Source organism: Pseudomonas sp. PS01301, assembly GCF_029960215.1.
GTDB lineage: Bacteria > Pseudomonadota > Gammaproteobacteria > Pseudomonadales > Pseudomonadaceae > Aquipseudomonas > Aquipseudomonas coleopterorum.
Window position 1 is genome coordinate 57,672 of record NZ_JASCPM010000012.1, and the last position, 57,671, is coordinate 115,342.

The 57,671-nt window shown below is 62.4% G+C and carries 54 protein-coding genes and 1 tRNA gene (2 of these 55 cut by a window edge); 36 read left to right on the forward strand and 19 right to left on the reverse strand.

The window, feature by feature from the left end; translation table 11 throughout:
• The 4 genes from QMX89_RS08680 to QMX89_RS08695 all read right to left on the reverse strand — a co-directional run.
• Positions 1-1,526, reverse strand: the 5' portion of a protein-coding gene (locus QMX89_RS08680; protein ID WP_122741418.1) for an alkaline phosphatase D family protein. The gene continues 28 nt to the left of window position 1, outside the view; the window shows 1,526 of its 1,554 coding nt (coding positions 1-1,526); it begins with the start codon at positions 1,524-1,526; its stop codon lies beyond the left edge, outside the window.
• Between the two features lie 58 nt (positions 1,527-1,584).
• On the reverse strand, positions 1,585-2,790 hold the full coding sequence (locus tag QMX89_RS08685; protein WP_282347829.1) for an MFS transporter: 1,206 nt from the start codon (positions 2,788-2,790) through the stop codon (positions 1,585-1,587).
• Between the two features lie 104 nt (positions 2,791-2,894).
• Positions 2,895-3,524 (reverse strand): LysE family translocator, encoded by a 630-nt coding sequence (locus tag QMX89_RS08690; RefSeq protein ID WP_282347830.1) that lies wholly within the window; start codon positions 3,522-3,524, stop codon positions 2,895-2,897.
• 297 nt (positions 3,525-3,821) lie between these two features.
• Positions 3,822-3,906: transfer RNA gene (locus QMX89_RS08695), tRNA-Leu, on the reverse strand.
• A gap of 109 nt (positions 3,907-4,015) precedes the next feature.
• Between QMX89_RS08695 and queA the strand changes: the two genes are divergently transcribed.
• From queA to QMX89_RS08725, 6 genes are all read left to right on the forward strand, one after another.
• Positions 4,016-5,080, forward strand: a complete 1,065-nt coding sequence (gene queA, locus QMX89_RS08700; RefSeq protein WP_282347831.1) for a tRNA preQ1(34) S-adenosylmethionine ribosyltransferase-isomerase QueA — start codon at positions 4,016-4,018, stop codon at positions 5,078-5,080.
• Positions 5,081-5,094: 14 nt separating this feature from the next.
• Positions 5,095-6,210, forward strand: a complete 1,116-nt coding sequence (gene tgt / locus QMX89_RS08705; RefSeq protein ID WP_282347859.1) for a tRNA guanosine(34) transglycosylase Tgt — start codon at positions 5,095-5,097, stop codon at positions 6,208-6,210.
• 52 nt (positions 6,211-6,262) lie between these two features.
• Entirely contained in the window at positions 6,263-6,598 is a 336-nt protein-coding gene (gene yajC / locus QMX89_RS08710; RefSeq protein ID WP_043186500.1) for a preprotein translocase subunit YajC, read from the forward strand.
• A gap of 62 nt (positions 6,599-6,660) precedes the next feature.
• Complete coding sequence (secD, locus tag QMX89_RS08715) at positions 6,661-8,529, forward strand: protein translocase subunit SecD (RefSeq protein WP_282347832.1); 1,869 nt, start codon at positions 6,661-6,663, stop codon at positions 8,527-8,529.
• A 9-nt stretch (positions 8,530-8,538) separates the two neighbouring features.
• Positions 8,539-9,450: a protein translocase subunit SecF gene (gene secF, locus QMX89_RS08720; RefSeq protein WP_043186504.1), complete on the forward strand. Its 912-nt coding sequence runs from the start codon at positions 8,539-8,541 to the stop codon at positions 9,448-9,450.
• A 120-nt stretch (positions 9,451-9,570) separates the two neighbouring features.
• Positions 9,571-10,119, forward strand: a complete 549-nt coding sequence (locus tag QMX89_RS08725; RefSeq protein WP_049861881.1) for a glycine zipper 2TM domain-containing protein — start codon at positions 9,571-9,573, stop codon at positions 10,117-10,119.
• On the opposite strand, the gene QMX89_RS08730 is transcribed toward QMX89_RS08725, so the two are convergent.
• Positions 10,104-11,063, reverse strand: a complete 960-nt coding sequence (locus QMX89_RS08730) for a LysR family transcriptional regulator (RefSeq protein WP_282347860.1) — start codon at positions 11,061-11,063, stop codon at positions 10,104-10,106. The two genes, QMX89_RS08725 and QMX89_RS08730, sit on opposite strands and share 16 nt — an antisense overlap.
• 498 nt (positions 11,064-11,561) lie before the next feature.
• On the opposite strand from QMX89_RS08730, the gene QMX89_RS08735 reads away from it, so the two are divergent.
• The 8 genes from QMX89_RS08735 to argE all read left to right on the forward strand — a co-directional run bounded on the left by QMX89_RS08735 (position 11,562) and on the right by argE (position 19,376).
• Positions 11,562-13,082: an amino acid ABC transporter permease/ATP-binding protein gene (locus tag QMX89_RS08735; protein ID WP_282347833.1), complete on the forward strand. Its 1,521-nt coding sequence runs from the start codon at positions 11,562-11,564 to the stop codon at positions 13,080-13,082.
• A gap of 29 nt (positions 13,083-13,111) precedes the next feature.
• Positions 13,112-13,984: a phytanoyl-CoA dioxygenase family protein gene (locus QMX89_RS08740; RefSeq protein ID WP_282347834.1), complete on the forward strand. Its 873-nt coding sequence runs from the start codon at positions 13,112-13,114 to the stop codon at positions 13,982-13,984.
• A 25-nt stretch (positions 13,985-14,009) separates the two neighbouring features.
• A complete protein-coding gene (locus QMX89_RS08745; RefSeq protein WP_282347835.1) occupies positions 14,010-14,843 on the forward strand; it encodes a transporter substrate-binding domain-containing protein in 834 nt (277 codons plus the stop codon).
• 71 nt (positions 14,844-14,914) lie between these two features.
• Entirely contained in the window at positions 14,915-15,646 is a 732-nt protein-coding gene (locus QMX89_RS08750; protein WP_282347836.1) for a class II aldolase and adducin N-terminal domain-containing protein, read from the forward strand.
• Positions 15,647-15,778: 132 nt separating this feature from the next.
• Entirely contained in the window at positions 15,779-17,074 is a 1,296-nt protein-coding gene (locus QMX89_RS08755) for an NAD(P)/FAD-dependent oxidoreductase (RefSeq protein WP_282347837.1), read from the forward strand.
• A 49-nt stretch (positions 17,075-17,123) separates the two neighbouring features.
• Positions 17,124-17,534, forward strand: coding sequence for a RidA family protein (locus QMX89_RS08760; RefSeq protein ID WP_049861888.1), 411 nt, complete (start codon positions 17,124-17,126; stop codon positions 17,532-17,534).
• 13 nt (positions 17,535-17,547) lie between these two features.
• Entirely contained in the window at positions 17,548-18,225 is a 678-nt protein-coding gene (locus tag QMX89_RS08765; RefSeq protein ID WP_282347838.1) for a DUF1028 domain-containing protein, read from the forward strand.
• On the forward strand, positions 18,222-19,376 hold the full coding sequence (gene argE / locus QMX89_RS08770; protein ID WP_282347839.1) for an acetylornithine deacetylase: 1,155 nt from the start codon (positions 18,222-18,224) through the stop codon (positions 19,374-19,376). Before QMX89_RS08765 ends, argE begins: the two co-directional genes overlap by 4 nt.
• A gap of 69 nt (positions 19,377-19,445) precedes the next feature.
• On the opposite strand, the gene suhB is transcribed toward argE, so the two are convergent.
• Positions 19,446-20,261, reverse strand: a complete 816-nt coding sequence (suhB, locus tag QMX89_RS08775) for an inositol-phosphate phosphatase (RefSeq protein WP_049861891.1) — start codon at positions 20,259-20,261, stop codon at positions 19,446-19,448.
• Positions 20,262-20,395: 134 nt separating this feature from the next.
• Here suhB and trmJ point away from each other — a divergent pair, with 134 nt between their 5' ends.
• The 21 genes from trmJ (at position 20,396) to QMX89_RS08880 (ending at position 39,430) form a co-directional block, all read left to right on the forward strand.
• Positions 20,396-21,148 carry a tRNA (cytosine(32)/uridine(32)-2'-O)-methyltransferase TrmJ gene (gene trmJ / locus QMX89_RS08780; protein ID WP_282347840.1) on the forward strand — a complete coding sequence of 251 codons (753 nt, stop codon included), beginning with the start codon at positions 20,396-20,398 and terminating at the stop codon, positions 21,146-21,148.
• A complete protein-coding gene (gene cysE, locus QMX89_RS08785; protein WP_282347841.1) occupies positions 21,149-21,928 on the forward strand; it encodes a serine O-acetyltransferase in 780 nt (259 codons plus the stop codon). It abuts the gene before it with no gap.
• A gap of 159 nt (positions 21,929-22,087) precedes the next feature.
• Positions 22,088-22,585 (forward strand): Fe-S cluster assembly transcriptional regulator IscR, encoded by a 498-nt coding sequence (gene iscR / locus QMX89_RS08790; RefSeq protein ID WP_056844988.1) that lies wholly within the window; start codon positions 22,088-22,090, stop codon positions 22,583-22,585.
• Between the two features lie 34 nt (positions 22,586-22,619).
• Positions 22,620-23,834, forward strand: a complete 1,215-nt coding sequence (locus tag QMX89_RS08795; protein WP_049861895.1) for an IscS subfamily cysteine desulfurase — start codon at positions 22,620-22,622, stop codon at positions 23,832-23,834.
• A 53-nt stretch (positions 23,835-23,887) separates the two neighbouring features.
• On the forward strand, positions 23,888-24,274 hold the full coding sequence (iscU, locus tag QMX89_RS08800) for a Fe-S cluster assembly scaffold IscU (protein WP_043186545.1): 387 nt from the start codon (positions 23,888-23,890) through the stop codon (positions 24,272-24,274).
• Between the two features lie 90 nt (positions 24,275-24,364).
• Positions 24,365-24,688, forward strand: coding sequence for an iron-sulfur cluster assembly protein IscA (gene iscA / locus QMX89_RS08805; RefSeq protein WP_049861896.1), 324 nt, complete (start codon positions 24,365-24,367; stop codon positions 24,686-24,688).
• A gap of 9 nt (positions 24,689-24,697) precedes the next feature.
• A complete protein-coding gene (gene hscB / locus QMX89_RS08810) occupies positions 24,698-25,219 on the forward strand; it encodes a co-chaperone HscB (protein WP_056844989.1) in 522 nt (173 codons plus the stop codon).
• A gap of 46 nt (positions 25,220-25,265) precedes the next feature.
• Entirely contained in the window at positions 25,266-27,128 is a 1,863-nt protein-coding gene (hscA, locus tag QMX89_RS08815) for a Fe-S protein assembly chaperone HscA (RefSeq protein WP_282347843.1), read from the forward strand.
• Between the two features lie 3 nt (positions 27,129-27,131).
• Positions 27,132-27,473, forward strand: a complete 342-nt coding sequence (fdx, locus tag QMX89_RS08820) for an ISC system 2Fe-2S type ferredoxin (protein ID WP_043186555.1) — start codon at positions 27,132-27,134, stop codon at positions 27,471-27,473.
• 13 nt (positions 27,474-27,486) lie between these two features.
• Positions 27,487-27,687: a Fe-S cluster assembly protein IscX gene (gene iscX / locus QMX89_RS08825; RefSeq protein WP_049861900.1), complete on the forward strand. Its 201-nt coding sequence runs from the start codon at positions 27,487-27,489 to the stop codon at positions 27,685-27,687.
• An 88-nt stretch (positions 27,688-27,775) separates the two neighbouring features.
• Entirely contained in the window at positions 27,776-28,201 is a 426-nt protein-coding gene (gene ndk, locus QMX89_RS08830; RefSeq protein WP_043186559.1) for a nucleoside-diphosphate kinase, read from the forward strand.
• 28 nt (positions 28,202-28,229) lie between these two features.
• Entirely contained in the window at positions 28,230-29,378 is a 1,149-nt protein-coding gene (rlmN, locus tag QMX89_RS08835) for a 23S rRNA (adenine(2503)-C(2))-methyltransferase RlmN (RefSeq protein ID WP_056844991.1), read from the forward strand.
• Positions 29,379-29,392: 14 nt separating this feature from the next.
• A complete protein-coding gene (pilW, locus tag QMX89_RS08840) occupies positions 29,393-30,148 on the forward strand; it encodes a type IV pilus biogenesis/stability protein PilW (protein WP_090356429.1) in 756 nt (251 codons plus the stop codon).
• Complete coding sequence (locus QMX89_RS08845; protein WP_282347844.1) at positions 30,145-31,143, forward strand: RodZ family helix-turn-helix domain-containing protein; 999 nt, start codon at positions 30,145-30,147, stop codon at positions 31,141-31,143. Before pilW ends, QMX89_RS08845 begins: the two co-directional genes overlap by 4 nt.
• 1 nt (position 31,144) lies before the next feature.
• Positions 31,145-32,254 (forward strand): flavodoxin-dependent (E)-4-hydroxy-3-methylbut-2-enyl-diphosphate synthase, encoded by a 1,110-nt coding sequence (ispG, locus tag QMX89_RS08850; protein WP_049861904.1) that lies wholly within the window; start codon positions 31,145-31,147, stop codon positions 32,252-32,254.
• Between the two features lie 22 nt (positions 32,255-32,276).
• Complete coding sequence (gene hisS / locus QMX89_RS08855) at positions 32,277-33,566, forward strand: histidine--tRNA ligase (RefSeq protein ID WP_282347845.1); 1,290 nt, start codon at positions 32,277-32,279, stop codon at positions 33,564-33,566.
• Between the two features lie 42 nt (positions 33,567-33,608).
• Positions 33,609-34,250: a tetratricopeptide repeat protein gene (locus QMX89_RS08860; RefSeq protein ID WP_049861906.1), complete on the forward strand. Its 642-nt coding sequence runs from the start codon at positions 33,609-33,611 to the stop codon at positions 34,248-34,250.
• The gene (gene bamB, locus QMX89_RS08865; RefSeq protein ID WP_049861907.1) at positions 34,243-35,397 is read left to right on the forward strand and encodes an outer membrane protein assembly factor BamB; all 1,155 of its coding nucleotides are present in this window, start codon (positions 34,243-34,245) and stop codon (positions 35,395-35,397) included. The genes QMX89_RS08860 and bamB overlap by 8 nt, the downstream gene beginning before the upstream one ends.
• 120 nt (positions 35,398-35,517) lie before the next feature.
• A complete protein-coding gene (gene der / locus QMX89_RS08870; RefSeq protein ID WP_282347846.1) occupies positions 35,518-36,981 on the forward strand; it encodes a ribosome biogenesis GTPase Der in 1,464 nt (487 codons plus the stop codon).
• Positions 36,982-37,484: 503 nt separating this feature from the next.
• The gene (locus QMX89_RS08875) at positions 37,485-38,633 is read left to right on the forward strand and encodes a pyridoxal phosphate-dependent aminotransferase (RefSeq protein ID WP_282347847.1); all 1,149 of its coding nucleotides are present in this window, start codon (positions 37,485-37,487) and stop codon (positions 38,631-38,633) included.
• On the forward strand, positions 38,621-39,430 hold the full coding sequence (locus QMX89_RS08880) for an amidohydrolase (RefSeq protein ID WP_049861910.1): 810 nt from the start codon (positions 38,621-38,623) through the stop codon (positions 39,428-39,430). The genes QMX89_RS08875 and QMX89_RS08880 overlap by 13 nt, the downstream gene beginning before the upstream one ends.
• A 117-nt stretch (positions 39,431-39,547) precedes the next feature.
• Here the strand turns inward: QMX89_RS08880 and leuA are convergent, their stop codons facing one another.
• The 13 genes from leuA to QMX89_RS08945 form a co-directional block, all read right to left on the reverse strand.
• Complete coding sequence (gene leuA / locus QMX89_RS08885) at positions 39,548-41,218, reverse strand: 2-isopropylmalate synthase (RefSeq protein WP_056844997.1); 1,671 nt, start codon at positions 41,216-41,218, stop codon at positions 39,548-39,550.
• A gap of 383 nt (positions 41,219-41,601) precedes the next feature.
• Positions 41,602-42,423 (reverse strand): M23 family metallopeptidase, encoded by an 822-nt coding sequence (locus QMX89_RS08890; protein ID WP_282347848.1) that lies wholly within the window; start codon positions 42,421-42,423, stop codon positions 41,602-41,604.
• A 3-nt stretch (positions 42,424-42,426) separates the two neighbouring features.
• On the reverse strand, positions 42,427-43,806 hold the full coding sequence (gene xseA / locus QMX89_RS08895; RefSeq protein WP_282347849.1) for an exodeoxyribonuclease VII large subunit: 1,380 nt from the start codon (positions 43,804-43,806) through the stop codon (positions 42,427-42,429).
• Between the two features lie 93 nt (positions 43,807-43,899).
• Positions 43,900-44,868 carry a peptide ABC transporter ATP-binding protein gene (locus tag QMX89_RS08900; protein WP_049861913.1) on the reverse strand — a complete coding sequence of 323 codons (969 nt, stop codon included), beginning with the start codon at positions 44,866-44,868 and terminating at the stop codon, positions 43,900-43,902.
• Positions 44,868-45,836 (reverse strand): oligopeptide/dipeptide ABC transporter ATP-binding protein, encoded by a 969-nt coding sequence (locus QMX89_RS08905; RefSeq protein WP_043186595.1) that lies wholly within the window; start codon positions 45,834-45,836, stop codon positions 44,868-44,870. The genes QMX89_RS08900 and QMX89_RS08905 overlap by 1 nt, the downstream gene beginning before the upstream one ends.
• A 10-nt stretch (positions 45,837-45,846) precedes the next feature.
• Entirely contained in the window at positions 45,847-46,758 is a 912-nt protein-coding gene (locus tag QMX89_RS08910) for an ABC transporter permease subunit (RefSeq protein WP_049861914.1), read from the reverse strand.
• 10 nt (positions 46,759-46,768) lie between these two features.
• On the reverse strand, positions 46,769-47,779 hold the full coding sequence (locus tag QMX89_RS08915) for an ABC transporter permease subunit (protein ID WP_049861915.1): 1,011 nt from the start codon (positions 47,777-47,779) through the stop codon (positions 46,769-46,771).
• A 76-nt stretch (positions 47,780-47,855) separates the two neighbouring features.
• The gene (locus QMX89_RS08920) at positions 47,856-49,451 is read right to left on the reverse strand and encodes an ABC transporter substrate-binding protein (RefSeq protein ID WP_282347850.1); all 1,596 of its coding nucleotides are present in this window, start codon (positions 49,449-49,451) and stop codon (positions 47,856-47,858) included.
• Positions 49,452-49,523: 72 nt separating this feature from the next.
• Positions 49,524-50,897, reverse strand: coding sequence for an OprD family porin (locus QMX89_RS08925; RefSeq protein WP_282347861.1), 1,374 nt, complete (start codon positions 50,895-50,897; stop codon positions 49,524-49,526).
• A 168-nt stretch (positions 50,898-51,065) separates the two neighbouring features.
• Complete coding sequence (locus tag QMX89_RS08930; RefSeq protein WP_282347851.1) at positions 51,066-52,664, reverse strand: ABC transporter substrate-binding protein; 1,599 nt, start codon at positions 52,662-52,664, stop codon at positions 51,066-51,068.
• Positions 52,665-52,876: 212 nt separating this feature from the next.
• Positions 52,877-54,478: an ABC transporter substrate-binding protein gene (locus tag QMX89_RS08935; protein WP_056845002.1), complete on the reverse strand. Its 1,602-nt coding sequence runs from the start codon at positions 54,476-54,478 to the stop codon at positions 52,877-52,879.
• A gap of 256 nt (positions 54,479-54,734) precedes the next feature.
• A complete protein-coding gene (locus tag QMX89_RS08940) occupies positions 54,735-56,336 on the reverse strand; it encodes an ABC transporter substrate-binding protein (RefSeq protein WP_282347852.1) in 1,602 nt (533 codons plus the stop codon).
• A gap of 102 nt (positions 56,337-56,438) precedes the next feature.
• On the reverse strand, positions 56,439-57,149 hold the full coding sequence (locus tag QMX89_RS08945; protein WP_049861920.1) for an SIMPL domain-containing protein: 711 nt from the start codon (positions 57,147-57,149) through the stop codon (positions 56,439-56,441).
• A 200-nt stretch (positions 57,150-57,349) separates the two neighbouring features.
• Between QMX89_RS08945 and QMX89_RS08950 the strand changes: the two genes are divergently transcribed.
• Positions 57,350-57,671: the beginning of an ATP-binding protein gene (locus QMX89_RS08950; protein WP_049861921.1), read on the forward strand. Its footprint extends 938 nt past the window's final position; 322 of the gene's 1,260 nt are visible here — the first part of the coding sequence; it begins with the start codon at positions 57,350-57,352; its stop codon lies beyond the right edge, outside the window.

The following is a 57,671-nucleotide window of genomic DNA, read 5'->3' on the forward strand; positions in this document are numbered from 1 at the left end:
ACCACCACGCCGTCCAGGTCGCGCAGTTGCACAGTCATTTCCCCGCTTAAGCCCTCGATCTGCACTTCGCCGAAAAACTGGAAGCCCGCGAACGGCGAAGTGTTCTGCGCAGGCGGCGCTTTCTGGAAAACCACTTGCGGACCGAACGTGGCATCGAGCGGGTTGGGCCCGAAGCTGCCGGCATTCAACGGTCCGGCGACGAACTCCCAGAAGGGCTCGAAGTCCTGAAACGCAGCGCGGTCGGGGTGGTAGTGGTGGGCTGCGCAGTAATGCACATCGGCCGTGAGCCAGACGGTGTTGGCGATTTTTTGCTGGCGCAGAAAACCCAGCAGCTCGGCGATTTCCAGCTCGCGACCCTTGGCAGCGCCGTCATCGCCGTTGGCGATCGCCTCCCAGCGGCCAACGCCTGGGCTGACTTCTCCATCTGGAACACCCAGGCCGATGGGCATGTCGGCGGCGATGACTTTCCACTGCGCCTGCGATCCCTTGAGCCCGGACTTGAGCCAGTCCAGTTGCGCCTGCCCGAGAAACGCCGTGCGGGCTTCGGGTGTGGGCGCCAGGTTGTCATCATTGCCGCTGCGGTAGCTGCGCATGTCCAACACGAAAATGTCCAGCATCGGCCCGTAGCTGAGCTTGCGGTAAATACGCCCGCCGTTGTCGGCCCGCTGCAGGCGCATGGGGGCGTATTCGAGCCATGCCTGGCGGGCGTTGCCCACCAGATGGCGAATGTCGCGGTTCTGGTAACGCTCGTCGAGCTGCTTGCTGGGCGACCAGTTGTTGGTCACCTCGTGGTCGTCCCATTGCCAGATCTGCGGCACCTCGGCGTTGAACCGGCGCACGTTTTCATCCATCAGGTTGTAGCGGTAGTTGCCGCGGTACTCATCCAGAGTCTCGGCCACCTTGCTCTTGGCTTCGGTGGTGATGTTGCGCCACACGCGGCCGTTTTCCGTGGTCACCGTGGCCGGCACCGGCCCGTCGGCGTAAATGGTGTCGCCGCTGTGGATGAAGAAATCCGGCAAGCGCAGGCGCATGGCTTCGTAGATACGCATGCCGCCAATATCCGGATTGATGCCAAAGCCCTGGCCCACGGTGTCGCCGCTCCACACGAAACGGATATCACGACGCTGCGAAGGCTCGCTGCGCAGATGACCGAACCACGGCTCGCTGCTGACGCCGGTCTGCGCGTCCTCGAACTGCACCCGATAGAAGATCGCCTGATCCACCGGCAAGCCATTGAGCTCGACCCGTGCGGTAAAGTCGGTGCCGGCGTCGGCCAATGGCGAGACCAGTCGGCGCGGATTAGTGAACATGCTGCGCGTATCCCACTCCACCACCATTCGCGCCGGGCGGTCGCACCGGCTCCAGACCATTGCCTTGTCGCCCAACAGGTCGCCCGACTGTACGCCGTCGGTGAGTTGTGGCCGGTCCTTGACCGAAGCGATCACCGCCGGCGCCAGCCCCGGCAGCAGAAAACCCGCACCCACGGCCTGGACGAGACGACGGCGCTTGAGGTCGAACATGCTCATGACATAGCCCTGTGAAAGAGAAAGGGCTATGTAAGCGTGGGGATGTGACAGGGGCGTGTCAGCCAGGAACGATCGTCTCGCTCGCCGAACTTGCCTGCAGCGTGCGCAAGCCTGTCAGCACGGCGGTGAGCATCAGCAAGCCGGCGCCGATGGCAACGCCGAATCCGGCACGGGTGCCGAAGTGGTCGATGACCAGGCCGGCAGTCGCGCCGCCCATTGCAATGCCGACACTGACGCCTGTACTCAACCAGGTCAGCCCTTCGGTGATCTTTCCGGGCGGCAGGATTTTCGTGCCGATGTTCATCACCACGATCAGCGTCGGCGCGAACGACATGCCGGTGATGAACAGCAAGCCGGTGAGCCAGTACACATTGGGCGCAAAGATCGGCAGCGTGGTCGCCACGGCGGTAAATACCGCGCCGATCAGCAATTGGGTTTCGAACGGTAGCCCACTTCTGACCGCTCCGAAGGTGATCCCGGCGACCATCGACCCAGCTGCGAAGCCTGCCAGGACAAAGCTGGCTGCGGCCGCCCAGCCGGCCTCCTTGGCAAAAGCGACCACCGCCACGTCGACCGACCCGCCGAGCACGCCCAGCGCCAGCATCGCCACGACGATGATCCGCAAGGCCGGAATGCGCAGGGGGGAGCTGGAGTGGCCTTTGACGGCCGGTATCGGCGGTGGCTCGGTTTCGTGCTGGCGGAGAAAGGCGACAACGCCGACGGCCAAAAGCACGGCGGCCACCAAAGGTCCGGCTTGAGGAAACAGGCCGCTACTCAATGCGATGGACAGCGGCGGGCCGACGATGAAGGTGAATTCCACCAGCACCGTATCCAGGGAATACGCGGCGTGCAGCTGCGGCTTTCCGCGAAACAGATAGGCCCAGCGCGCGCGGATCATCGCCCCGAAACTGGGAAGCACACCTGCCATGGCTGCCAGCACGAACAGCACCGGAAGCGGCGCATGCCAGTACACGGCACCGATCAAGGCCAGCAGCATGCCAATGCTGAACGCCGCGATCGGCGCCAGCACCTTGCGCTGGCCGCGCTGATCCACCAGCTTCGAGATCTTGGGCCCGAGTATGGCGCTAGTCAGGGTATAAGTGCCCGCTACCGCCCCTGCGACCCAGTAGCGGCCCGTTTCCTGTGCGAGCATGGCAATCAGACCCAGCCCGACCATGGCTTGCGGAAGCCTGGCCATCGAGCCGGCCACGATCAGCGCCACGACGCCTGGGGTTGCGAAGAATGTACGGTAGGCATTGCTCATGTGAAGGGCGGAACTCCGTGTTCGCGAGGGTGGATCAGGCAGGGGCTTTTATAGTGCCAGTAGGTTGAACCTGATACCTGTTTTGCTGAGAGGTTGAGGGAAGATCATAGGGGGCGCTCAAGAAATAACAGTCGTGCGGCCAGTGCCGTCATCATGCCCGCGAAGCCATAGCTGCCCCACCTTCTCAATGCCGGACCGCCATTCAACCGTTTGCGCAGCGTTGCGGCACAAAGGGCGAGCACGCAGTGAAAAACCAGGGCAATCAAGGCGAGCAGCATGCCCAGCAGCGAGAGCTGGACGACTACGCTTGCGTTGCCGACCGTGACGAATTGCGGCAGGAACACCATGAAGAACAGCAGGGCCTTGGGGTTCAACAAGCTATTGAGCGTGGCGCGAATGAATACCTTGCGGGTCGAGCCCAGCGGACGTGGGGCAGCGCTTTGAGCCGTTGGCGCCGTCAACGCTTGCCAAGCCATCCACAACAGATAGCACGCACCCGCCAACCGCAACAAGTCGAAAGCAGGAGCCCAACTCATGACGACAGCACCCATGCCTGCGCTGACCAGCAGCGTCATGATCAAATCCGCCAGCGAAATGCCCAGCGCAGCCGCCACCCCGGTTCGCCAGCCGTGGGCAAGGGCGTGGCTGGTGACGAACGCCATGTTCGGTCCGGGGACGATCAGCAGCAATGCCGCGGCAATGACGAACAGGTAGAGGTTGGCTGCATCCGGCATGACGACTGCTCCTTTGAGTTGACTCCAAGGGTAGGCGCATCAGGTGAGCGGCGGGAGGTACAGTTCAAGAGAAGGTGGGGGCAACAGTCGATTTTGCTGCAGAGGTCGCCAAGGCTGCGAACGACACGGTGCCTTTTGAGCCATGTATCGAATGCTTGGGTACCATTGGATAGGTGACGGTGAACGGATACGGCGTCGGCAGCGCTGGGTTGTTCATGGCCAGCGGCCGCTCCTGAGCAGGAAGGATGCCGAATCGCAGGCGAAAAAAAAGACCTTCGCGAAGGTCTTTTTCTGATTTGGTGCCCCGAGGGAGACTCGAACTCCCACTCCTTTCGAAAACGGATTTTGAATCCGCCGCGTCTACCAATTCCGCCATCAGGGCTTACAGGCGGCGAAGTATAGAGACGACTCGACCACTGGTCAATCAGCTTTCATGGTCAATTTTGAAGATTTTTGCTAGAATTTTCAGCCCTATACAGCCGAACCCTATCATGCGCGTCGCCGATTTCTCTTTCGAGCTTCCTGATTCCCTGATCGCTCGCCACCCGCTGGCCGAGCGCCATGGCAGCCGCCTGTTGGTCCTCGATGGGTCGTCCGGTGCGCTGGATCATCGTCAATTCACCGATCTGCCGGGCTTTCTGCGGCCGGGCGACCTGATGGTGTTCAACAACACCCGGGTGATTCCGGCGCGGGTGTTTGGCCAGAAGGCGTCGGGGGGCAAGCTGGAAATTCTGGTGGAGCGCGTGCTGGACAGCCATCGCGTGCTGGCCCATGTGCGTTCCAGCAAGTCGCCCAAGCCCGGCTCGATGATCCTAATCGACGGCGGCGGCGAGGCCGAGATGGTCGCGCGGCACGATGCGCTGTTCGAGTTGCGCTTCAGCGAAGAGGTGCTGCCGCTGCTCGACAAGGTTGGCCACATGCCGTTGCCGCCCTACATCGACCGGCCCGACGACACCGCCGACCGCGAGCGCTACCAGACCGTGTACGCCGAGAAGGCCGGTGCAGTGGCGGCGCCGACGGCGGGTCTGCACTTCGACAAGGCGCTGCTGGCGCAGATCGAAGCGATGGGCGTAGAAACTGCCTTCGTGACGTTGCATGTGGGCGCAGGTACCTTCCAGCCGGTGCGGGTCGAGAAGCTCGAAGATCACCACATGCATAAAGAGTGGCTGGAGGTCAGCCAGGACGTGGTCGATGCGGTGCAGGCGTGCAAGGCCCGCGGTGGCCGCGTGGTAGCGGTAGGTACCACCAGCGTGCGTTCGCTGGAAAGCGCCGCCCGCGATGGCGTATTGAAACCGTTCAGCGGCGACACCGACATCTTCATCTTTCCAGGGCGGCCGTTTCATGTGGTCGATGCCCTGGTGACCAACTTTCATTTGCCCGAGTCCACGCTGTTGATGCTGGTCTCGGCGTTCGCGGGTTATCCCGAAGCCATGGCGGCCTATGCGGCGGCGGTGGCCAACGAGTACCGCTTCTTCAGTTACGGTGATGCCATGTTCATCACCCGCAATCCGGCGCCTCGCGGTCCCAGCGAAGCCGCGCCAGGGGATCAAGCATGAGTCGCACCTGTCGTATGTCGTTCGAGTTGCTGGCCACCGATGGCAAGGCCCGTCGTGGTCGCCTGACCTTTCCCCGTGGCGTGGTCGAAACCCCTGCGTTCATGCCGGTGGGCACCTATGGCACGGTCAAGGGCATGTTGCCGCGCGACATCGAGGCGATCGGCGCACAGATGATCCTGGGCAACACCTTTCACCTGTGGCTGCGTCCGGGCACCGAGGTGATCAAGGCGCACGGCGACCTGCACGATTTCATGCAGTGGAAAGGGCCGATTCTGACCGACTCTGGTGGCTTCCAGGTATTCAGCCTCGGCGCCATGCGCAAGATCAAGGAGGAGGGCGTGTACTTCGCCTCCCCGGTGGACGGCTCCAAGGTCTTCATGGGTCCCGAGGAATCGATGCAGGTGCAGCGTGACCTGGGCTCGGACGTGGTGATGATCTTCGACGAATGCACGCCCTATCCCGCCGACGAACAGACCGCGCGCACGTCCATGGAGCTGTCGCTGCGCTGGGCGCAACGTTCCAAGGATGCCCACGCCGATAGCACAGCGGCGCTGTTCGGCATCGTTCAGGGCGGCATGCACGAGAACCTGCGCATGCGCTCGCTCGAAGGCCTGGACAAGATCGGCTTCGATGGCCTGGCCATCGGCGGCCTGTCGGTGGGCGAGCCCAAGCACGAAATGATCAAGGTGCTCGACTACCTGCCGGGCCTGATGCCTGCTGACAAACCTCGTTACCTTATGGGGGTAGGCAAACCTGAAGACTTGGTCGAGGGTGTGCGCCGCGGCGTCGACATGTTCGACTGCGTGATGCCGACGCGCAATGCGCGCAACGGGCATCTGTTCATCGATACCGGCGTGCTGAAGATCCGCAACGCGTTCCATCGCCACGATGATTCGCCGCTGGACCCTACCTGTGATTGCTACACCTGCCGCAACTTCTCGCGCGCTTATCTGCACCACCTGGACAAGTGCGGGGAAATGCTGGGTAGCATGTTGAATACCATCCACAATTTGCGTCATTACCAGCGGCTGATGGCTGGTTTGCGCGAGGCTATTCAACAGGGTACATTGGCCGCCTTTGTCGATGCCTTCTATGCCAAGCGCGGGCTGCCTGTGCCGCCCTTGGACTGACCGTTTTATAAAGACTTTCAAGTCAATAACTTCTAAGTAACTGGAGCGTTGAATGAGCTTTTTGATCCCCGCCGCTTTCGCGGACGCCGCTGCACCGGCTGCTGGCCCTGCCGGCACTGGCTTCGAGTGGATTTTCCTGGTCGGTTTCCTGGTCATCTTCTACATGATGATCTGGCGCCCGCAGGCCAAGCGTGCCAAGGAACAGAAAAACCTGCTGGGCAACCTGCAGAAAGGTGACGAAGTCGTTACCAACGGCGGCATTGCCGGCAAGATCAACAAGGTCACCGACGACTTCGTGGTCATCGAAGTGTCCGACACCGTCGAGCTGAAAATCCAGAAGGGCGCCATCGCCGCGACCCTGCCCAAAGGCACGCTCAAAGCGATCTAAGCTGCAGACTTTTACCCATGTCGGGGCGCGCAAGGCGCCCCGCGTCTTGAACGGGCGGCGTGATGCTGAACAAATACCCTCTGTGGAAATATGTACTGATCCTGGCGGTGCTGGCGATCGGTTTTATCTATTCCGCACCTAATCTCTATCCTGATGACGCGGCCATCCAGGTCAGCGGCGCGAGCACTGCGCTGCAGGTCAATCAGGCCGATCTGGATCGCGTCGGCACGGCGCTCAACGCCGCCGGCATCCAGGTCAAATCCGCAAGCCTGGCCGAAAACGGCAAGGGCGGTCTGCTGCGCCTGACCAAGGGCGAAGACCAGCTGCCGGCCAAGGATGTCGTGCGCAAGGCGCTGGGCGACGACTACGTGGTGGCCCTGAACCTGGCCCCGACCACGCCGCCGTGGTTGCGCAGCCTGGGTGCCAGCCCGATGAAGCTGGGCCTCGACCTGTCCGGTGGTGTGCACTTCCTGCTCGAAGTGGACATGGACAAGGCGCTCGACGCCCGCATGAAAGTCTACGAGGGCGAAGTCAAGACGCTGCTGCGCAAGGAACGTGTGCGCTATCGCAGCCTGCCGCAGCAGGATGGTGCCATCCAGCTGGGCTTCAACGATACCGCGACCCGTGACCAGGCCCAGGCCCTGATCCGCAAGAATTTCACCGATTTCGACCTGACCGCCAGCGAGCGCAACGAGTTGTCGGTGCTGCGCCTGTCCATGACTCAGGCCAAGGTTGCGGAAATTCGCGAATACTCGATCAAGCAGAACCTGACCACGGTGCGTAACCGGGTCAACGAACTGGGTGTGGCCGAGCCGCTGGTACAGCGTCAGGGTGCCAACCGCATCGTGGTCGAGCTGCCGGGCGTGCAGGACACCGCCGAAGCCAAGCGTATCCTGGGCAAGACCGCCAACCTGGAATTCCGCCTCGGCGCAGGCCCGGACGATTCCAAGGCCACCACCGAGACCTTCGAATTCCGCGAGGGCAACCGTGCCCCGGCGGCGGTCGAGCGTGGCCTGATCATCACCGGTGACCAGGTCACCGACGCCCAGGCCAGCTTCGACGAACATGGCCAGCCACAGGTAAACATCAAGCTCGATGGCCACGGCGGCGACCTGATGAGCCGCGCCACGCGCAGCAACGTCGGCCGCAGCATGGCGGTGATCTTCATCGAACAGCGCCCGACCACCCGCTACGTCAAGCAGACGGTCAATGGCGTGGAGAAGGACGTCGCGGTACAGACCTTCACCGAAGAGAAGAAGATCATCAGCCTGGCGACCATCCAGTCGCCGCTGGGCAGCCAGTTCCGCATCACCGGCCTCAACGGCCAGGGTGAATCCTCCGAGCTGGCCCTGCTGCTGCGCGCCGGTGGTCTGGCCGCACCGATGTACTTCGCCGAAGAACGTACCATCGGTCCGAGTCTGGGTGCCGACAACATCACCAAGGGTATCGATGCGTCGCTGTGGGGCATGCTGTTCGTCTCGCTGTTCATCATCGCCATCTACCGCTTCTTCGGTGTGATCGCCACCGTGGCACTGGCCTTGAACATGGTCATGCTGCTGGCGCTGATGTCGTTGCTGGGCGCGACCCTGACGTTGCCGGGTATCGCCGGTATCGTATTGACGATGGGTATGGCGGTGGACGCCAACGTGCTGATCTTCTCGCGCATACGTGAAGAGATCGCCAATGGCATGAGCATCCAGCGCGCCATTCACGAAGGTTTCGACCGCGCCTACACCGCGATCATCGACGCCAACCTGACGACGCTGCTGGTCGGCGGGATTCTCTTCGCCATGGGCACCGGCCCGGTGAAGGGCTTCGCCGTTACCATGTCCCTCGGGATCTTTACCTCGATGTTCACGGCCATCATGGTGACCCGCGCTATGGTCAACCTGATCTACGGCGGTCGGGACTTCAAGAAGTTGTGGATTTAAGGGGCTGCCATGTTACGTACCATCAACTTCATGGGCGTGCGCAATATTGCGTTCGCCATCACCGTGCTCCTTACCGTGCTGGCGCTGTTCAGCATGTTCCACAAGGGCATGAACTACGGGCTGGACTTCACCGGCGGTACGCTCATCGAGCTGACCTACGAGAAGCCAGCCGACCTGGGCCTGGTCCGTGACGAGCTGGTGAAAGCCGGCTATCACGACGCCGTGGTGCAGAACTTCGGTGCGACCACCGACCTGCTGGTGCGCATGCCGGGTGAAGACCCGCAATTGGGCAACCAGGTTGCAGCGGCGCTGCAGACGGTCGGTGGCGACAACCCGGCCACGGTCAAGCGCGTCGAGTTCGTCGGCCCGCAGGTGGGCGAAGAACTGCGCGACCAGGGCGGCCTCGGCATGCTGCTGGCGCTTGGCGGCGTACTCGTCTACCTGGCGTTCCGCTTCCAGTGGAAATTCGCGGTCGGCGCCATCCTGTCGCTGATTCACGACGTGATCGTCACCGTGGGCCTGTTGTCGTTCTTCCAGATCACTTTCGACCTGACGGTGCTGGCGGCGGTACTGGCCATCATCGGCTACTCGCTCAACGACACCATCGTGGTATTCGACCGGGTTCGCGAGAACTTCCGGGTGATGCGCAAGGCGTCCCTGATCGAGAACATCAACGTTTCCACGACCCAGACGCTGCTGCGTACCGTGGCGACCTCGGTGTCGACCTTGCTGGCCATCGCCGCCCTGATGTTCTTCGGTGGCGACAACCTCTGGGGCTTCTCGCTGGCACTGTTCATCGGCGTCATGGCCGGTACCTACTCGTCGATCTACATCGCCAACGTGGTACTGATCTGGCTGAACCTGAGCAGCGAGGATCTGATTCCTCCCGTGGCCAAGGACCAGGTCGACGACCGTCCATAAGACGTTCCACGTCAACTGCGGCAAGGCCTGAAAGGCGCGAGTATTGAACTCGCGCCTTTTTTCATGCTCCAAGGCTGGGAAACGTGGCCTGGCGCCATGACCGTAGTCAGGAGGTTCAAAGTGAATAAGTCGTTGCTGATTGGTGCAGTGCTGGGTGCTGTCGGTGTTACCGCCGGAGGCGCCGTTGCAACCTACAGCCTCGTGAACAAAGGCCCCGAGTACGCCGACGTATTGGCCGCAGAGCCGATCAAACAGCAGATCAAGACGCCGCGCGAAGTGTGCAAGGACGTCACCGTGACTCGGCAGAAGCCGGTGCAGGATCAGCATCAGATCGTGGGCAGTGTATTGGGCGCAGTGGCGGGCGGCTTGCTCGGCAATCAGGTGGGTGGTGGCAACGGCAAGAAGATCGCCACCGTGGCCGGTGCAGTCGGCGGTGGCTACGCCGGCAACAAGGTCCAGGAGGGCATGCAGGGTCGTGACACCTACACCACGACTCAGACCCGCTGCAACACCGTCAACGACATCAGCGACAAGGTCGTGGGCTACAACGTGAAGTACCAGCTCGACGGCAAGGTCGGCCAAGTGCGCATGGACCGCGACCCCGGCTCGCAGATCCCGGTGAACAAGCAGGGTCAATTGATCCTTGGTGAGAATCAGGCCGGGCAATAAGCTCCAGGTTCCTTCTCGCTCACACGCGCCGCCGGTCCCGGCGGCGTCAGCTCCACACTCCGGCAATACTCCATGAACAGCCGAGTCGCTCGACTCGGCTGGTTGTTGCGCAGGTGCGCCATCACCAGCGTTGAGGCCGGCATGTCGTCTTCGATCTCCAGATGCGCCAGCAGCTTGCCGTCATAGGTCATATGGCTGCACGGCCGCGTGACCAACACCGAAAATCCCAATCCTTGCCCTACCATGCAGCGCACCATCTCGATGGAGGGCGAGCTGTAGGCGACGACCGGGGCATAGCCCTTCTCGGTGAAGATATCCATGAAGTAACTGCGGCTGGGAACGGCATCGAGCAGGATCATCGGCTCCTCGCTCAGGGCCTGCAAAGTGACCGAGGTTCTTCGCGCCAGAGGGTGATCGAGCGGCAGCAGGGCATAGGGCTTGTGGGGCGCGTTGAGGGCCTGTTTGTGGATGGTGTTGCCTAGTTCCAGGTCGTAGAGAAAGGCCAGGTCGAAACGACCACGGTGCAGGCCGTGCATCAGTTCATGCTGTTCGCCGTCATAGAGTTGAATGGCAACTTCCGGATACAGGCTTTTGAATCCGGCCACCAACTTGGGCATGTACAACGGCGCGGCCGATTCGAAACAGCCAATGGCAATGGTGCCCGAAACATTGCCATTCTCGGCGCGCGAATCCTGTTCCAATTCCTGGGACAGCCTTAATAACTCCTTGGCTTTTTCATAGATCCTGCCGCCTCCGGCCGTGAGTGAAACACCCTGGGCATGATGGCGGACGAACAAGGGTTGATTGAAGGCTTCTTCGAGATTCTTGATCGCGACGGAGATGGACGGCTGGGATATATGCAACTGCCTGGAGGCTTCGGCAATGCTGTCCTGTTCGACGGCCGCCACGAAGTATTTGAGTTGCCGAAGGGTGAAGTGCATCAAGTTCAGCTCCTCGGCAGCGCCGTGCAGCCCTGCGCCGCCTGAATAGGTTTTACCTATGCCTGCGAAGACCATGCCACTGCCTGGACTACCCTGAACTACCAGGACTTTCGGAACCCTGATCACACTTAACGCCCAGCAATAGCGGCGCTCTGCAAACGAGCTTCTGAAGTGCGGCATTCCGGCACACCCAATGAATCAAGGCGCAAAACCCATTTCGCACCAAAAAGTCTCGTCTGCCATAAGACCGGAAACAGGCTGCGCTAAAACCGTGCAGTTGTTCTTGAGCTTTGCATCTAACCAAGTAGACACAGGGAGTGCGAAGTTCGCCTCAGGAACTTCTGCTTAGGTTTTTCCTATGCAAGGGGCCCGAATTTACTAATTTCGGCGGAACCTGGCATCAATCATGATGGGTTCAAGACGGGCAGAACGGGCAACGTTCGAAGTTCATAGTCGACAGGAAGTCACCCATCACCCTTGACCTTGCCAAGCGAGCCGACGATGACGTTTGATTGGAAATACATGTTTGGTCTGCTCGGCGATACCGAGTTCTGGATGGCGGCCTGGACCGTGATTCAACTCAGTGTATTGACCTGGGTCGTCAGTATTGTGCTGGGCTTCGTACTGGCGCTGGCAAAGCAATCTTCTCGTCCATTGCTCAACTTGCCGGCGCGCGGTTACATCTGGCTGTTTCGCAGTCTGCCGCTGCTGGTCCTGCTGATATTCGTCTACAACCTGCCACAGGCGATGCCGTCTACGTCGGCTCTGCTGGCCAATCCGTTCTGGGCCGGACTGATCGCGCTGGTGTTGAGTGAAACCGCCTACGTTGCGGAGATCCATCGTGGCGGGCTGCTGTCCATCGCCAAGGGGCAAAGCGAGGCTGCGCGGGCATTGGGTCTGCGTTTTGCCGGCACCCAGTGGCGGATCGTCATCCCCCAGGCCTTGCGGGTGGCCCTGCCGTCGCTCACCAACGAATTCATATCCATCGTCAAGCTCAGCTCGCTGGTGTCGGTGATCTCGCTGACCGAGATCCTCATGGTGGGTCAGCGCCTGTATTCGCAGAACTTTCTGGTCATGGAAACCATGGCAGGGGTGGCGTTCTTCTACGTGCTGATCGTGACCGTGTTCGATTTCCTGCTCAAACGCCTGGAGCGTTATCTGGACGTGACCCAGACCAAGGCCGCGCGTCAGCCGGATGCCGAAGTGCTGCGCCTGGCCACCGAGCACCGGGCCGCGGTGACGCGACCCGATAGCGCCGCGACCGGTCCTGCCTTGCAGGCGACCAAGCTGCACAAGGCCTATAACGACGTCGAAGTGCTGGGCGCGGTAAGCCTGCAGATCGAGCCGGGTGAAGTGGTGTCGGTGATCGGTCCTTCGGGTTCGGGCAAGACCACACTGATTCGTTTGCTCAATGGCCTGGAGCAGATCGACAACGGCGACATCAAGATCAACGGCAAGCCTTTCATTCATCTGAACCGGCAGGGTGCGCAACCGCCGCGTTATGTGGAGCACGCCGAGCACCGCATGAACATCGGCATGGTGTTCCAGAGCTTCAATCTGTTCCCGCACATGACCGTGCTGAACAACCTGCTGATGGCGCCGCGTTATCACCGTCTGGCGCCCCTGGCCGAACTCAAGCAGCAGGCCTACGCCTTGCTGCACAAGGTCGGCATGCTCGACCACGCGTGGAAATACCCGCATCAGTTGTCCGGTGGCCAGCAGCAGCGCGTGGCGATCGCCCGGGCATTGATGATGCGCCCGCAGATCATGCTGTTCGACGAGCCCACCTCGGCGCTCGATCCGGAGAAGGTCAACGAGGTGCTGCAGGTCATCGAGGCCCTGGCCAGCGAGGGCATCACCATGGTCATCGTGACCCACGAAATGAATTTTGCCTTCAAGGTTTCCGATCGCATCGTCTTCATGGAGAAGGGGCGAGTGGTCTGCGACGACAGCCCGCAGGCGCTGCGTGGCGGTCACAACCCGCGAGTGGAAGCGTTCCTGAAAGATGTCTCGTTGGCCTGAAGCCAACCCTACCGGTGCGAGGAGAGAACATGATCGAGCAATGGCAGATAGACCAGTTTCACCAGGATGGCTTTCTGGTGGTCGAAGACGTGCTGGCGGCGCCTGAAGTGGCGGCGCTGCAGCATGACTTCGATCAATGGGTGCAGGACAGCCGCAGCCAGGCTCAGGCCTGGGGTGAAACCCTGGATGGTCGCGCACGTTTCGATGTGGAAAGCGATCACCGTGCCGACCATCCCTCCCTGCGCCGGGTAGCGTCGCCCACCGAGATCTCGCCGGCGTATCGCCAGACGGCGTTCGAATCGCGCATGGCCGAAATCGCCGGCCAGTTGATCGGCGGGAGCGGCACCCGTTTCCATCACAGCAAGATCAACTCCAAGCTGCCGCACACCGCGACCCAGGTGAAATGGCATCAGGATTTCCTCTTCACTCCGCACAGCAACGACGACCTGGTAACGGCGCTGTTGATGGTCAGCGAAGTGACTGCGCAGAACGGTCCGCTCAAGGTGATACCCGGTAGCCACAAAGGCCCGCTGTGGTCGCACTGGCACGACGAGCGTTTCACCGGCGCGGTGGCCGATGCCGTGGTCGATGAACACTGCCAGGCGCCGGTGGCCTGCTTCGGTCCACCCGGCTCGGTGTGCTTCATGCACACCCGCCTGCTGCATGCTTCGAGCCCCAACCACACCGAAGATCCGCGGACGCTGTTCATCAGCGTGTACGCCGCCGAGGACGCTCTGCCACTGGCCGACAACCCGCTGCCCAGTGCGCACGCCGGACGCTTGGTGGCCGGGTGCGAGAGCGGCTTGATCCGCAGCACCGAGAACCATGTGCGTCTGCCCCAGAAACCCAAGGGTGCATCGTTTTTCGTCCAGCAGGCCGGTACCGACCTGGCAACAGCCTGAATCCATTGACTGCGAGGAATACCCCATGAAGTTGCCAAGCCTGAAAGCCCGCCCCGTCGCCATGGCCGTGTTCGGCGCCATCCTGGCTGCCAGTTCGTTGAGCGCTTCGGCGTTCCAGCAGCCCGGCAAGATCGTCGCCGGGTCCGACATGACGTTTTTCCCCTACGAGTACATGGAGAAGAACAAGCCTGCCGGCTTCGATATCGAGTTCCTCGACGGTCTCGCCAAGGTCATGGGCATGACTGCGGAAAACATCGACACCCGCTTTCCCAACCTGATCAGCGGGCTTCAGGCCGGACGGTTCGATATCACCAACTCGTCGATGTACATCACCGCCGACCGCATGAAGGTGATCGACATGGTCCCCTACTTGAAAAGCGGTGAGTCGATCCTCGCGCTCAAGGGCAGCGCTTATCAGCCCAAGACGCCGGAAGAGTTCTGCGGGCACAAGATCGGCTCCATGGGCGCCACCTCCTGGTTGCAGCAGTTGCAGAAGCTGTCCGCTGAGTACTGCGTGAAGAACGGTCTGCAGCCGATCGCCATCAGTGAGTACGGCACCGACCCGCAAACCACCCAGGCCATGCTCGCCCACGCGGTGGAAGCGCAGATCACCGACGCGGCGGTCGCTCGCGGGGTGGTCGACAAGCTGGGCGATCGCGTGGTGATTTCCTCGCAGACCCTGATCTACCCGGTGCTCAACGGCTTCGGTGTGAAGAAGGGCAACGACGAGGTCCGCAACGCGCTGATCCAGGGCCTGGAGAAGTACAGCAAGACCCCCGAATACGCGGCGCTGCTGGACAAGTACAAGTTCCAGGCACCGACCGCCGATGACATCGCCGCCTTGATGCCCAAGCCCTGATATCGCGCCTCGACATCAGCCGACAGTACCCGTCGATCCTGGCGGGTACGTTTCCATGGAGTGCCCAGAGCATGGCCCTGAGTTTCGAAGAACAGACGCGCATCGACCTGGCCGCAACGTTCCGCATCATCGCCCAACTGGGCATGCACGAGGCGGTCGCCAACCATTTCAGCGCTGCCATCAGCGCCGACGGCAAACAGTTCCTGCTCAACCCCAAGTGGGTGCATTTCTCGCGGCTGCGGGCCAGTGATCTGTTGCTGCTCGATGCCGACGACACCGACGCCGCGCACCGCCCGGACGTGGACGCCACGGCATGGTCGATCCACGGCCAGGTTCACCAACGCCTGCCCGATGCCCGTGTGGTGCTGCACCTGCACCCGGTCTACACCACGGCCGTAGCTTGCCTTGCGCAACCCAGGATTCTGCCGGTCGACCAGAACACGGCGCGTTATTTCAACCGCATCGCGGTGGACGAACTCTACGGCGGCATGGCCGATACCAGCGCCGAGGGCGCTCGCCTGGCCAACCTGCTGCAGGACAAGCGCCGGCTGCTGATGGGCAACCACGGCGTCATCGTCACCGCCGCCACGGTGGGCGAAGCCTTCGACGACATCTGGACCCTGGAGCGGGCCTGCCAGATTCTGGTGACGGCCTGGTCGACCGGCCAGCCGCTCAAGCTGCTCGCCGATGACGTGGCGGAAAAGACCGCATGGGACTGGGAGAAGATCACCGATTTTTCCCAGCGCCATTTCGAAGAAATGAAGCACCTGATGATCCAGGCGGACCCTTCGCTGGTGGACTGAGCGCAAACGAGCGCCCGAATGATTGAAGCTTTGCACACAGCCTCGCGGGTGCCGCAGGACGCCGTGCGCCCGGCTTTCGAATTTTCATGAAGACAGCGACTGGCCACCGACGGCCTGTCGAAGGATGCCAAGATGAACCAACAGATCACCGAAATAGACACCCTGGTCGTAGGCGCCGGCCAGGCCGGCGTGGCCATGAGCGAGCACCTGAGCCGTCTGGGTATCCCTCACCTGGTGCTGGAGCGGCATCGCATCGCCGAAGCCTGGCGCTCGGGCCGCTGGGACTCGCTGGTGGCCAACGGTCCGGCCTGGCACGATCGGTTCCCGGGTCTGGAATTCGACATGGACCCCGATGGTTTTGCCGGCAAGGAGCAGGTGGCCGACTATTTCGAGGCCTATGCCCGCAAGTTCGACGCGCCGATCAAGACCGGGGTCGAGGTCAAGCGGGTCACGCGCAATGTAGGCCGCGCTGGCTTCACCGTGGAAACCAGCGACGGCACCTATTGCGTCAACCATCTGGTATCGGCCACCGGGCCGTTTCAGAAGCCGGTGATCCCGGCCATCGCGCCCACGGATTCGACCCTCCACCAGATTCACTCGGCGCACTATTTCAATCCTGAACAATTGCCCGCAGGCGCGGTGCTGGTGGTCGGTGCCGGTTCCTCCGGGGTGCAGATCGCCGAGGAGCTGCTGTGTGCCGGGCGTAAGGTCTACCTCTCGGTGGGTCCCCACGATCGGCCGCCGCGCGCCTACCGTGGGCGCGACTTCTGCTGGTGGCTGGGCGTGCTCGGGCTGTGGGACAGTGAAACGGTGCAGGCGGGTCGGGAGCACGTCACCATCGCCGTCAGCGGTGCCCGCGGCGGGCACACCGTGGACTTTCGGCGACTGGCTCAGGCGGGCATGGTGCTGGTGGGTCTGACCGAGCGCTTTGCCGACGGCAAGGTCAGCTTCGCCCAGGATCTGAACGACAATCTGGACCGAGGCGACGAGAACTACCTGGCGCTGCTCGATGCCGCCGACGCCTACGCAGAGCGCAACGGCCTGGACCTGCCCCTGGAGCCGACTGCCCGCGAGCGCGTGGCCGACGCGGCGTGCATCGCCGAGCCGTTGCAGGCGCTGGACCTGACCGAGGCGGGGGTGTCCACGATCATCTGGGCCACCGGCTATTCGCAGGACTACAGCTGGTTGCAGGTCGACGCCTTCCACGCTAACGGCAAGCCACGTCATCAGCGCGGCGTGAGCAGCGAGCAGGGCGTCTATTTCGTCGGTCTGCCTTGGCTGTCGCGGCGCGGGTCGGCCTTTATCTGGGGCGTCTGGCATGACGCCAAGCATGTCGCCGATCAGATCGCCACGCAGCGCAAGTACCGCGCCTATGACGAGTCCCGGACCGCTGCCCGGACACCCGCGCCGTTGCGCGTCAACGCTTGATCATCACTGTGTCGCGTCACTACGACGCGCACGCCAAGGAGCTTCGTTCATGGTCACCCATACACGCATCCGCATGTTCAACACCAAGGACACCTACCCCAATCAGAGCCTGGACAATGATTTGTGCCAGGCGGTGCGCGCCGGCAATACCGTGTACGTGCGCGGTCAGGTGGGCACCGATTTCGACGGCAACCTGGTCGGCCTGGGCGACCCTGCGGCGCAGGCCGAGCAGGCCATGAAAAACGTCAAGCAGTTGCTGGAGGAGGCGGGCAGTGACTTGTCGCACATCGTCAAGACCACCACCTACATCATCGATCCGCGTTATCGCGAGCCGGTCTATCACGTGGTTGGCCGCTGGCTCAAAGGTGTCTTTCCGATCTCCACGGGCCTGGTGGTCTCGGCCCTGGGCCAGCCGCAGTGGCTGATGGAAATCGACGTGATCGCCGTCATTCCGGACTGAGGAGTTCTCTGCCATGACCTTTTCCATCGCAGCGCGCTGCGCCGAAACCGGCCAGTTGGGCATCGCCATCAGTTCGTCGAGCATCGCCGTGGGTGCTCGCTGCCCGTGGCTTGTGGCCGGTGTGGGCGCGGTGTCGTCGCAGAACATCACGCTGCCAGCCCTCGGCCCGCAGACACTGGCGCAACTGGAACAACAGGTGTCGCCTGACCAGGCGTTGCAACAGGTGCTGGACCGCGACGGCTTCGGTGCGTATCGCCAGATCATCGCCATCGATGCGCAAGGCCGCAGCGCCCACGCCAGTGGCAGCCAGACCCTGGGCATTCATCACGCGCGCAGCGGTGAGCAGTGTGTCGCCGCCGGCAACATGCTGGCCACAACCGCCGTGGTCGACGCCGTGGTCGAGGCGTTCGAAAACGCCTCCGGGCATCTTGCCGAGCGTCTGCTGCACGCCATGCTCGCCGGCTTGGCCGCGGGCGGCGAAGCCGGGCCGGTGCACTCGGCGGCGCTGAAGGTCGTGGGCGAGCTACCGTGGCCCATTGTCGATCTGCGCGTTGACTGGGCCGAGCATGACCCCTTGGGCGAGTTGCAGGGATTGTGGCAGGCCTATCGACCGCAGATGCAAGACTACATCGACCGTGCCCTGAATCCGGCGGTAGCACCGGGCTATGGCGTGCCCGGAGACGAGCGATGAGCGCCAGCCGTGAGCTACTGGCGCACTTGGTGGCCTTCGACACCACCAGCCGCGAATCCAACCTTGCCCTGATCGAATTCGTTCGCGACTACCTGGCCGAGCACGGCGTGAGCAGCGAACTGATCTACAACGAGGACGGCAGCAAGGCCAATCTGTTCGCCAGCATCGGCCCGGCCGATGTGCCGGGTATCGTCCTGTCGGGTCATACCGACGTGGTGCCGGTGGACGGCCAGGCCTGGACGTATCCTGCGTTCCAGTTGAGCGAAGCGGACGGCAAGCTGTACGGCCGCGGCACGGCAGACATGAAAGGCTACATCGCCTGCGTACTGGCACAGGTGCCCGCGCTGGTGCAGGCGCCCCTGCGTCGACCGGTGCACATCGCCTTGTCCTACGATGAGGAGGTCGGTTGCCTGGGCGTGCGCTCGCTGCTCGAGGCCCTGCGGGGCAAGCCGGTGCAGCCGATGTTGTGCGTGATCGGCGAGCCGACCGAGCTGGCGCCGGTGCTCGGCCACAAGGGCAAGCTGGCGATGCGTTGCGAGGTGCAGGGCCTGGCCTGCCATTCGGCCCATGCGCCGAGCGGGGTCAATGCCATCGAATACGCCGCGCGGCTGATTGCCGAGCTGGGTCGGCTGGGCGACGCGCTGCAGGCACCCGCTGCCCGCAACGAGCGCTTCGATCCGCCGTTTTCCACGGTGCAGGTGGGTGTAATCGGTGGCGGTACCGCGCTCAACATCGTTCCGCAGCATTGCCGTTTCGATTTCGAGGTGCGCTCGCTGCCTGCCGAGGATCCGCGACAGTTGACCGAAGCCCTGCAACGCTACGCCGAGCACACGCTGCTGCCGGCCATGCAGGCGATCAGTGGTCAGAGTGCAATTCGGTTCAGCGAGCTGTCCAGCTACCCGGGCCTGGACGTCAGCCATGCCAGCGAGGCGGCCCGCTTGATCGCGCGGTTCAGCGGTTCGCAGGCGTTTTCCACGGTGGCCTTCGGTACCGAAGGCGGGCTGTTCGATCAGGCAGGCATCGCCACCGTGGTGTGCGGGCCCGGGAGCATGGCGCAGGGGCACAAGCCCGATGAGTTCGTCAGCGTTGCGCAGCTGGCCGGATGCGACGAGATGCTGGGACGAATACTGGCTTTCGCCTGCGAGGGTTGACTGGGCGGGGGCCGAATTGCGCCCATGAAAAAAGCACCCCGTGGGGTGCTTTTCTTGTCGTGCCAGGTCTCAGCGCTTGAGCGAGGCCGGCAGGTGCGGCTGGATGGCAGTCAGGACTGCCTTGAAGCACTTGGTGTTACCGGCAACGATGTGGCCGTTTTCCAGGAAGTTGTGACCTCCGGTGAAATCGCTCACCAGACCGCCCGCTTCCTGAATCAGCAGGACGCCTGCGGCCATGTCCCATTCCGACAGGCCCGACTCCCAGAACGCATCGAAGCGGCCAGCGGCAACGTAGGCCAGATCCAGGCTGGCGGCGCCGGCGCGGCGAATGCCGGCGGTCTGGCCGACCAGGCTGCGGAACATGCCCAGGTAGTTGTCCAGGTTGTCCATCTGGTTGTCGCGGAACGGGAAGCCGGTGCCCAGCAGGGCGCCGTCCAGGCTGGTGCGACCGCTGACGCGCAGGCGGCGGCCATTGAGCTGGGCGCCACGGCCACGGCTGGCGGTAAATTCTTCCTGGCGGACAGGATCGAGCACGACGGCGTGTTCCAGGCGACCACGGTACTTGCAAGCGATGCTGACGGCGAAGTGCGGTACGCCGCGCAGGAAGTTGGTGGTGCCGTCCAGTGGGTCGATGATCCAGAGGTAGTCTTCGCCTTCACCGCTGCCGGCATGGAAACCGGTCTCTTCGCCACGGATGCCGTGGGTCGGGTAGGCCTTGCGCAGGGCGTCGATGATTTTCTGTTCGGCAGCGCGATCGACTTCGGACACGTAGTCCTTGGCATCTTTCTCGTCGACCTTGATGGTATCCAGGCGCTCGATGGAGCGGAAGATCAATTCACTGGCGCTGCGGGCGGCGCGCAGCGCGATATTCAGCATGGGCTGCATGGACGTTTCACCTAAGGTCGTTAAAGAAAGCCGCGCATTCTAGCAGAAAAGTCGTGGACAAGAAGAGGGACATAGCCTTAGTTATAGGCCTTCTGTAATATTTGCCGCCCTTTCCCCGACACAGAGCCCTAGCCGTGCTGGATAACATCCGAGTCGTCCTCGTCAATACCAGCCATCCCGGCAACATCGGTGGCGCGGCGCGCGCCATGAAAAACATGGGGTTGTCACGGCTGGTCCTGGTTGAGCCCCGCGAGTTCCCGTCGCCCGAAGCCGACGCCCGCGCATCGGGCGCCAGCGACGTGCTGGAAAACGCCCAGGTGGTCGCCACCCTGGAAGAGGCGTTGGTGGGCTGCACCGTGGTGCTGGGCACCAGCGCCCGCGACCGCAGCCTGCCGTGGCCGCTGGTGGATCCCCGCGAGTGTGGCGAGAAGGTCATCGAGGAGGCCGGGCAGGGCAAGGAGATCGCGCTGGTGTTCGGTCGCGAGCACGCCGGCTTGACCAACGATGAGCTGCAGCGCTGTCATTTCCATGTGCACATCCCGTCCAATCCGGATTTCAGTTCGTTGAACCTGGCGGCGGCGGTGCAGGTGCTCGGGTATGAAGTGCGCATGGCCTGGCTGGCGGGCAAGCGTCCGGCACCGGCACTGGACAAGACCGAGGAGCTGGCCACCAGCGACGAAATGGAGCGCTTCTATGGCCATCTGCAGGACACCCTGGTCGACATCGCCTTTCTCGACCCGGAAAAGCCACGGCACCTGATGGCTCGCCTGCGCCGCCTGTTCGGGCGCAGCGCCGTGAACAAGTCGGAAATGAGTATTTTGCGCGGCATTCTCACCGAGACCCAAAAGGTCGCTCGGGGCGAGCCGCATAAGCGCAAGGATCAATAAATGTTCGAACGTCTGCGGGAAGATATCCAGAGTGTTTTTCATCGCGATCCGGCCGCGCGCAATGCGTTTGAGGTGTTGACCTGCTACCCGGGCATGCACGCCATCTGGCTGCATCGGGCCGCCCATGCCTTGTGGAAGCGCGACCTGAAGTGGCTGGCGCGGGTGGTGTCCAACTTCGGTCGCTGGATGACGGGCATCGAGATCCATCCCGGTGCGACGGTGGGGCGGCGCTTCTTCATCGACCACGGCATGGGCATCGTGATCGGCGAGACGGCCGAGATCGGTGACGACGTGACGATCTATCAGGGTGTGACCTTGGGCGGCACCAGCTGGAACAAGGGCAAGCGCCATCCGACCCTGGCCGATGGCGTGGTGGTGGGGGCGGGGGCCAAGGTGCTCGGGCCGTTCACGGTGGGTGCCGGGGCCAAGGTCGGCTCCAATGCGGTGGTGACCAAGGAAGTGCCGCCCGGCGCGACCGTGGTCGGGATACCCGGCAAGATCATCGTCAAAAGCGATGACGAGCTGGACGCGCGGCGCAAGGCCATGGCCGAGAAGATCGGTTTCGATGCCTATGGCGTCGGCGGCGAGGACATGCCGGACCCGGTAGCGCGGGCCATCGGCCAGCTGCTCGATCATCTGCATGCGGTGGACGGGCGTCTGGAAGGCATGTGTGGCGCGCTGAACCGCCTGGGCAGCGACTACTGCGCCAAGGACCTGCCGCCCTTGCGCGACGAAGACTTCGAATGCGTGCAAGGCGCGGAGCGCAAGGCGCAGTCCTGATCCGCGCCGTCACACAGGCCCCAATCGGCATCATTAGTCTGCTACCATTGCGCCGCCGTTTTTGCACCCAAGTCCTAGTAATTCAGTAGGACTTATAGTTGACAAATTTACTCGGAAATAGGATGATCGAACCTATTCCGAGAACCCGTGGTACTAGCCATGCGACTGACAACGAAAGGCCGATACGCCGTCACTGCCATGCTCGACCTGGCATTGCACGCGCAGCGTGGCCCGGTCTCATTGGCCGACATCTCCGAGCGTCAGGGCATATCCCTGTCCTACCTGGAGCAACTGTTCGCCAAGCTGCGCCGGGGCAACCTGGTGTCCAGCGTGCGTGGTCCCGGCGGTGGTTATCAGCTGTCCCGCGAAATGGAAGGCATCCAGGTTGCACAGGTCATCGACGCGGTCAACGAATCGGTCGATGCCACCAAGTGCCAGGGCCTGGGTGATTGCCACGCCGGTGACACCTGCCTGACCCACCACCTGTGGTGTGACCTCAGCCAGCAGATTCACGAATTTTTGAGCGGTATCAGTCTGTCCGACCTTGTCACTCGCCGTGAGGTGCAAGAAGTCGCTCAGCGCCAGGATCTGCGTCGTTGCAACAGCAACGGCCGCATGCAGCGCCTGGACAAGATCGAAACGTCTGCCGTCGAATGAGAAAGCCAGGTTAGCCGCCTGATAGGAGATACCAATGAAGTTGCCGATTTACCTCGATTACTCCGCGACCACGCCAGTGGATCCTCGCGTTGCACAGAAGATGATCGAATGCCTGCAGATGGACGGGAACTTCGGTAACCCGGCTTCCCGTTCGCACGTGTTCGGCTGGAAAGCTGAAGAAGCCGTCGAGAACGCCCGTCGCCAAGTGGCTGATCTGGTCGGTGCCGACCCGCGCGAGATCGTCTGGACCAGCGGTGCCACCGAGTCCGACAACCTCGCGATCAAAGGTGTGGCGCACTTCTACCAGACCAAGGGAAAGCACATCATCACCACCAAGATCGAGCACAAGGCGGTCCTGGATACCACCCGCCAGCTCGAGCGTGAAGGTTTCGACGTCACCTATCTGGAGCCCGGCACCGATGGTCTGGTCACTCCGGCCATGATCGAGGCGGCCATGCGTGACGACACCATCCTGGTCTCGGTCATCCATGTGAACAACGAAATCGGCGTGATCAACGACATCGCTGCCATCGGCGAGCTGACTCGTTCGCGCGGCGTGCTGTTCCACGTCGATGCCGCCCAGTCCACCGGCAAGGTCGAGATCGACCTGTCGGCACTGAAGGTCGACCTGATGTCGTTCTCGGCGCACAAGACCTACGGTCCCAAGGGTATCGGCGCGCTGTACGTCAGCCGCAAGCCGCGTGTTCGCCTCGAAGCGGCCATGCACGGCGGTGGTCACGAGCGCGGCATGCGTTCGGGCACCCTGGCCACGCATCAGATCGTCGGCATGGGCGAAGCCTTCCGCATCGCCAAGGAAACCATGGCCAGCGAAAACCTGCGCATCAAGGCGCTGAGCGATCGCTTCTACCAGCAGGTCGAGAACCTCGAAGAGCTGTACGTCAACGGCAGCCTGACGGCCCGTGTGCCGCACAACCTGAACCTGTCCTTCAACTATGTCGAAGGCGAGTCGCTGATCATGGCCCTCAAGGACCTGGCAGTGTCTTCCGGTTCGGCGTGCACCTCGGCCTCGCTCGAGCCCTCGTATGTACTGCGCGCCCTGGGCCGCAACGACGAGTTGGCCCACAGCTCCATCCGTTTCACCTTCGGTCGCTTCACCACCGAAGAAGAAGTCGATTACGCCGCGCAGAAAGTCTGCGAGGCCGTCACCAAGCTGCGCGCTCTGTCGCCGCTGTGGGACATGTACAAAGACGGTGTCGATATCTCGAAGATCGAGTGGGCGGCGCACTAAGTAGCTGCCGACAAGAGCGGCTTACCTGATGAGTTTCAGTAAGGATCAATACCATGGCTTACAGTGAAAAGGTCATCGACCACTACGAAAACCCACGTAACGTGGGCAAGATGGACGCCGAAGATGCCGACGTCGGCACCGGCATGGTCGGCGCTCCGGCGTGCGGCGATGTGATGCGTCTGCAGATCCGTGTCAACGAGCAGGGCATCATCGAAGATGCCAAGTTCAAGACCTACGGCTGCGGTTCCGCCATCGCTTCCAGCTCCCTCGCCACCGAGTGGATGAAGGGCAAGACCCTGGACGAAGCCGAAACCATCAAGAATACCCAGCTGGCCGAAGAACTGGCGTTGCCGCCGGTGAAGATTCACTGCTCGGTGCTCGCCGAGGACGCCATCAAGGCGGCTGTGCGCGACTACAAGCAGAAGAAAGGTCTGCTCTGAGTCAGAGCGAAGCTGGACACAGTCGAAGGTTCGATACAGCGCGGTGCGGGTGACCGTTCGCGCGAAACCGTTTGCAGGTAAGGAGTCACGATGGCTATCAGCATGACAGAAGCCGCCGCCAACCATGTTCGTCGTTCCCTCCAAGGGCGTGGCAAGGGTGACGGCATTCGCTTGGGCGTACGCACCACCGGTTGCTCGGGCTTGGCCTACGTGCTGGAGTTCGTCGATGAAGCCGGTAGCGAAGACAAGGTCTTCGAGAACCATGGCGTCAAGGTGATCATCGATCCCAAGAGCCTGGTCTACCTGGACGGCACCGAACTCGATTTCGTCAAGGAAGGGTTGAACGAAGGCTTCAAGTTCAACAACCCCAACGTGCGCGGCGAATGTGGCTGCGGCGAAAGCTTCAATATCTGAGGCACATCCGTGGGTACTCCTTGTCATTTCGCCCTGTTCGACCTCAAGCCCGGCTTTCGCCTGGACCTCGATCAACTGGCCACGCGCTATCGCGAGTTGGCCCGTGAGGTCCATCCCGATCGCTTTGCCGATGCCTCCGAGCGTGAGCAGCGTCAGGCCCTCGAAAAGTCTGCGGGCCTGAACGACGCCTACCAGACCTTGAAGGCGGCGCCCAAGCGTGCGCGCTATTTGCTGTCCATCAGTGGCCAGGAAGTACCGCAGGAAGTCACGGTCCACGATCCGGACTTTCTTCTGCAGCAGATGCAGTGGCGAGAAGAGCTCGAAGACCTGCAGGACAGCGCCGACCTGGCGGGCGTGGCAACGTTCAAGCGCCGGGTCAAGACCGCGCAGGCTGAACTCGAAGACAGCTTCGCTGCCTGTTGGGATGACGCTGCGCAACGCGAACAGGCCGAACGCCTGATGCGGCGCATGCAGTTCCTCGACAAGCTTTCCTATGAAGTGCGCCAGCTCGAAGAGCGCCTCGACGATTAACCCAGTGTCGCTACGGCCGCACGCCTGAATTCCTGACCTGATAAGCATGGCCCTACTGCAGATCGCCGAACCTGGCCAGAGTCCTCAACCACACCAGCGTCGTCTGGCCGTGGGGATCGACCTGGGCACTACCAATTCGCTGGTCGCTGCGCTGCGCAGCGGTCTCTCCGAACCCCTGGCGGACGCAGACGGGCAGGTCATCCTGCCGTCCGCCGTGCGCTATCATGCCGACCGCATCGAAGTGGGAGCGGCTGCCAAGGCCGCCGCTGCCAGCGATCCGCTCAACACCGTGCTCTCGGTCAAGCGTCTGATGGGCCGCGGCCTGACCGACGTCAAGCAACTGGGCGAGCAATTGCCCTACCGCTTCGTCGGTGGCGAGTCGCACATGCCGTTCATCGAAACTGCGCAAGGCCCGAAGAGTCCGGTGGAAGTGTCCGCCGACATCCTCAAGGCCTTGCGTCAGCGTGCCGAAGACACCCTGGGTGGCGAGCTGGTGGGGGCGGTGATCACCGTGCCTGCCTATTTCGACGATGCCCAGCGCCAGGCCACCAAGGACGCTGCGCGTCTGGCCGGTCTGAACGTCTTGCGCCTGCTCAACGAGCCCACCGCCGCGGCCGTGGCCTATGGCCTGGATCAACACGCCGAAGGGCTGGTGGCGATCTACGACCTGGGCGGCGGGACGTTCGACATTTCCATCCTGCGCCTCACCGGCGGTGTGTTCGAAGTGCTGGCCACCGGCGGCGACAGCGCGCTGGGCGGCGACGATTTCGACCATGCCATCGCCGGCTGGATCGTCGAGCAGGCCGGTGTATCCGCCAACCTCGATCCTGGTGCGCAACGCCAATTGCTCCAAGCGGCCTGCGCTGCCAAGGAAGCGTTGAGCCAGGCGCACAGCACCACCATCACCTACGGCAGTTGGACTGCGGAACTCACCCGTGATGCTTTCCAGGCCCTGATCGAACCCATGGTCGCGCGCAGCCTCAAGGCGTGCCGACGCGCCGTGCGTGACGCGAACATCGAGATCGACGAGATTCTCGCCGTGGTCATGGTCGGCGGTTCCACCCGCGTTCCGCGTGTGCGTGAAGCGGTGGGCGAGCTGTTCGGGCGCCAGCCCCTGACCGACATCGACCCGGATCAGGTCGTGGCTATCGGTGCCGCCATCCAGGCCGATACGCTGGCCGGCAACAAGCGTGACGGCGGCGAACTGCTACTGCTCGACGTCATTCCCTTGTCCCTGGGTCTGGAAACCATGGGCGGGCTGATGGAGAAGGTGATTCCGCGCAACACCACCATTCCCGTCGCCCGTGCCCAGGATTTCACCACTTATAAAGACGGCCAGTCGGCGCTGCTGGTGCATGTGCTGCAGGGTGAGCGCGAGCTGATCAGCGACTGCCGGTCCCTGGCCCGTTTCGAACTGCGCGGCATTCCTGCCATGGTGGCTGGTGCGGCGAAGATTCGCGTCACCTTCCAGGTCGACGCCGATGGACTGCTTAGTGTGTCCGCCCGCGAGCTGGGTTCGGGCGTCGAGGCGAGCATTCAGGTCAAGCCGTCCTACGGTCTGACCGACGGCGAGATCGCCCGGATGCTCACCGATTCCTTCCAGTACGCCGGTGACGACAAGGTCGCTCGCCAGTTGCGTGAACACCAGGTCGACGGTGAGCGTCTGATCGAGGCCGTACAGGCCGCGCTGGACGCCGACGGCGAGCGTCTGCTCGACGACGAGGAGCGCATGGTGATCGGCCTGCAGATGGACGAGTTGCGCGCGCTGGTCAAAGGCAGTGACGGTCCGGCCATCGAACAGCAGACCAAGCTGCTGTCGCAGGTGACCGATGCGTTCGCCGCGCGTCGCATGAACAATGCCGTGAAAGACGCCCTGTCAGGGCGCAACCTGAATGAAATTGAGGAATAACTGATGCCGAAGGTGACATTTCTGCCCCACGCCGAGCATTGCCCGGACGGTATGGTGGTCGAGGCTGAAACCGGCAGGTCGCTGCTCGACGTCGCCCACGATCATCACATCGAGATCGAGAGTGCCTGCGGCGGCGTCTGCGCCTGCACCACCTGCCACTGCGTGATCCGCGCCGGTTTCAACACGCTGGAAGAAGCCGACGAGCTGGAAGAAGACTTCCTCGACCGCGCCTGGGGGCTGGAGCCGACTTCGCGTCTGAGCTGCCAGGCCAAGGTCGGCACCGAGGACATCACCGTCGAGATTCCCAAGTACTCGCTCAATCACGCCGCCGAAGCGCCGCACTGACCGAGGGATTGTCATGAGCTATGGTTGGAATGATGTACAGCGGATCGCCGAGGAGCTGGAAGAGCAGCACCCGGATCTGGACCCGTATTCGATCGGCTTCACCCGCCTGCAGCAAATGATCAAGGCGCTTCCGGATTTCGACGACACCTCCGGTCGCGTCGGCGAGAAGGTGCTCGAAGCGGTGCAGACCCTCTGGGCCGCCGAAAAAGACTGATCGATTTGCAGGTTAGGCAATACCCCGGAACCCGCGTATAATTCGCGGGTTTAATTTTTCGCTTCAATCACCGTTTCTGGAGTTTCACATGGCTGTTCAACGTACTTTCTCCATCATCAAGCCCGACGCTGTCGCCAAGAACGTCATCGGCGAGATCACCACTCGTTTCGAAAAAGCCGGTCTGCGCGTCGTTGCCTCGAAACTCAAGCAACTGTCCAAGGCCGAGGCCGAAGGCTTCTACGCCGAGCACAGCGCTCGTGGCTTCTTCGGTGAACTGGTTGCCTTCATGACTTCCGGCCCGGTTGTCGTTCAGGTTCTGGAAGGCGAGAACGCCATCGCCCTGAACCGCGAGCTGATGGGTGCCACCAACCCTAAAGAAGCCGCTGCCGGTACCATCCGCGCCGACTTCGCCGAGTCGATCGACGCCAACGCCGTTCACGGTTCGGACTCCGAAGCCGCTGCTGCTCGCGAAATCGCATACTTCTTCGCTACTACCGAAGTAACCACTCGCTAAGCTACGGCTCACGAGTGAAGGTGAATCCATGACTGATATGACTGGCAAGACGAACCTGTTGGGGCTGACTCAACCGGAAATGGAACAGTTCTTCGACTCGATCGGGGAGAAGCGCTTTCGTGCCGGTCAGGTCATGAAGTGGATTCACCATTTTGGCGTGGACGATTTCGATGCCATGACCAACGTCGGCAAGGCCCTGCGCGAAAAGCTCAAGGCCTGTGCCGAGATCCGCGGCCCCGAAGTGGTCAGCGAGGACATCTCCACCGACGGCACCCGCAAATGGGTGGTGCGCGTGGCGTCCGGCAGCTGCGTCGAGACCGTCTACATCCCCCAGGGCAAGCGCGGTACCTTGTGTGTTTCGTCCCAGGCGGGCTGTGCCCTGGATTGCAGTTTCTGCTCCACCGGCAAACAAGGCTTCAACAGCAACCTCACCGCCGCCGAAGTCATCGGCCAGGTGTGGATTGCCAACAAATCCTTCGGCAGCGTCCCGGCGACCGTCGACCGTGCCATCACCAACGTGGTGATGATGGGCATGGGCGAGCCGCTGCTGAACTTCGACAACGTCATCTCGGCCATGCGCCTGATGATGGATGACCTGGGCTATGGCATCTCCAAACGCCGGGTCACCCTGTCGACCTCGGGTGTCGTGCCGATGATCGACGTGCTCGCCGATCACATCGACGTGTCCCTGGCCCTGTCGCTGCATGCGCCCAACGACGCACTGCGCAACCAGCTGGTACCGATCAACAAGAAGTACCCGCTCAAGATGCTGCTCGAGTCGTGCCAGCGCTACATGTCGCAACTGGGCGAAAAGCGTGTGCTGACCATCGAGTACACCCTGCTCAAGGACGTCAACGATCAGCTCGACCATGCCATCGAAATGGTCGAACTGCTCAAGAACGTGCCGTGCAAGATCAACCTGATTCCGTTCAACCCGTTCCCTCATTCCGGCTACGAGCGGCCGAGCAACAACGCCATCCGCCGTTTCCAGGATCACCTGCACCAGGCCGGCTTCAACGTGACCGTGCGCACCACCCGTGGCGAGGACATCGACGCCGCCTGTGGTCAGTTGGTGGGGCAGGTCATGGACCGCACGCGTCGCAGTGAACGCTACATCGCCGTACGCCAATTAGGCGCTGAGGCCGATATGCCGCAAACTGCCGCGAATCGGAACTGAACGAGAGGAACTCCATGACCCTGCGCGCCGCGCTGCTGATCGTCTTCGCCTTGCTGACCGGTTGCGTCACCACGGGCAAGGTCAATCCGATGGACACCAGCAAGGGTCGGGACGAGGCGCGTCAGGCCTACGTGCAGCTGGGTCTGGGGTACCTGCAGGAAGGCAGTACCGAGCGGGCCAAGATTCCCTTGAAGAAGGCCCTGGAGCTCAACGGTTCCGACGCCGACGCCAATGCGGCACTGGCCCTGGTGTTCCAGGCGGAAATGGAACCCGAGCTTGCCGAACAGCACTTTCGCAAGGCTTTGAACGCACGCAGCGATGCCCGTATCCTGAACAACTACGGCAGCTTCCTGTATGAACAGAAACGCTACAAGGAAGCCTACGAACTGTTCGAGAAGGCCGCCGCCGACACGCTCTATCCAGAGCGCTCGCGGGTCTTCGAAAACCTTGGCATGACAGCGGCGGCCCTGGGCCAGCGCGAGGTGGCACGGCAGAACCTGGAGAAAGCGCTGCGGCTCAACCGCCAGCAGCCGCGGGCGCTGCTGGAAATGGCTGAAATGTCGTACCAGGACATGCAGTATGTGCCGGCCAAGGAGTATTTCGACCGGTTCACCCAGTTGAGCGAGCAAACCGCGCGCAGCCTGCTGCTCGGCACGCGTCTGGCGAAAGTCTACGAAGACAAGAACAAGGCCGCCAGTTATGGCCTGCAACTCAAACGGCTTTATCCCGGTACGCCGGAATATCAGCAATACCTGTCGGAGCAAAGATGAAAGCGGCGCATCCCGAAGTAGCAGCAGGCTCTCGTGTAAACCCCGGCGATACCTTGCGTCAGGCCCGTGAAGGCAAAGCGTGGTCGTTGCCCGAGGTGGCCGCGCGGCTGAACCTCACCCCGGCCTCCTTGGCCAACCTGGAAGCGGGCGCGTTCGACAAGCTGCCCGGCCACACTTTTTCCCGTGGCTACATCCGTGCCTATGCCAAATTGCTCGGCCTGGATCAGGCCGTGCTGGTGCAGGCGTTCGATCAGTACACCGGCACCAACGCGCAGGGCAGCAACGTGCATGGCCTGGGCCGCATCGAAGAACCTTCGCGCCTGGCCCACAACCTGCTGCGCATCGTCAGCCTGATGCTGGTGCTGGCCCTGGTGGGTGGCGGCTTCCTCTGGTGGCAGGACAAGACCACTGCCCGTGGCACCGATCCGACCAACGTTGCGCTGGAGCACGTCGAAGTCGAAAGCGCCGACGGCACGACCCAGATTCATCCACTGGACGAGCCTGAAGACCAGGCCGTGGTAGCTGCTCGCGAAGGCGAACCCACCGCGTTGAGCCTGGGGCAGGGCCAAACCCCGGTTGACCCGGCCACTACCGGCACACCGGCGACCACGACTACCCAGCCATCTGCGACCGTTGCGCAGACCCCTGCAACCGTTGCCACGCCTGTTCCCGCACCTGTACCTAATGCAGCGACAACACCTGCCGCGCCGGCCCCTGTCGCAACGCCTGCGCCAGTCGAGGCGCCCGTGGCCGGGCATGGCCAGGTCGGCATGAATTTCGTCGCCGACTGCTGGACCCAGGTCACCGATGCCACCGGCAAGGTGCTGTACAGCGGTCTCAAGCGCAGTGGCGAAAATCTTCAGGTCAGCGGCAAGCCGCCGCTTTCCATACGCCTGGGCGTGGCCAATGCCGCCCAGGTGACTTACAACGGTCAAGCGGTGGATGTCGCACCCTTTACCAAGGGCAATACTGCTCGCATGAAGCTGGGGCAATAACATGCACGGTGAATCTCCGATCAAGCGCCGCGAATCGCGCAAAATATGGGTCGGCTCGGTACCGGTGGGGGGCGATGCGCCCATCGCCGTGCAGAGCATGACCAACACCGACACCAATGATGTCGATGCCACCGTCGGGCAGATCCAGCGCCTGGTCGATGCCGGCGCCGACATCGTGCGCGTGTCCGTGCCCGACATGGATGCCGCCGAGGCCTTCGGGCGCATCAAGCAGCGCGTCAGCGTGCCGCTGGTGGCCGACATCCACTTCGACTACAAGATCGCCCTGCGGGTGGCCGAGCTGGGTGTGGACTGCCTGCGCATCAACCCCGGCAACATCGGTCGTGAAGACCGCGTGCGCGCCGTGGTCGATGCCGCGCGCGATCGTGGCATCCCGATCCGTATCGGCGTCAACGCAGGCTCACTGGAAAAGGACCTGCAGAAGAAGTACGGCGAACCGACCCCGGAAGCGCTGGTCGAGTCGGCGCTGCGTCATGTCGAGCATCTGGTGCGCCTGGATTTCCACGACTTCAAGGTCAGCGTGAAAGCGTCCGACGTGTTCATGGCCGTCGACGCCTATCGCTTGCTGGCCAAGCAGATCGTCCAGCCATTGCACCTGGGGATCACCGAAGCCGGAGGCCTGCGTTCGGGTACGGTCAAGTCGGCGGTCGGCCTGGGCATGTTGCTGGCCGACGGCATCGGCGACACCATCCGCATCTCGCTGGCGGCCGATCCGGTGGAAGAGGTCAAGGTCGGCTACGACATTCTCAAGTCGTTGCGCCTGCGTTCGCGCGGCATCAACTTCATCGCCTGCCCCAGCTGCTCGCGGCAGAACTTCGACGTGGTCAAGACCATGAACGAACTCGAAGGCCGTCTCGAAGACCTGCTGGTGCCGCTGGACGTCGCGGTCATCGGTTGCGTGGTCAACGGTCCGGGCGAAGCCAAGGAAGCCCATGTCGGCCTCACCGGCGGCACGCCGAACCTGATCTACATCGACGGCAAGCCGTCGCAGAAACTGACCAACGACAACCTGGTGGATGAGCTCGAGAAGCTGATCCGGCAGAAGGCAGCGGAAAAGGTCGAAGCCGATGCGGCGTTGATCGTCCGCGGCTAACAGGGATTTCTAAGGATATTTTGTGAGCAAGACTCTGCAAGCCATTCGTGGCATGAATGACATCCTGCCGGAGCAGACGCCGCTGTGGCGTTACTTCGAAGGCACCGTGGCCGGTTTGCTGGACGGTTACGGCTACCGCCAGATCCGCATGCCCATCGTCGAGTTCACCGACCTGTTCAAGCGCTCCATCGGCGAAGTCACCGATATCGTCGAAAAGGAGATGTACACCTTCGAGGATCGCAACGGTGATTCCCTCACGCTGCGCCCCGAAGGCACGGCAGCCTGTGTCCGCGCGGTGCTCGAACATGGCCTGAGCGGTGGTGGCCAGGTGCAGAAGCTCTGGTACATGGGCCCGATGTTTCGCCATGAACGGCCGCAGAAGGGGCGCTATCGCCAGTTCCACCAGATCGGCCTGGAAGTGTTCAACCTCGACGGTCCGGACATCGACGCCGAGCTGATCGTGCTGACCTGGCGCCTGTGGAAACTGCTGGGCATTCGCGACGCGGTCACCCTGGAACTCAACAGCCTGGGCACCAGCGAAGCCCGCGGTCGCTACCGCGAGGCGTTGGTGGAATTTCTCACCGCGCACCTGGACCAGATCGACGAAGACAGCCAGCGCCGCCTGAAGACCAACCCGTTGCGCGTGCTCGATACCAAGCACCCGGAAACCCAGGCGGTATTGGTCAACGTGCCGAAGCTTGCCGATTATCTCGACGAAGAGTCGCGCGTGCATTTCGAGGGCTTGAAGGCGCGTCTGGATGCCGCTGGCATTCCCTACGTGATCAATCCCAAGCTGGTGCGGGGCCTGGACTACTACAGCAAGACCGTTTTCGAGTGGGTCACCGACAAGCTGGGCGCTCAGGGCACCGTCTGTGCCGGCGGCCGCTATGACGGCCTGGTCGAGCAGATGGGTGGCAAACCGACGCCGGGCGTGGGTTTTGCCATGGGCATCGAACGTCTGATCCTGTTGCTCGAAACCCTGGAACAGGTGCCCGAATCCATTGCCCGGCAGGTCGACGTCTACCTCTGCGCTTTCGGCGAACAGGCCGAGTTGGCAGGTCTGACCCTCGCCGAGCGGCTGCGCGACCAGGTGCCAGGCCTGCGCCTGATGGTCAACGCCGGTGCCGGCAGTTTCAAGAGCCAGTTCAAGAAGGCCGACAAGAGCGGTGCCTTGTACGCCTTGATCCTGGGGGACGACGAACTGGCCCAACAAGTGGTAGGTTTCAAACCCCTGCGCGGCCAGGGCGAACAACAGAACATTGCCTGGTCGGCGTTGGCCGACCATCTGGCGACCTGCGTTGTGCAGGGCTGAATCAAGCAAGCATCAAGCATTTGCGCGAATAGGAGCATTGGGGTGTCGAGTACCGAAGACGAACAAATGGGCGAACTCAAGGACTGGTGGCAGCGTAACGGCAAGCCCCTGGTGACCGGTGGCCTGCTGGCCCTGGTGGTCGTGTTCGGCTGGCAAGCCTGGACCCGCTATCAGAGCAACCAGTCACAGAGCGCTTCCAACCTGTACCAGCAGTTGCTGGAAGCCAGCCTGACCCCGACCGGCAAGCCCGATACCGCCCAGGTGGCAGACCTGGCCGGCAAGCTCAAGAACGAGTTCGGCGGCACTGCCTATGCGCAGTACGCCAGCCTGTTTCTGGCCAAGGCCGCCGTCGATGCCGGCAAGCTCGATGATGCCGCCGCCGAACTCAAGACGGTGGTCGACAAGCCGGTCGACACTACCCTGGGCGAAGTGGCGCGTCAGCGCCTGGCGCAGGTCCTGGCCGCGCAGAACAAGGCCGAAGACGCCTTGAAGCTGCTCGACGGCGATGCCGACAAGGCGTTCCTGGCAGCCCGCGAAGAACTCAAGGGTGACCTGCTGGTGCAACTGGGCCGCAGCGACGACGCCTATGCCGCCTATCAAAAAGCCAAGGCTGCGCTGTCCGATGAAGCGGCAGTGGGTGGCCTTCAAATCAAGCTCGACGACCTGGCCAAAGGGGATGCGTGACGTGATCCGTTGGAAACATGCAGCATTGCTGGCCCTGGCCTTGATGGCCGTGGGTTGCAGCAGCAACAGCAAGAAGGAACTGCCCCCGGCCGAACTCACCGACTTCAAGGAAGAAGTGTCCTTGCAGAAGGTCTGGAGCCGTGGTATCGGCGACGGCCAGGGCAAGACCTACAACATGCTCGTGCCAGCGATCGAGAACGATCGCATCTACGCCGCCGATGTGACGGGCGAGGTAGTCGCGATGAACCGCATGACGGGCGACGTCCTGTGGAAGAAAGACCTGGACCAGCCGGTTTCCGGTGCCGTGGGCGTAAGCTACGGCCTGGTGACCCTGGGCACCTTGCGCGGCGACGTGATCGCACTCGACGCCGACACGGGTGAGCAACGCTGGAAAAAACGCGTGAACAGCGAAGTGCTCGCGCCACCGGCCAACAACGGCAACGTCGTGGTGGTGCAGACCCAGGACGATCGCCTGATCGGACTGGATGCCAGCACCGGTGATCAGCGCTGGATCTACGACAGCACTCCAGCGGTGTTGACCCTGCGCGGTACGGGCGCACCCCTGGTGACCAATCAGCTGGCGATCGCCGGACTGTCGACTGGCAAGGTCGTTGCGCTCGACATCTCCAACGGCGTGCCGGTCTGGGAAGCTCGGGTCGCCGTGCCTCAGGGCCGTTCCGAACTGGATCGCGTGGTCGACATCGACGGTGGCCTGCTGTTGTCCGGCGGCACGCTGTATGTGACCACCTACCAGGGTCGCATGGCCGGCCTGGACCTGGAAAGCGGGCGTGTACTGTGGCAGCGCGATGCGTCCAGTTACGCAGGTGTCGCGCAGGGCTTCGGCAACGTCTACACCAGCCTGGCCTCGGGCACTGTGGAGGGCGTCGACGAGCGTTCCACCACCGCCCTGTGGAGCAATGATCAACTGGCACGTCGCCAGCTGTCGGCTCCCGAAGTGTTTTCCAGCTACATCGCGGTGGGCGACCTGGAAGGTTACGTCCACCTGCTGAGTCAGGTCGACGGTCGTTTCGTCAGCCGTACTCGGGTCGACAGTGACGGTGTACGGGCTCGCCCGCTGGTCGTTGGCGACATGCTTTATATTTACGGCAACAGTGGCAAGCTGGAAGCCCTGACCGTCAAGCAGTGATTGACTATGCTTCCAGACACCCATGGGTGCCTGGAAGCCGCTTCGTTTGAAGCGCCTCGAACTCCGGCCGCTGCCTGCAGCGGCCTTTGTATTTTCTGAATCAACGCAGTGGAGAGCCGCATGGTTCCCGTAATCGCCCTGGTGGGCCGACCCAACGTCGGTAAATCCACCATGTTCAACCGCCTGACCAAAAGCCGTGACGCCATCGTCGGCGACCTGTCTGGTCTTACCCGTGATCGCCAATACGGTGAGGCGCGCTGGCAAGGGCGTTCCTACATTCTGGTCGACACCGGTGGTATTTCCGGTGACGAACACGGCATGGACGAAAAGATGGCCGAGCAGTCGCTGCTGGCCATCGAAGAAGCCGATGTCGTGATGTTCCTGGTCGATGCGCGCGCGGGTTTCACCGCCGCCGACCAGATGATTGCCGAGCACCTGCGCAAGCGTAACAAGCGCTCGCTTTTGGTCGCCAACAAGGTCGACAACGTCGACCCCGAGATGGCCAAGGCCGAATTCGCCCCACTGGGCATGGGCGATGCCATCCCCGTGGCCGGTGCCCAGGGCCGCGGTGTCAACGCGCTGCTCGAAGCCGCCTTGAGCGAGTTCCCGCGCGACGAGGAAGAAGTCGACCTCAACGCCGAGGTGGCCGAGGGCGAGGAAGCCGTGCGCATTCCGGGCCCGAGCGAGAAAGATGGCATCAAGATCGCCATCATCGGTCGACCCAACGTCGGCAAGTCGACGCTGGTCAATCGCATGCTCGGCGAAGACCGGGTGATCGTCTATGACCAGCCAGGTACGACTCGCGACAGTATCTACATTCCCTTCGAACGCAACGAAGAGAAGTACACGCTGATCGACACGGCCGGTGTGCGCAAGCGCGGCAAGATCCACGAGGAAGTGGAAAAATTCTCGGTGGTCAAGACGCTGCAGGCGATCAAGGACGCCAACGTGGTGATCTTCGTCATGGATGCACGCGAAGGCGTGGTCGACCATGACCTGAACCTGCTGGGCTTCGCCTTGGAAACCGGGCGCGCCATCGTCATCGCGCTGAACAAGTGGGACGGCATGCAGTCCAGCGAGCGCGACTATGTGAAGGTCGAGCTGGAGCGGCGGTTGTTCTTCGTCGACTTCGCCGACATCCACTTCATTTCGGCGCTGCATGGCACCGGCGTGGGCAACTTGTATGCCTCGGTGCAGGCATCGTTCAAGTCGGCGATCACCCGCTGGCCGACCAGCCGCCTGACCCAGATCCTCGAGGACGCGGTGCAGGAGCACCAGCCGCCAATGGTCAACAGCCGCCGGATCAAGCTGCGCTACGCTCACCTGGGGGGTGCCAACCCGCCGTTGATCGTGATCCACGGCAACCAAGTGGAGAAGGTACCGAAGTCGTACGTGCGCTATCTGGAAAACACGTATCGCCGCGTGCTCAAGCTGGTCGGTACGCCGATCCGTATCGAGTTCAAGGGTGGCGAGAACCCGTACGAAGGCAACAAGAACACGCTCACCGACCGCCAGGTCAACAAGAAGCGTCGCCTGATGTCGCACCACAAGAAGGCCGACAAGAAGCGCCGCGACAAGCGCTGATACACCGCGGTGGTGCCGGACGCGGCTCGCGCCGCTGCTACAGGGGAATGTGTAACCCGTATCAGCGGCGCACGCCGCGTCTGCGGTGCACGCGGTCCATCAGCCACCCTGCGATCCCCGTAGCAGCGGCGCAAGCCGCGTCGACGTTCCACGCGGTCCATCAGCCACCCCGCCATCCCTGTAGCAGCGGCGCAAGCCGCGTCGGCGTTCCATGCGTTCCATCAGGCCCCTCGCAATCCCCGTAGCAGCGGCGCAAGCCGCGTCGGCGTCCCATGCGTTCCACCAGGCCCCCCGCAATCCCTGTAGCAGCGGCGCAAGCCGCGTCGACGTTCCACGCGGTCCATCAGCCACCCCGCCATCCCTGTAGCAGCGGCGCAAGCCGCGTCGACGCCCCATGCGTTCCATCAGGCCCCCCGCAATCCCTGTAGCAGCGGCGCAAGCCGCGTCGGCGGTGTATGCGGTCTGCCTGCTACACTGGGGAACGTTTTCCCAGGGAGCGGCCCATGATCAGCAGCAAGCTGCCGAATGTCGGCACCACCATCTTTACCACCATGTCCCATCTCGCCGCACAAACCGGCGCCTTGAACCTGTCTCAGGGTTTCCCGGATTTCGACGGTCCGCCTGCCTTGCTCGAAGCGGTGGGGCGCCATGTGCTGGCCGGGCATAACCAATACTCGCCCATGACCGGTCTACCCGCCCTGCGCGAACAGGTTGCGGCCAAGGTCGAGCGGTTGTATCGACGTCGTGTGGATGCCGAAAGCGAAATCACCATCACCCCCGGTGCCACCCAGGCGATTTTCTGCGCAATTCAGGCAACCATTCGCCACGGCGATGAAGTGATCGTGTTCGATCCCTGCTACGACAGCTACGAGCCTGCGGTCGAACTGGCGGGCGGCACGTGCGTGCATGTGCAACTGAATGCTGCGGACTTCAGCATCGACTGGCAGCAACTGGGCCAAGCCATCAACGCGCGTACCCGAATGATCGTGATCAACACGCCGCACAACCCCAGCGGTGCCCTGATCACTGCCGCCGAACTCGACCGCCTGGCGACCTTGATCGCCGACCGCGACATCTACATCCTCAGCGACGAAGTCTACGAACACCTGGTGTTCGATGGCGTCGCCCATGCCAGCGTGCTGGCCTGCGAGCGGCTATACGAGCGGGCGTTCGTGGTCAGCTCGTTCGGCAAGACCTACCACGTTACCGGCTGGAAAACCGGCTACGTGATCGCACCGCCCGGGCTGACTCGAGAGCTGCGCAAGGTGCATCAGTACGTCAGTTTCTGTGGCGTCACGCCCTTGCAGTACGCCTTGGCCGAGTACATGGCTGAACACCCCGACCACGTAGACGCGTTGCCTGGTTTCTATCAGGGCAAGCGCGATCTGCTCTGCGATCTGCTGACCGATTCGCGGTTCACGTTTGTGCCCACGCCCGGCACCTATTTTCAGCTGGTCGACTATTCGGCGATCCGCCCCGACCTCAACGATGTCGACATGGCGCTGTGGCTGACGCGTGAGCATGGCGTAGCCAGCATTCCGGTTTCGGTGTTCTATCGCACGCCGGTTGCGGACCAGCGCCTGGTTCGCTTGTGTTTCGCCAAACGTGAGGAGACGCTGCGCGAGGCAGCCCACAAACTATGCCGAATCTGACGGAAGCAACCCTGGCCGAGCAGGCCCCTGAGCTAAAGATCGCGTTGATCCAGACCCAGTTGGCCTGGCACGACCGCGAGGCCAATCTCGAACACTTCGATACCTTGCTGGAACAAGCCCAGGGCGCCGATCTGGTGGTCTTGCCCGAGATGTTCACCACCGGCTTTTCAATGGAGTCCGAAAGCCTTTGCGAGCCGGAGAACGGGGTGACCCACGACTGGCTGCTGGCGTGGGCCAACAAGCTCGATGCGGTGGTCACCGGCAGCGTGATCGTCCAGGCTGCCGATGGCAGCTACCGCAATCGCCTGCTGTGGGCCTGCCCGGATGGGCGGATGCTGCACTACGACAAGCGTCATCTGTTTCGCATGGCGGGAGAGCACGAACACTACAGCCCCGGCGAGCGGCAAGCGGTGTTCGCCGTGAGGGGCTGGCGCGTGCGTCCGTTGATCTGTTACGACCTGCGTTTTCCGGTGTGGAGCCGAGATGGCGAGGGTACCGACCTGTTGCTGTACACGGCCAACTGGCCGGGCGCGCGGCGCATGCACTGGAACCGCCTGCTGCCGGCCCGTGCGATCGAGAACCTCTGCTACGTGGCGGCGGTGAATCGGGTGGGTACCGACGGCAAGGGCTTTGCCTACACGGGTGACAGCCAGTTGTTGGACTTTCAGGGCGAAACCCTGTTGTGCGCGGGTGAGGCCGACGGCGTGTTTCATGCCAGCCTCGATGCCCAGGCCCTGCACGCCTATCGCAGCAAGTTCCCGGCCCACTTGGACGCTGACGAATACGAGTTGCGCTAGGAACGCTCATACCTGACACACCGCGGTGTGGTTTTCGCGGCCGATGACCGCTCCTACGAGGTAGCGCAGGCATAAAAAAACCGGCCCTGAAGGCCGGTTCCTGTGTGGGTGCTTGTATCAGGCAGCTTTCGCTTCCTGCTGGCTCAGCGAGCGATTCAGTGCGCTGAACAGTGCCTTGAAGCTGGCGGTGGTGATGTTTTCATCCACGCCAACGCCATGCACCGGACGTCCACCGGCCACACGCAGCTCGATATAGGCCGCGGCCTTGGCGTTGGTGCCAGCGCCAATGGCGTGTTCGTTGTAGTCCATGATCTCGACCGCGACCGGCATGGAGGCCACCAGCGCTTCCAGGGCGCCGTTGCCCTTGCCGCGCCAGTGCTGGGTTTCACCGTCGCTGTGCACTTCCACGTCAACCGCACTGTTGCCGTTCTCTTCCTGCAACCGATGGCTGATCAACGCATAGGGCGTGTTGGCCTGCAGGTACTCCTTGCGCAACAGCGCATAGATCTGCTGAGCGGTCATTTCCAGGCCCAGGCGGTCGGTCTCGCCCTGTACTACCTGGCTGAACTCGATCTGCATGCGACGCGGCAGGCTGATGCCGTATTCCTGTTCGAGCAGGTAGGTGATGCCACCCTTGCCCGACTGGCTGTTGACGCGGATGACTGCCTCGTAGCTGCGACCGATGTCGGCCGGGTCGATTGGCAGGTAGGGCACTTCCCACACCGTGCCTTCCTTCTGCTGGGTGAAACCCTTGCGAATGGCGTCCTGGTGCGAGCCGGAAAACGCGGTATGGACCAGATCGCCGACATACGGATGACGCGGATGCACCGGCAACTGGTTGCATTCCTCGACCACCTTGCGGATGCCGTCGATGTCGGAGAAGTCCAGTTCGGGATCGACGCCCTGGGTGTACAGGTTCAAGCCAAGGGTCACCAGATCGACGTTGCCGGTCCGCTCGCCGTTGCCGAACAGGCAGCCTTCCACGCGATCTGCACCGGCCATCAGGCCCAGTTCGGTGGCGGCCACGCCGGTGCCACGGTCGTTGTGGGTGTGCAGGCTGAGCAGCACGCTGTCGCGACGATTGATGTGACGGCCGAACCATTCGATCTGATCGGCATAGATGTTCGGGGTGGACACTTCCACGGTCGCCGGCAGGTTGAGGATCACCTTGTTCTGCGGAGTGGGGTTCCACACTTCGATCACCGCATCGCAGACTTCCTTGGCGAACTCGAGCTCGGTGGCGCTGAACGTCTCCGGCGAGTACTGGAAGGTCCACTGGGTTTCCGGCTGCTGCGCTGCGTATTTGACGAACAGCTTGGCGGCGTTCACTGCGATGTCCTTGACGCCCTGTTTGTCCTGGTTGAAGACGATCTTGCGGAAGGATGGCGAAGTAGCGTTGTACAGGTGAACGATGGCTTTCTTGGCGCCCTTGAGCGATTCGAAGGTGCGCGCGATGAGGTCTTCACGGGCCTGGGTCAGGACCTGAATGGTCGTGTCGTCCGGGATGTGGCCGTCTTCGATCAAGGTGCGCACGAAATCGAAATCGGTCTGCGACGCGGAAGGGAAGGAGGCTTCGATTTCCTTCACGCCCACGGCGACCAGGGTTTTCCAGAAGCGCAGCTTCTTTACCGCATCCATGGGTTCGATCAGTGACTGGTTGCCGTCGCGCAGGTCGGAGCTGCACCAGATGGGCGCGGCGGTGATGGACTTCGACGGCCAGGTGCGATCGGGGAGGTCGATAGTCGGGAACGCGCGGTACTTCTGCGACGGGTCTTTGAGCATGGACATGGTGAAAATCCTTGGTGAGCAGCCTGGGGAAAGGGCCTGCCGGTCATTCGAAAAGGTGAGGGGCGAGGCGACGCGTTTCAGCCAGGCAGTCGTGCACTGACCAGGCAGAGGCTGCGGTGCTGGCGGAGCTGGATGAGGGTGTGGGCGGTTTTCATGACCTCAACCCTAACCACTGGGGTGAAAAATGGCAAGGGTATTGAGGAAAATGGTAGGAGAGTTGGCTATCTTGGAACAGGCGAGATTTTATTGCTGAAGATTTGGAAAGTAGTGCCAGAGATTGCGTGGCTTCAAGGGGCGGCGCAATGCGTTGGGTCGACGGTGCGGCCTTCGCGGGCAGCGCCCGCTCCCACAGATCAAGCAGTGCTGACAGGATTTCCGGTGGATCAAGGCTGGAAGGCGTTGATGAAGATTGCCGGATCGACCCGGGCATCGTTCAGGCTGACGTTCCAGTGCATGTGCGGCCCGGTGGCGCGGCCTGTGGAGCCTACGCGTCCGACCACGGCGCCGCGCACCAGGTCCTGGCCGACCTTCACGTCGATCTTTGACATGTGGCAGAACATGCTGATGAACCCCTGCCCATGATCGACGAACACCGTGTTGCCGTTGAAGAAGTAGTCGCCCACCAGGATCACCTTGCCATTGGCAGGCGTCTTGATCGGCGTGCCGGCAGGTACCGCGAAATCCAGGCCGGCGTGCGGATTGCGCTCCTCGCCATTGAAGAAACGGCGTACACCGAACTTGCTCGACAAGGGTCCGCTGACCGGCTTGTCCAGCAGCAGATTGCTCGGCGTGCCGGGGCTGAAGCTGCGGTAGGCGCGCAGCTGTTCGGCGAGTTCGCCGTCGATGCGCTTGATGTCCGCCGGGTTGGGATTGACCTGGCGAGTGTTCTTCAGAGTGATCCGCTGTTCGGGGTACTTCTTGCTGCCAATCTCGAAACCGATGGCGCTACCGGCCACGCTGAACTGCGCCTGGCCAGGCTTGGCAGTCAACGGGATGCCGACGATCGCGCGCCAGGTACCTTGCTCATTGACCACCAGCACGCGCTTGCCATCGTAGGTCGCCTTGGGCGCCTGGCTGGCGTTGCCCAGATCCACCACCGCCACGCCGCCGGGCACCGGCTTGTTCAGCAGCCGGGTGATGTAGCTGTCCGCCTGAGCGAACGAGGACAGGCACAACAGCAGGGCAACAACGAGAAAACGCGGCATGGATCAATCCAGTAAAGAAAGGGTAACGGGCGTGAGGTGATTGTCTTCCACCCGCACTTCGAGCTCGCCTTCGCCCAATCTTGCGATCAGGCGCTGACCGCGCTGGGTCTGTTCGGCGCTGCGGATGGCTTGCCCGTGCTCGTCGAGCAGGATGCTGTAGCCGCGCCCGAGGGTGGCCAGGGGGCTGACCACGTGCAGGGTCTGCACCTGGCTTTGCAACTGCTGGCGACGGTCCTTGAGCGTGTCACGCATGGCCCGCGGCAAGCGCTCGGCAAGGCCGTCCAGACGCTGCTTGAGCAGACGCAGCACACGGTCCGGGTGCTGCCCGGCCAGGCGTGTCTGCAACTGCGCCAGGCGATGCGCACGCGCAGTCATCTGCCGCTCGAAGGCGCGGCGCATGCGCATGTCCAGATCATCCAGGCGTTGTGCCTGCTGGCGCAGGCGCTCGCCGGGGTGGCGCAGGCGTCGGGTCAGCCCTTCCACGCGCAGGCGTTCGTGGGCCAGACGATTGTGCATGCGCAACACCAGGCGTCGCTGCAGGCTGTCGAGCCGCCGTTGCAGGTCGCCGGCATCGGGCGCCAGCAACTCGGCGGCCGCAGAAGGCGTCGGCGCACGCACATCGGCCACGAAGTCACTAATGGAGACGTCGGTCTCGTGACCCACGGCGCTGACGATGGGCGTCACGCACGCATCGACGGCGCGCGCCACGGCTTCCTCGTTGAAGCACCAGAGGTCCTCCAGCGAGCCGCCGCCACGGGCCAGGATGATCGCATCGAAGCCGCGCGCATCGGCCAGGCGCAGAGCGCGGACGATCTGCGCGGTGGCCTCGCGGCCCTGCACGGCGGTCGGGATCAGGGTCAGCTGGATCTGCGGGGCACGTCGACGGAACACGCTGATGATGTCGCGGATCACTGCGCCGGTCGGCGAACTGACGATACCGATGCGTTGCGGATGCGCCGGCAGGGCCACCTTGCGTTCGCTGCTGAACAGACCTTCGGCGTCGAGCTTTACCTTGAGCGCGTCGAACGCCATGCGCAGCGCGCCGTCGCCGGCAGGCTCCACGGTGTCGAGAATCAGCTGATAGTCGCCACGGCCTTCGAACAGCGAGACCTTGCCGCGCACTTTCACCGCTGCGCCATCCTTGAGCACCTGGCGCACGCGTTGAGCGTTCTGCCTGAACAGCGCACAGCGCACCTGGGCGCCGCTGTCCTTGAGCGTGAAATAGACGTGGCCGGACGCCGGACGCGCCAGGTTGGAGATTTCACCTTCGACCCAGATATTGCTGAAGACATCTTCGAGCAACACACGGGCACGGCCATTGAGCTGGCTGACGGTGATGACCTCGCGATCGAGGTTCAGGCGGGCAAAGGGGTCTTTGATCATGTTCGGCATCATAGAGACATTCGTCTGCGGATGCACTGGGGAGAAGGGAGAGGTACAGGCCTCTTCACCGATTGGCGAAGAGGCCTGCAGGCGTTACAGGAACTGCTCGGCGTAGTGACACGCCACCTGCCGCGTATCCACCGGCCGGAACGCCGGTACTTCGGTGCTGCAGCGCTCGGTGGCGTATGGGCAACGCTTGTGGAACGCACAGCCCGACGGTGGATTCAGCGGGTTGGGCAACTCTCCGACGATCTTGATCTTGGGCTTGAGCGGGTCCGGCTTGATGGTCGGCGTGGCCGACAGCAGAGCCTGGGTATAGGGGTGCAGAGGACGGGTGTAGATGTCTTCCTTGGGCCCCATTTCCGCCGGCCTGCCCAGGTACATCACCAGCACCTGGTCGGCCACGTGACGCACCACGGCCAGGTTGTGGGAGATGAACACATAGGCCGTGTTGAACTCCTGCTGCAGGTCCATGAACAGGTTAAGCACCTGCGCCTGGATCGACACGTCGAGGGCCGAGGTGGGTTCGTCGGCGACCAGCACTTTGGGTTGCAACATCATGGCGCGGGCCAGGGCGATGCGCTGGCGCTGGCCACCGGAAAACATGTGCGGGTAGCGCTGGTAGTGTTCGGGGCGCAGGCCGACCTGCTGCATCATCGCCTGGACCTTCTCGCGGCGCTCGGCCTTGCTCAGGGAGGTGTTGATCAGCAGCGGCTCGCCGAGTTGGTCGCCGATCTTCTGCCGAGGGTTGAGCGAAGCGTAGGGGCTCTGGAACACCATCTGCACGTCCTTGCGCAGTTGCTTGCGCTCGGCCTTGCTGGCGCCTGCCACTTCCTGGCCGGCGATCTGCAGCGAACCGGAGGATGGTTCTTCGATCAGGGTCAGCGCGCGGGCCAGGGTCGACTTGCCGCAGCCCGATTCACCGACCACGGCGAGGGTCTTGCCGGCTTCCAGCTCGAAGGAGACGCCATTGAGGGCACGCACCACGGCATGGGGCTTGAAGAGCCCGCGCGAAACATCGTAATGACGGGTAAGGTCGCGGGCGGTCAGTACGACGCTCATCACGCCACCTCCTGATTGAGTGGGTAGAAACAACGCGCCAGGCTCTGGGCTTTGGGGTCCAGGGCCGGGCGTTCGGTGCGACAGTTTTCCCGCACGTACGGGCAGCGCGGCGACAGCAGGCAGCCCTGCGGACGGTCGTAGCGGCCGGGGACGATGCCAGGCAGGGTGGCCAGGCGCTCGGCGCCTTCGCTGTGCTCCGGGATGGCCATAAGCAACGCTTCGCTGTACGGGTGCGCGGGAATGTCGAACAATTGCGGCACATGGCCCACTTCCACTGCCTGACCGGCGTACATCACGCACACGCGCTGGGCGGTTTCGGCCACCACGGCCAGGTCGTGGGTGATCAGGATCAGACCCATGTTCTGCTCTTGTTGCAGGCTGAGCAGCAACTCCATGATCTGCGCCTGGATGGTCACGTCCAGTGCGGTGGTCGGTTCGTCGGCGATCAGCAGCTTGGGCTCACCGGCAATCGCCATGGCGATCGCCACGCGTTGGCTCATGCCCCCGGACAGCTGATGCGGATAGGCATCCAGGCGGCTTTCGGCTGCCGGGATTTCCACCTTCTTGAGCAATTCCAGAGCACGCTGGCGCGCGGCCTTGCCGGACATGCCCAGGTGCTGGCGCAAGACTTCCTCGATCTGGAAACCCACGGTGTAGCTGGGATTAAGCGCAGTCATCGGGTCCTGGAAAATCATCGCCAGGTCCTTGCCGACCACCTTGCGCCGTTGCCGGGCGTTGAGCTTGAGCATGTCGTGGCCGTCGAAGACCAGCGAGTCGGCGGTGACGATGCCGGGTGCATCGATCAGGCCCATCAGGGCCATCATGGTCACCGATTTGCCCGAGCCCGATTCGCCGACGATGGCCAGCACTTCGCCCTTGTCCACGCTCAGGTCCAGCCCGTCCACGACCGGTACGGCCTTGGCATCGCCGAAACGTACGTTCAGGTTGTTGATATTCAAAAGTGACATGATCGGCTCCTCAGGCGGCGTTCTTGAGTTTGGGGTCCAGCGCATCGCGCAGCCCGTCGCCCATCAGGTTGATTGCCAGCACGCTGAGCAGAATGGTCAGGCCCGGCAGGCTCACCACCCACCAGGCGCGTTCGATGTAGTCACGCGCCGAAGCCAGCATGGTGCCCCATTCCGGCGTTGGCGGTTGTACGCCCAGGCCCAGGAAACCCAGGGCGGCAGCGTCGAGAATCGCCGAGGAAAAGCTCAAGGTGGCCTGCACGATCAGTGGCGCCATGCAGTTGGGCAGCACGGTGATGAACATCAGGCGCGGCAACGTAGCCCCGGCCAGGCGCGCGGCGGTCACGTAGTCACGGTTCAGTTCGCCCATCACCGCAGCGCGGGTCAGGCGTACGTAGGAGGGCAGCGACACCACGGCAATGGCGATCACGGTGTTGATCAGGCCAGGGCCGAGGATGGCGACGATCGCCACGGCCAGCAGCAGCGATGGCAGCGCCAGCATGACGTCCATCAGGCGCATGATCGACGGCCCGAGAATGCGCGGGAAGAATCCGGCCAGCAGGCCCATGAGAATGCCCGGGATCAGCGACATCACCACCGACGACAGGCCGATCAGCAGCGACAGCCGCGAGCCCTGGATCAAGCGCGAAAGCAAATCACGGCCCAGCTCGTCGGTGCCCAGGATGAATTGCCACTGGCCGCCTTCCAGCCATACCGGCGGGGTGAGGAGGAAGTCACGGTACTGCTCGCTGGGATTGTGCGGCGCCACCCACGGCGCGAACAGCGCGCAGAAGACGATGATCAGCATGAACACCAGACCCGCCACGGCGCCCTTGTTCTTGGCGAATGCCTGCCAGAATTCCTTGTACGGGGAGGGGTAGAGCAGGCTCTGATCCACTGCGACCGTTTCAATTTTCGTAGTCATGGATAGGGTCTCAACGCTGATGACGGATGCGTGGGTTGGCCAAGCCGTAGAGGATATCCACCACGAAGTTGACCAGGATCACCAGGCAGGCGATCAACAGGATGCCGTTCTGCACGACAGGGTAGTCACGGGCGCCGATGGCCTCGATCAGCCACTTGCCGATGCCCGGCCACGAGAAGATGGTTTCGGTCAGGACCGCACCGGCCAGCAAGGTGCCGACCTGCAGGCCGAACACGGTCAGCACCGGAATCAGCGCGTTGCGCAGACCGTGCACGAACACCACGCGAGTCGGCGACAGACCCTTGGCGCGGGCGGTGCGCACGTAGTCCTCGCGCAGCACTTCGAGCATCGAGGAGCGGGTCATGCGGGCGATCACCGCCAGCGGAATGGTGCCCAGCACGATGGCGGGCAGAATCAGGTGCTGCAGGGCGTCCAACCAGGCGCCTTCGTCTTCGCTGAACAACGTGTCGATGAGCATGAAGCCGGTTTTCGGCTGGATGTCGTAGAGCAGGTCGATACGCCCCGATACCGGCGTCCAGCCCAGGGTCACCGAGAAGAACATGATCAGGATCAGGCCCCACCAGAAGATGGGCATGGAATAGCCGGCCAGGGAAATGCCCATGACCCCATGGTCGAACAGCGATCCTCGCTTGAGCGCGGCGATCACCCCCGCCAGCAGGCCGAGCACGCCGGCAAAGATCAGCGCGGCGATGGACAGCTCCAGCGTGGCCGGAAACAGCGCAGTGAACTCGGTCCACACGCTCTCGCGCGTACGCAGCGACTCACCCAGGTTGCCCTGGGCGAGATTGCCGATGTAATCCAGGTACTGAGCATACAGGGGCTTGTTCAGACCCAGGCGTTCCATCGCCTGTGCGTGCATTTCGGGGTCGACCCGACGCTCGCCCATCATCACTTCGACAGGGTCACCGGGAATCAGGCGTATCAACGCGAAGGTCAATAGCGTGATGCCGAAGAAAGTGGGGATCAGCAATCCCACACGTCGGGCAATAAAACTAAACATCGTGCGTAGTACCTCATCAGCCGGTTAGGCAAGCCGCGCATCCGCCCGGGTGGGCGCCGATACGCGGCGTCTTTTTCTACTTCACCTGGGTGGTGGCGAAGTTGTTATTGGTCATCGGGCTTATGTGGAAGCCTTCGACGGTCTTGCGCATGGCCGAGAACACACGTGGATACGCCAGGCTCAACCAAGGTTGCTCTTTGAGAAAAATGACCTGCGCCTGTTCGTAGAACGCCGCGCGCGCTGCCGGTTCAGTGGCTTCGCGGGCCTGGCTGACCAGGGCGTCGAATTCCTTGTTGCACCAGCGCGCGGCGTTTTCGCCGTTCTTCGCTGCTTCGCAGGTAAGGTTCGGGCTGAGGAAGTTGTCCGGGTCGCCGTTGTCGCCGGCCCAACCGTAGAAAGCCAGGTCATGTTCGCCCAGTTTCAGGCGCTTGATCAACTCGCCCCATTCCAGCACGCGGATATCCAGCTTGATGCCAACCTTGGCCAGGTCGGCCTGCAACAGTTGCGCTGCGAGGCTGGAGTTGGGGTTGGTCGGGCTGCTGCCGTTGCGCGCGAAGATGGTGAACGAGGTGCCTTCCGGAACGCCGGCTTCCTTGAGCAGGGCGCGGGCCTTGTCCGGATCGTAGGGCAGGTCTTTGAGGCTGTGGTTGTAGCCCAGTAGCGTGGTCGGGTAGGGCCCCACGCCCGGTGTCGCGTTGCCCTCGCCGAACAGGGTTCGAACGAAGGTCTGCTTGTCGAAGGCCATCTGGATGGCCTGGCGCACGCGAACGTCGCTCAGGTATTTGTGAGTGGTGTTGATGGCCACATAGCTGGTCATCAAGGCATCCATCTCGGCGATCTTGAGCTGAGGATCGGCCTTGATGCCGGGTACGTCGTCCGGCTTGGGATAGACCGCCACCTGGCATTCGTTGGCACGCAGCTTCTGCGCCCGCACGTTGTTGTCCACGGTGATGGCGAAAATCAGCGGGTCGGCCGGTGGCTTGCCCTTGTAGTAATCGGGGTTGGCCTTGAAGCGAACCTGGGCGTCCTTGCTGTAGCGCACGAACACGAACGGCCCAGTGCCGATCGGCTTGCTGTTCAGGTCGGCGGTCTTGCCGGCCTTGAGCAACTGGTCGGCGTATTCGGCTGAGTAGATCGAGGTGAAGGGCATCGCCATGTCGCGCAGGAACGGCGCTTCGGGGCGCTTGAGCACGAAACGCACGGTCATGTCGTCGAGCTTGTCGATGCTCTGGATCAGATCACCCATGGCCATCGATTCGAAATAGGGATAGCCCATGGTCGACTTGTCATGCCAGGGATGCTTGGCGTCGAACTGGCGCATGAAGCTCCACAGCACGTCGTCGGCATTCAGGGTGCGGGTCGGCTTGAAGTACTCCGTGGTGTGGAACTTCACGCCTTCGCGCAGGTGGAACGTATAGGTCTTGCCGTCTTCACTGATGTCCCAGCTCTTGGCCAGCCCCGGCTGGATGTCGGTGGTGCCCGGCGTGAAGTCGACCAGGCGGTTGAGCACCGTCTCGGCCGAGGCATCGCTCGTGACCGCGCCGGTGTATTGAACGATATCGAAACCTTCGGGGCTGGCTTCGGTGCAGACCACCAGCGGTTTGGCACTGGCGCCCAAGGTCAGGCCGAGCAGGGCGGCTGCCACGGCAGCCTTCAGAGATAGCGTTTTCATCATTGCCCTCGCAATCGCACGTAAGCGTAGCCGCTGCCCGGGATTCGTCGAACCCCGGGCAGCGGTTGCCGATCAAAGAATCTGGAACGGAATGGTGGTGACGATGCGCAGCTCGTTGAGGCTGCCATCGACCTGATTGGCGCTGGCGCGGTGGGCACTATAGGTCGCGCGGATGGTGCTGGCCTTCAACGGCCCGCCCTGCACGGCATACGAGGTGCCGAAGCCGTACTCGTAATGCTTCTCGCCGTCCTGGGCCTGGATGCCATCATAGCCGCCGCCCTTGTAGTGTGTGCCATCGATACCCCAACCGCGCGCGGTGTAGACGCTGAACTTGAGGCCGGGTACGCCATAGCCGGCCATGTCCAGCCCGTAACCGATCTGGAACGATTTTTCGTTCGGGCCGTTGTAGTCGGAAAACAGCGAGTTGGCCAGGAAAATGGCGTTGGTCTCGTGCAGGTAGTCGAAGTATTCGTTGCCGTTCACTTCCTGGAAGGCCAGGGTCAGGCTGTGCGCCTTGTGCGTGGCGGTCAACGACAGGCTGTAGGTGTCGTTGTCGATGGCGCCCATCTTCGAGCTGCCGGCATCCTTGGTCTTGTAGTAGTTGAAACCGGTGGTCAGGCCCAGCACCGAGGCATCGCCCAGTTCATGGGAGGCACCGAAGTAGTACTGGTTCCACACATCCTTGACGTTGGACGCGTACAGGCTGGTGGTCAGGCTTTTCAGCGGCTGGTAGTTGAGGCCGAAGATGTTGACCTGGTCGGTGGTGGTGCCGTCGCCGTACTCGGTCCTGAACTTGCTCAGGCTCTGTTCGGTTCGCGGCGAGACGCGGCTGAACGTGCCCAGGTCGAAGTCGAGGTTGTCGAACTCGGCGCTGTGCAGGCTGACACCCTCGAAGCTGGAGGGCAGGGCACGGTTGCCGATGAAGGCCAGTACCGGCGTGTTCATCGATTGGCGCCCGGCGGTCAGCACGGTGTTGGACACCCGCGCCTTGAGGTTGGCCAGGCCCGCCTTGGTCCACTGGTCGACCACATCGCCATCGTGATCGGTCAGTGTGCGGTTCCCCCCGCCGGCCACGCGACCTTTGCCCTGCTCCAGCGCCACGGTGTTGTAGGCCGCTACTTCGGTGCTGAACCCCACGGTGCCCTGAGTGAAGCCCGAGGTGTAGTTGACGATGGTGCCCTGAACCCAGGTGTCGCGGCTGCTGGTGCGTTCGGTCACGCCATCGCCCTTGTTGATGCCCCAGGTCAGGCCACGCTTGCCCTTCTCCTTGGCGAACCAGTTGCGGGTCGAGCCGGTCAGGCTCGAGTCCTCGATGAAGCCCTTGGCCTCATCCTGTGCGCTGCTGGTCTTGACGGTAAGCGGGATGAACGCCTGGCTGACTTCATCGGCCAGGACCAGGGGCGCGAACCCGCTCAACGACAAGGTGAAGACTGCTCTCTTGGTAATTTTCAACTGAAGCTCCTTACTTTTTTAGTTTTATGGCCGCGTCTTCTAGTGCGGCTGATGGCCAGTCCATGGCCCGTGATGACAGTTGCAAACGTTTGCTTGCTCTTTTTTGCCAAAAGCTCCCCAAACCCATGGCACGGTCATGGGTGTGGGGAAGGCCTGGTTTATCTAGTCGCGCAGACTCACGCCGCCAAAGTCGTTGCGCCCGAACGGGCTGACCTTGAACCCTTCAACCTTGGCGCTGACCGGCTGGTTGACGGTGGAGTGGGCGATCGGGGTGATCGGCACCTGTTGCTTGAGCAACTGCTGGGCCTGACGATAGAGCACGCTGCGCTCTTCGCGGTCGGTGACCCGCTTGGCTTGCTGGACTAGCTTGTCGTAGTCCTGGTTGCACCACATCGAGTAGTTGTTGCTGCCGATGGCGTCGCAGCTGTACAGCGTGCCCAGCCAGTTGTCCGGGTCCCCGTTGTCGCCGGTCCAGCCAATCAGCGAGACGTCGTGTTCGCCGCGTTTGGTACGGTCCAGGTACTCGCCCCATTCGTAGCTGACGATCTTGACCTTGAGGCCGATCTTGCCCCAGTCGGCCTGCAGCATTTCAGCCATCAGCTTGGCATTGGGGTTGTAGGGGCGCTGCACGGGCATGGCCCACAGGGTGATCTCGGTGCCTTCCTTGACGCCGGCGGCCTGCAGCATCTGCTTGGCTTTCTCCGGATCGAAGGGTGCGTCCTTGATGCTCTCGTCGTAGGACCACTGGGTCGGCGGCATGGCGTTGACGGCCTTCTGCCCGGCGCCCTGGTAGACGGCCTTGAGAATGGCGTCCTTGTTCACTGCCATGTCCATGGCCTGGCGCACTTCCAGCTGGTCGAACGGCTTGTGACGCACGTTGTAGGTGATGTAGCCCAGGTTGTAGCCGGCCTGCTCCATGACCTTGAGCTTGGGGTCGGCCTTGAGGCCCGCGAGGTCGGCAGGGCGTGGGTAGGCGGTGACCTGGCACTCGTTCTTCTTGAGCTTCTGCATGCGCACCGAAGCGTCGGTGTTGATGGCGAAGATTAACTGGTCGACCTTCACCTGGCTCATGTCCCAGTACTGCGGGTTGGCCTTGTAGCGGATCTGCGAGTCTTTCTGGTAACGCTGGAAGGCGAACGGACCGGTGCCGATCGGCTTCTGGTTGATGTCACGCATGTTGCCGCTCTTGAGCAGCTGCTCGGCGTACTCGGCGGACAGGATGGACGCGAAGTTCATGGCGATGTTCTGCACGAACGCGGCGTCTACGGCGTTGAGGGTGAACACCACGGTGTGGTCGTCGGTTTTCTCGACCTTGGCGATGTTCTTGTCCAGGCTCATGCTGACGAAGTACGGGAACTCGGTTGGATACGCCTTGCGAAACGGCTGGTTGGGATCGAGCATGCGATTGAAGGTGAACAGCACGTCGTCGGCGTTGAAGTCACGGGTCGGCTTGAACGCTTCGTTGCTGTGGAACTTGACCCCTTCGCGCAGGTGGAAGGTGTAGGTCAGGCCGTCTTCGGAGATGTCCCACTTGGTGGCCAGCGCAGGAATGACACTGGTGCCGCCTTTTTCGAATTCGGTCAGGCGGTTGTAGATCGGTTGCGCAGCGTCGTTGTCGGTGCCGCTCGTGTACTGGGCGATGTCGAAGCCGGCGGGGCTGCCTTCGGAGCAGTACACCAGGCTGTTGGCGGCCTGGCTGAGGCCGACCTGGCCGAGCAGGCCCAGAGCAAGCATGGCGGAGCAAAGCTGGGTATGTCGCATGATAGTCCCTGTCTTGTTGTTTTCCGATCGTGGGGCGCCAGTTCCCTGGCAGGAATACGGCGGCCGCCACCAAAGGAAGCTAGTCCCATTGGACGAGGGCGTATGTCGGCGTATTCCGGTAGAGCTGTGGGAAAAATCCTGGCGTTAATGCAAGCGAATGGGCGCTGGACCTGCCGGTCCATCGCCCGCTTCCATTAGGGGAAGTGCCTGGTTCAGTCCTTCACGCCCACGCCATAGAACGAGTTCAAGCCAAAGGGGCTGATCTTGAAGTCGGTGACCTTGGCGCTCATGGGCTGGTAGACCGTGGAGTGCGCGATCGGGGTGATCGGCACCTGTTGCTTGAGGCGCACCTGGGCCTGTTTGTACAGCTCGGTGCGCTTGGCCTGATCGGGCGTGGCCTTGGCGGTCTTGATCAACTGGTCGTAGTCCTTGTCGCACCACTTCGAGAAGTTGTTGCCGTTCACCGCATCGCAACCGTACAGGGTGCCCAGCCAGTTGTCCGGGTCACCGTTGTCGCCACTCCAGCCGATCAGCATGGCGTCGGTCTCGCCGGCCTTGGCGCGCTTGAGGTATTCACCCCACTCGTAGCTGACGATCTTGGCCTTGATACCCACCTTGGCCCAGTCCGACTGCAGCATTTCGGCCATCAGCTTGGCGTTGGGGTTGTAGGGACGCTGCACCGGCATGGCCCACAGGGTGATCTCGGTGCCTTCCTTGACGCCGGCTTCCTTGAGCAGCTTCTTGGCCTCCTCCACGTTGTAGCCGGCGTCCTTGATGCTCTCGTCATAGGACCACTGGGTCGGCGGCATGGCATTGACCGCCAGTTGACCGGCGCCCTGGTACACGGCCTCGATGATGCTCTGCTTGTTCACCGCCATGTCCAGCGCCTGGCGAACCTTGAGGTTGCCCAGTGGTTCGTGGGTCACGTTGTAGGCGATGTAGCCCAGGTTGAAGCCAGCCTGGTCGGGCATCTGCAGGTTCTTGTCTTCCTTGAGCGGCTTGAGATCGGCCGGACGTGGATAGACGCTGACCTGGCATTCGTTCTTCTTGAGCTTCTGCATGCGCACGGATGCATCGGTGGTGATGGCGAAGATCAGGTTGTCGATCTTCACGTCAGCCGGGTTCCAGTAGTCCTTGTTGCCCTTGTAGCGAATCTGCGCGTCTTTCTGATAGCGATTGAACACGAACGGGCCGGTGCCGATCGGCTTCTGGTTGATGTCGGCGGCCTTGCCCTGCTTGAGCAGCTGGGCGGCGTATTCGGCGGACTGGATCGAAGCGAAGCTCATGGCCATGTTCTGGATGAACGCAGCGTCGACCGTCTTCAAGGTGAAGCGGACGGTGTGATCGTCGAGCTTCTCGATGTTGGTGATGTTCTCGTCCATGCCCATGTCGGTGAAGTACGGGAACTCGGTCGGATAGGCTTTGCGGAACGGCATGTTCTTGTCGATCATGCGGTTGAAGGTGAACAGCACGTCGTCGGCGTTGAATTCGCGGGACGGCTTGAAGTAGTCGGTGGTGTGGAACTTGACCCCTTCGCGCAGGTGGAAGGTGTAGGTCAGGGCGTCTTCGGAGATGTCCCAGCTGGTAGCCAGACCCGGGATGACTGCGGTGCCGCCACGCTCGAACTGGCTCAGACGGTTGAAGACGGTTTCTGCCGAAGCGTCGAAATCCGTACCACTGGTATACAGCGCCGGGTCAAAACCCGCCGGACTGCCTTCAGAGCAGAATACAAGGTTGCTCGCAGCATGGGCGAAAGGGGCGCTGGCGAGCAGGCCGGCCCCGACGATGAACGGAATGACCGCGGTTTTGAGCATGGTGGCCTCAGTTGTTGTCATTTTAAGAATGAGGGCGACCTTGTGAGTCGACCTGGCCGATACTTATGCAGGCGGCATACCCAAATCAACTGTTTGCGGTGTATCGCACCTGAAACGGTGGGACGGGCGTACACGAATGTCGCATCGATGTAAGTTTTTCGGTAGTTGAACGCATGTTCAACTACATTTGGTCGCTCAATGCACACTTATCGACCCCATTGCACCACGATGACGCACTGCAATGGGGCGTTCGGTATCACTGCGAAAGGCTGACACCATAGAAGGGCGTCAGGCCGAAGGGGCTGATGCGGAAATCCTGGACTTCCTTGCGCATGGGCTGGAAGACCGTGGAGTTGGCGATCGGTGTGATCGGCACCTGTTGCTTGAGTATCGCCTGCGCCTGCTGGTACAGCTTCACGCGTTCATCGCGATCGCTGCTCAGTTTGGCCTGCTGGATCAGCTTGTCGTAGGCCGGATCACACCATTTGGCGTAGTTGCTGCCCTTGACCGCCGCGCAGCTGTAGAGCACGCCGAGCCAGTTGTCCGGATCGCCATTGTCGCCGGTCCACCCGTAGATCATGGTGTCGTGCTCGCCATTCTTGGCGCGCTTGATGTACTCGCCCCATTCATAACTGACGATGTTGGCCTTGATGCCGATCTTGGCCCAGTCGTTCTGGATCATCTGCGCCGACATGCGCGCATTGGGGTTGGACGCACGCTGCACTGTCATGGCCCACAGATCGATGGTCGTGCCCTCTTTGATTCCGGCTTCCTTGAGCAGGGCACGGGCCTTGGTAATGTCGTGGGGCGCGTCCTTGATTCGGGTGTCATACGACCATTGCGCAGGGGGCAGGGCGTTCTGCGCCAACTGACCGGCGCTCTGGTACACCGCCTTGATGATGGCCGGCTTGTCGATCGCCATATCCAGGGCCTGACGCACCTTGAGCTGGTCGAGCGGCGGATGGGTCACGTTGTAGGCCAGGAAACCTAGGTTGAAGCCCGGCTGGCTGAGCACGCGCAGGTTGGGGTCCTGCTTCATCACGTCGATGTCGGCAGGCCGTGGATAGCCGCTGACCTGGCATTCGCCAGCCTTCAGCTTCTGCAGGCGCACCGCAGCATCGGTACTGATGGAGAAGATCAGGTTGTCGAGCTTGACGTCCTCGGGTTTCCAATAAGCCTTGTTGGCGGTGTAGCGGATCTGCGAATCCTTCTGGTAGCGCTTGAACACGAACGGGCCGGTGCCGATGGGTTTCTGGTTGATGTCGGCGGCCTTGCCCTGCTTGAGCAACTGGTCGGCGTATTCGGCGGACTGCACCGAAGCGAAACTCATCGCCAGGTTCTGCACGAAGGCGGCGTCGACCGTGTTCAGGGTGAAGACCACGGTATGCGGGTCTTGTTTGCTGACCGACTTGATGTTGGTGTTCAGGCCCATGTCGGTGAAATAGGGCGATTCCGAAGGGTAGGCCTTGCGGAATGGATGCTCGGGGTCGAGCAGGCGCTGGAAGGTGAACAGCACGTCGTCCGCGTTGAAATCGCGGGTGGGCGTGAAGTAGTCGGTGGTGTGGAACTTGACGCCTTCGCGCAGGTGAAAGGTGTAAGTCAAGCCGTCCGGGGAGACGTCCCAGGAAGTGGCCAGCCCCGGTTCGACTTCGGTGCTGCCGCGCTTGAACTGGGTCAGGCGATTGAAGACGGTTTCCGCCGAGGCGTCGAAATCGGTACCACTGGTGTACTGGCTGGGATCGAAACCGGCAGGGCTGGCTTCGGAGCAGTACACCAGCGTACTCGCGGCCTGGGCCATGGGCATCCCGGCGCACAGGGCGGCGGTAAGGAGCAGGGGCTTGAAGGCGGGGATATCCATATGGGGCCTCGATAGACGAAGGGAGGGACTCGGGGAGTGATGTTTGCGGACAGACTCCGTCCTGCGGGAGCGGATTCTGCCCTTGATGAACGTGTCAGGGTATCAAGGCATCACGACTTCGATGACGCCGTCGGCATTGATGCTGACCTCGCTGGTACCCGCTTCCACGTCCGGGGTCACCGGAGCCGCGTCGGCGCGAGCGGCCTTCATCATCATCGGCGCCGAGGCGTAGGGGCGAGGGTAGCCAGCGCTGTTGAGGTTGAGGTTGACCACCTTGTAGCTCTTGCCGCCCAGGGCGTCGGTGGCCAGTTGCGCGCGGGCTTTGAACGCAGCCACGGCTTCCTTGAGCAGGGCGTCTTCGCTCTGCTTACGGGTCTTGTCGGCGATGGAGAAGTCCATGGCGCCCATCTTCAGGCTCTGCAGCAGTTCGCCGGTGAGTTTGGACAGGGCCGGGAAGTCGGCGCTTTCCAGGCGCACTTCGGCGCGTTCGCGCCAGCCGGTGATGGTCTGGCCCTTGTCGTCGTAGATCGGATAACTGTTTCGGCTGCCCTGGCGGACGATCACGCCTTTGACTTCGCGAGCCTGGGCCAGGGCCTTGTTCAACGTGTCGCTGATACCGGCGGCGAGCTTGGCCGGGTCGGCGTTCTGCTCCTCGCTGTAGAGGGTCACGAGCATCAGGTCGCGAGGCACTTCCTGGCTGACCTCGGCACGCAGGGAAATCTGGTTGTAGCGGGCCTCGTCGGCCAGGGCAGGGAGGCTGGACAACAGGCTTGCGCCAAGGACCAGGGCGGCGCTGCGGGTGATGACGGGCATGGAAAACTCCTTGTTGTAGGTGCTGCGTAAGACTGGCCAGGCCGGATGCGGTTCCTGAGGGGGCTACATGGACAGGCCACCTTTTACGATAAACCCAAGGCCGGCACTTGCGACGCGGTCATTTGCCGCACTTTTCGCTGCCAGCGCGCCGAGTTGGTTATACTTGCACCGATCCGCCTGCAGCGCTCACTGGAGAGCAAATGCTCGCCCACCCTATGCCTCTTTCCGCTTCACGCCAGAACCTCTGGCGCCTGACCTTCATCCGCACGCTGGTACTGGCCGCGCAGGCCGGCTCGGTTGGCTTCGCCTACCTCACGCACCTGTTGCCCTTGCCGTGGCTGGCGTTGAGCACCACCCTGGCGGTGTCGGCCATACTCTGCGCGCTGACCGTGCTGCGCCTGCGCTTCTCTTTGCCCGTCACCGAACTTGAATACGCCTTGCAACTGGCCTGCGACCTGCTCATTCACAGTGTCCTGCTGTACTACTCGGGCGGCGGTGCCAACCCGTTCGTTTCCTATTACC

Bases quoted from the DNA above. Each gene is read 5' to 3' on its own strand.
- QMX89_RS08685 (WP_282347829.1), bottom strand. From the start codon at position 2,790: ATGAGCAATGCCTACCGTACATTCTTCGCAACCCCAGGCGTCGTGGCG.
- QMX89_RS08690 (WP_282347830.1), bottom strand. From the start codon at position 3,524: ATGCCGGATGCAGCCAACCTCTACCTGTTCGTCATTGCCGCGGCATTG.
- queA (WP_282347831.1), top strand. From the start codon at position 4,016: ATGCGCGTCGCCGATTTCTCTTTCGAGCTTCCTGATTCCCTGATCGCT.
- tgt (WP_282347859.1), top strand. From the start codon at position 5,095: ATGTCGTTCGAGTTGCTGGCCACCGATGGCAAGGCCCGTCGTGGTCGC.
- yajC (WP_043186500.1), top strand. From the start codon at position 6,263: ATGAGCTTTTTGATCCCCGCCGCTTTCGCGGACGCCGCTGCACCGGCT.
- secD (WP_282347832.1), top strand. From the start codon at position 6,661: ATGCTGAACAAATACCCTCTGTGGAAATATGTACTGATCCTGGCGGTG.
- secF (WP_043186504.1), top strand. From the start codon at position 8,539: ATGTTACGTACCATCAACTTCATGGGCGTGCGCAATATTGCGTTCGCC.
- QMX89_RS08735 (WP_282347833.1), top strand. From the start codon at position 11,562: ATGACGTTTGATTGGAAATACATGTTTGGTCTGCTCGGCGATACCGAG.
- QMX89_RS08740 (WP_282347834.1), top strand. From the start codon at position 13,112: ATGATCGAGCAATGGCAGATAGACCAGTTTCACCAGGATGGCTTTCTG.
- QMX89_RS08745 (WP_282347835.1), top strand. From the start codon at position 14,010: ATGAAGTTGCCAAGCCTGAAAGCCCGCCCCGTCGCCATGGCCGTGTTC.
- QMX89_RS08750 (WP_282347836.1), top strand. From the start codon at position 14,915: ATGGCCCTGAGTTTCGAAGAACAGACGCGCATCGACCTGGCCGCAACG.
- QMX89_RS08755 (WP_282347837.1), top strand. From the start codon at position 15,779: ATGAACCAACAGATCACCGAAATAGACACCCTGGTCGTAGGCGCCGGC.
- QMX89_RS08760 (WP_049861888.1), top strand. From the start codon at position 17,124: ATGGTCACCCATACACGCATCCGCATGTTCAACACCAAGGACACCTAC.
- QMX89_RS08765 (WP_282347838.1), top strand. From the start codon at position 17,548: ATGACCTTTTCCATCGCAGCGCGCTGCGCCGAAACCGGCCAGTTGGGC.
- argE (WP_282347839.1), top strand. From the start codon at position 18,222: ATGAGCGCCAGCCGTGAGCTACTGGCGCACTTGGTGGCCTTCGACACC.
- suhB (WP_049861891.1), bottom strand. From the start codon at position 20,261: ATGCAGCCCATGCTGAATATCGCGCTGCGCGCCGCCCGCAGCGCCAGT.
- cysE (WP_282347841.1), top strand. From the start codon at position 21,149: ATGTTCGAACGTCTGCGGGAAGATATCCAGAGTGTTTTTCATCGCGAT.
- iscR (WP_056844988.1), top strand. From the start codon at position 22,088: ATGCGACTGACAACGAAAGGCCGATACGCCGTCACTGCCATGCTCGAC.
- QMX89_RS08795 (WP_049861895.1), top strand. From the start codon at position 22,620: ATGAAGTTGCCGATTTACCTCGATTACTCCGCGACCACGCCAGTGGAT.
- iscU (WP_043186545.1), top strand. From the start codon at position 23,888: ATGGCTTACAGTGAAAAGGTCATCGACCACTACGAAAACCCACGTAAC.
- iscA (WP_049861896.1), top strand. From the start codon at position 24,365: ATGGCTATCAGCATGACAGAAGCCGCCGCCAACCATGTTCGTCGTTCC.
- hscA (WP_282347843.1), top strand. From the start codon at position 25,266: ATGGCCCTACTGCAGATCGCCGAACCTGGCCAGAGTCCTCAACCACAC.
- fdx (WP_043186555.1), top strand. From the start codon at position 27,132: ATGCCGAAGGTGACATTTCTGCCCCACGCCGAGCATTGCCCGGACGGT.
- iscX (WP_049861900.1), top strand. From the start codon at position 27,487: ATGAGCTATGGTTGGAATGATGTACAGCGGATCGCCGAGGAGCTGGAA.
- ndk (WP_043186559.1), top strand. From the start codon at position 27,776: ATGGCTGTTCAACGTACTTTCTCCATCATCAAGCCCGACGCTGTCGCC.
- rlmN (WP_056844991.1), top strand. From the start codon at position 28,230: ATGACTGATATGACTGGCAAGACGAACCTGTTGGGGCTGACTCAACCG.
- pilW (WP_090356429.1), top strand. From the start codon at position 29,393: ATGACCCTGCGCGCCGCGCTGCTGATCGTCTTCGCCTTGCTGACCGGT.
- QMX89_RS08845 (WP_282347844.1), top strand. From the start codon at position 30,145: ATGAAAGCGGCGCATCCCGAAGTAGCAGCAGGCTCTCGTGTAAACCCC.
- ispG (WP_049861904.1), top strand. From the start codon at position 31,145: ATGCACGGTGAATCTCCGATCAAGCGCCGCGAATCGCGCAAAATATGG.
- bamB (WP_049861907.1), top strand. From the start codon at position 34,243: ATGCGTGACGTGATCCGTTGGAAACATGCAGCATTGCTGGCCCTGGCC.
- der (WP_282347846.1), top strand. From the start codon at position 35,518: ATGGTTCCCGTAATCGCCCTGGTGGGCCGACCCAACGTCGGTAAATCC.
- QMX89_RS08875 (WP_282347847.1), top strand. From the start codon at position 37,485: ATGATCAGCAGCAAGCTGCCGAATGTCGGCACCACCATCTTTACCACC.
- QMX89_RS08880 (WP_049861910.1), top strand. From the start codon at position 38,621: ATGCCGAATCTGACGGAAGCAACCCTGGCCGAGCAGGCCCCTGAGCTA.
- leuA (WP_056844997.1), bottom strand. From the start codon at position 41,218: ATGTCCATGCTCAAAGACCCGTCGCAGAAGTACCGCGCGTTCCCGACT.
- QMX89_RS08890 (WP_282347848.1), bottom strand. From the start codon at position 42,423: ATGCCGCGTTTTCTCGTTGTTGCCCTGCTGTTGTGCCTGTCCTCGTTC.
- xseA (WP_282347849.1), bottom strand. From the start codon at position 43,806: ATGATCAAAGACCCCTTTGCCCGCCTGAACCTCGATCGCGAGGTCATC.
- QMX89_RS08900 (WP_049861913.1), bottom strand. From the start codon at position 44,868: ATGAGCGTCGTACTGACCGCCCGCGACCTTACCCGTCATTACGATGTT.
- QMX89_RS08905 (WP_043186595.1), bottom strand. From the start codon at position 45,836: ATGTCACTTTTGAATATCAACAACCTGAACGTACGTTTCGGCGATGCC.
- QMX89_RS08910 (WP_049861914.1), bottom strand. From the start codon at position 46,758: ATGACTACGAAAATTGAAACGGTCGCAGTGGATCAGAGCCTGCTCTAC.
- QMX89_RS08915 (WP_049861915.1), bottom strand. From the start codon at position 47,779: ATGTTTAGTTTTATTGCCCGACGTGTGGGATTGCTGATCCCCACTTTC.
- QMX89_RS08920 (WP_282347850.1), bottom strand. From the start codon at position 49,451: ATGAAAACGCTATCTCTGAAGGCTGCCGTGGCAGCCGCCCTGCTCGGC.
- QMX89_RS08930 (WP_282347851.1), bottom strand. From the start codon at position 52,664: ATGCGACATACCCAGCTTTGCTCCGCCATGCTTGCTCTGGGCCTGCTC.
- QMX89_RS08935 (WP_056845002.1), bottom strand. From the start codon at position 54,478: ATGCTCAAAACCGCGGTCATTCCGTTCATCGTCGGGGCCGGCCTGCTC.
- QMX89_RS08940 (WP_282347852.1), bottom strand. From the start codon at position 56,336: ATGGATATCCCCGCCTTCAAGCCCCTGCTCCTTACCGCCGCCCTGTGC.
- QMX89_RS08945 (WP_049861920.1), bottom strand. From the start codon at position 57,149: ATGCCCGTCATCACCCGCAGCGCCGCCCTGGTCCTTGGCGCAAGCCTG.